Here is a 50,908-nt window from a genome sequence, read left to right as displayed (position 1 = left end):
GGTGCGGGCCGGGCGGGCCGGGGCGGGCGGGAGCTGGCCCTTCAGGGGGCCCCACTCGTTGGGGTCGGGCACGCCGGGCGGGAGCATCTGGCGCCGCTTGGGGCCGCCGTGCTCGGATTCGCCCGGCTCCTTGGCGCCGGGCCACGCCTTGGCGACACGTGCGGCCAGCACGAAGTCCTTGCGGAGCGGGTGGCCCTCGAAGTTCTCGGGGAGGAGGAGATGCACCGGGTTGGGGTGGCCCTCGAAGATCACGCCGAACATCTCGTGCGTCTCGCGCTCGTGCCAGCCGGCGCCCGCGTAGATCTCCACCGCGGTGGGGAGCACGGCGGCGCTGTGCGGGACCGTGGTGCGCACGAGGAGGCGGCGGACCTGCCGGCCCTCCAGGGCGACGACGTGGGCGCAGACGCGGAAGCCCGTGCCGGGCTCGTCGACCGCGCTCAGCCAGTCGAAGTAGGTGCAGCCCAGCTTGTCGCGGGCGATCTCCAGCGCGGCGATCCACGAGCCGGCCGGGACGTCGACGGTCAGCAGGTCGTAGGCGCGCTCCGCCGTGGCCTCGGCGCCGAAGATCTCGGTGACGGCGTCGGGGAGGGTGTCGTACGCGTTCATGACGCATCGCCTCCCGGCGCGGGCGGCGGGGTGACCAGGCCGCTGCGCAGGGCGGCGGTCGACGGCCGGGCGGCCGCCCCGTAGCCGTACCGCTCGTGCAGCGACTCACGGGCGATCTTCTCCTGGAGCTTCAGGATGCCCTGGAGGAGCGCCTCGGGCCGCGGCGGGCAGCCCGGCACGTACACGTCGACGGGGATGATCTGGTCGACGCCCTTGGTCACCGAGTACGAGTCCCAGTACGGGCCGCCGCAGTTGGAGCAGGCACCGAAGGAGATGACGTACTTGGGCTCGGGCATCTGCTCGTACAGGCGCTTCACTGCGGGCGCCATCTTGTCGGTGACCGTGCCGGAGACGACCATCAGGTCGGCCTGGCGCGGGCCGGGAGCGAACGGGATCACGCCGAGGCGGATGAAGTCGTGCCGGGCCATCGACGCGGCGATGAACTCGATGGCGCAGCAGGCGAGACCGAAGTTGAAGACCCAGAGGCTGTAGCGGCGGCCCCAGTTCAGGACCACCTTCATCGGTTCGGGCGCCAGCCTCGACAGCACACCGAGCCGCTGCGGCTCGGGCAGCGGTACCGGCACCGCGGCGGCCGCGGCCTGCTCGGAGGTCACCGGCTCGGGGGTGGCGCCGGGAGTCACGTCCATGTCAGGACGCCCTTCTTGTACGCGTAGAGCAGTCCCACGGCCAGGAAGCCGAGGAAGATGAACATCTCGACCAGCGTGGTGGCGCCGTATCCGGCGTCGGCGAAGACCGTCGCCCACGGGAAGAGGAAGATCGAGTCGACCGCGAAGATCACATAGAGGAAGGAGTACACGTAGTAGCGGACCTGGGTGTGGGCCCAGCCCTCCCCCACGGGGTCGACGCCGCACTCGTACGTCAGCATTTTCTCCGGCGTCGGCACGACAGGCCGCAGCAGCCGCCCGGCGGCGAACGCGACGGCCACGAAGAGCACGCCGATGACGGCGATGAGTCCGACGACCGAGTAGCTCTGGAAGTAGTCGGCCGCGAGCCCGGTCTGTTCCGGCACGTCCGTCCCTCTCTCCTCCTGCCCCCACGGGCGCCGATCCGGCGATCTGTACGCACGGGAGTCTAGGCCCTGGCAAAGCGCGGGTAATCAGCCGTGCCACACATGAGGTGGGGTTATCCCCACCCGCCCCCACCCATGTGCCCCATGGCGCACCCGACTTCGCCCCGGCAGGCTGGTCGCCATGACCACGCCCAGCAACCGCCCGGCTCCCGTTCCTCCCTCCCGTACCGGGTTCGGGGCGGCCATGTGGAAGGAGGTCTCCCACCTCCTGTCGAACCTGCCAGTATCGCTCATCGCCTTCGTGTACGTCACGGTCACGGTGGTCGCCGGGGCGGCGCTGTCCGTGACCGTCGTCGGGCTGCCGCTGCTGGCCGCGGGGCTGGCCGGGGCGCGGTTGCTGGGCCGGGCGGAGCGTGCGCGGGCCCGGGCGCTGCTGGGCGTACGGGTCGACGAGCCGAGCCGGCTGCCGTACCGGCCGGGGAGCGGGCCAGTCGCACGGATCTGGACGACGCTGCGGGACCCGGTGGCGTGGCGGACGGTCCTGTTCGGGTTCATCCGGCTGCCGTGGGGGGTGCTGACCTTCGCCCTGACGCTGGTGGGGCTGACCGTACTGCTGCCCGCGCTGCCGTATGTCGCCCGTGCCCTGACGAACGCGGACAGGGCGATGGTGCGGGGGCTGCTCGGGCCCTCGGACGGGCTGGAGCGGCGGGTCGCGGAGCTGGAGTCGGACCGGGGCGTGGTCGTGGACGCGGCCGCCGCGGATCTGCGCCGTATCGAACGCGACCTGCACGACGGCGCCCAGGCCCGTCTCGTCGCCCTCGCCATGGACCTCGGCCTGGCCAGGGAGAAGGCCACCGAGGACCCGGAGGCCGCGGCGCGCATGGTCGAGGAGGCCCACGGCGAGGTGAAGCTCGCCCTCCAGGAGCTGCGCGACCTCGCCCGGGGCATCCACCCCGCCGTCCTCACCGACCGCGGCCTCGACGCCGCGCTCTCGGCCGTCGCCTCCCGGTGCACCGTCCCGGTCACCGTCGACGTGGACCTGCCGAACCGGCCCGCCCCCGCCATCGAGGGCATCGCGTACTTCACCGTCTCGGAACTGCTCCAGAACGTCTCCAAGCACGCCCGTGCCCGCCACGCCACCGTCGACGTCTGGCGCACCGGCGACCGGCTCCTCCTCCAGGTCGCCGACGACGGCCACGGCGGCGCCGACCCCGCGGGCGGCACCGGCCTGGCCGGCCTCGCCGAACGCCTCGACGCCGTCGACGGCATCCTCGCCGTGCACTCCCCCGCCGGCGGGCCCACGACGGTCAGCGCCGAACTGCCCTGGCGCGGTTGAACGCAGTTGAACACTGTTCGCCCGTAGGGGCGGAGATCCTGCGATGCTGGTGACGACGGTGGACATCACCGGACCTGAGCGGATCGAAGTGGGGGGCGGGGGACCGTGGACGACAGGGTGCGGGTGGTCATCGCCGAGGATTCCGTACTGCTCCGGGAGGGCCTGACCCGACTGCTGACCGACCGCGGGCATGCCGTGGTGGCGGGGGTCGGGGACGCGGACGCGCTGGTCAAGACGGTGGACCGGCTCGCCGCCGACGGAGCGCCGCCGGACGTGGTCGTCGCCGACGTACGGATGCCGCCGACCCACACGGGCGAGGGGGTCCGGGCGGCGGTACGGCTGCGCAGGGACCACCCGGGTGTCGGGGTGCTGGTGCTGTCGCAGTACGTCGAGGAGCGGTACGCGACCGAGCTGCTGGCCGGCAACAGCCGTGGCGTCGGCTATCTGCTGAAGGACCGGGTCGCCGACGTACGCGAGTTCGTGGACGCGGTGGTGCGCGTCGCGAACGGCGGCACCGCCCTCGACCCGGAGGTGGTGGCGCAGCTGCTGGGCCGCAGCCGCCGGCAGGACGTACTGGCCGGGCTGACGCCACGCGAGCGGGAGGTCCTCGGTCTGATGGCCGAGGGCAGGACGAACTCGGCGATCGCCCGCGAGCTGGTGGTGAGCGACGGGGCGGTGGAGAAGCACGTCAGCAACATCTTCCTGAAGCTGGGCCTCTCGCCGAGTGACGGGGATCATCGACGGGTACTCGCGGTGCTGACCTACCTGAACACCTGAGACCCGGGCACGCGGCCTCCTGAACGGCCTAGGACCAAAGTCCGGGCCGTGAGTGCCGCTCCAGTGGAACACAGGGGGAGACGAAGCATGATGTTCCAGGACATACGGGCGTCTCAGAGCGGCGTCCATCATATGAGCGGTCCAGGGAAGGGAACCCTTACCGACGTAGGGTGGGCCTTGGGACGGCCGGTCGTCCGGCCGTCTTCCGAGCGTTCTCCCGCCGACGGCGGGGAGATCCCTTGTCTCGAGGGAGGTCCAGTTCAGTGACCAGCCAGGTCAGTAGCCCGGCCGAGCAGACAGGCGGCGCGGCCAAGGCGGCCCGGGAGGCCGGCGAGGCCGCCGCCGGGGAGCAGCGCGGCACTCTCGCGCAGCGGCGTGACTCGGAGAAGGAGGTCCGCCGTCTGGACCGGGTGATCATCCGCTTCGCGGGTGACTCCGGCGACGGTATGCAGCTGACGGGTGACCGGTTCACGTCGGAGACGGCGTCCTTCGGCAACGACCTGTCGACGCTGCCGAACTTCCCCGCCGAGATCCGCGCCCCCGCCGGGACCCTTCCGGGTGTGTCGTCGTTCCAGCTGCACTTCGCCGACCACGACATCCTCACCCCCGGTGACGCGCCGAACGTGCTGGTCGCGATGAATCCGGCGGCGCTGAAGGCGAACATCGGCGACGTGCCGCGCGGCAGCGAGATCATCGTCAACACCGACGAGTTCGCGAAGCGCGCCATGGCGAAGGTCGGCTACGAGACGTCGCCGCTGGAGGACGGCTCCCTGGACGGCTACCGCGTCCACCCGGTGCCGCTGACCACCCTCACGGTAGAGGCGCTGAAGGACTTCGGGCTGTCCCGCAAGGAGGCCGAGCGGTCCAAGAACATGTTCGCCCTGGGTCTGCTGTCGTGGATGTACCACCGGCCGACCGAGGGGACCGAGCAGTTCCTGCGGCAGAAGTTCGCGAAGAAGCCGCAGATCGCCGAGGCGAACGTGGCGGCCTTCCGGGCGGGCTGGAACTTCGGCGAGACGACCGAGGACTTCGCCGTCTCGTACGAGGTCGCCCCCGCGGCGTCCGCGTTCCCGACGGGCACGTACCGCAATATCTCCGGCAACCTCGCCCTGTCGTACGGACTGATCGCGGCGTCCCGGCAGGCGGATCTGCCGCTGTACCTGGGCTCGTACCCGATCACGCCCGCGTCCGACATCCTGCACGAGCTGAGCAAGCACAAGAACTTCGGTGTGCGGACGTTCCAGGCGGAGGACGAGATCGCCGGTATCGGCGCGGCGCTCGGCGCGGCCTTCGGCGGGTCGCTGGCCGTGACGACCACGTCGGGCCCGGGTGTGGCGCTGAAGTCGGAGACGATCGGCCTGGCGGTCTCCCTGGAGCTGCCGCTGCTGATCATCGACATCCAGCGCGGCGGGCCGTCGACCGGCCTGCCGACCAAGACGGAGCAGGCCGACCTGCTCCAGGCGATGTACGGCCGGAACGGCGAGGCGCCGGTGCCGGTGGTCGCACCCCGGACCCCTGCGGACTGCTTCGACGCGGCCCTGGAGGCGGCGCGGATCGCGATCACGTACCGCACGCCGGTCTTCCTGCTCTCCGACGGCTATCTGGCCAACGGCTCCGAGCCGTGGCGCATCCCGGACCTGGACGACCTGCCGGATCTGAGCGTCACGTTCGCGGCGGGCCCGAACCACACCCTGGACGACGGCACGGACGTCTTCTGGCCGTACAAGCGCGACCCGGAGACACTCGCACGCCCCTGGGCGCTGCCGGGCACGCCGGGCCTGGAGCACCGTATCGGCGGCATCGAGAAGCAGGACGGCACGGGCAACATCTCCTACGACCCGGCCAACCACGACTTCATGGTCCGCACCCGCCAGGCCAAGGTCGACGGCGTCGCCGTGCCCGACCTGGAGGTCGAGGACCCGGACGGCGCCGACACGCTGGTGCTGGGCTGGGGGTCCACATACGGGCCGATCACCGCCGCCGTGCGCCGGCTGCGCGGCGCGGGCGAATCGATCGCGCAGGCGCATCTACGCCATCTCAACCCGTTCCCCGCGAACCTGGGGGAAGTCCTGAAGCGGTACGAGAGGGTCGTCGTCCCGGAGATGAACATGGGCCAGCTCGCGATGCTCATCCGCGCGAGATTCCTGGTCGACGCGCGCAGCCACACCCAGATCAACGGCATGCCGTTCAAGGCCGAGCAGCTCGCCAAGGCCCTCAAGGAGGCCATCGATGCCAAGTGAAGCCCTGACCCTGGTGCCCAAGGCCGAGACCAAGCAGTCCATGAAGGACTTCAAGTCCGACCAGGAAGTGCGCTGGTGTCCCGGCTGCGGCGACTACGCGATCCTCGCCGCCGTGCAGGGTTTCATGCCCGAGCTCGGTCTGGCGAAGGAGAACATCGTCTTCGTCTCCGGCATCGGCTGCTCGTCCCGTTTCCCGTACTACATGAACACCTACGGGATGCACTCCATCCACGGCCGCGCCCCGGCCATCGCGACCGGTCTGGCCAGCTCGCGCCGGGACCTGTCGGTCTGGGTGGTCACCGGTGACGGCGACGCGCTCTCCATCGGCGGCAACCATCTGATCCACGCGCTGCGCCGGAACGTCAACCTCAAGATCCTGCTGTTCAACAACCGGATCTACGGTCTGACCAAGGGCCAGTACTCGCCGACCTCCGAGGTCGGCAAGGTCACCAAGTCGACGCCGATGGGCTCGCTGGACGCGCCCTTCAACCCGGTGTCGCTGGCGCTGGGCGCGGAGGCGTCGTTCGTGGCGCGGACCGTCGACTCGGACCGCAAGCATCTGACGGAGGTGCTGCGACAGGCCGCCGACCACTCGGGCACGGCGCTGGTGGAGATCTACCAGAACTGCAACATCTTCAACGACGGCGCTTTCGAGATCCTCAAGGACAAGGAGCAGGCCGAGAACGCGGTGATCCGCCTGGAGCACGGGCAGCCGATCCGCTTCGGCCCCGAGGGCTCGAAGGGTGTCGTACGGGACCCGGCGACCGGCGACCTGAAGGTCGTGGACATCACGCCGGAGAACGAGACCCGGGTCCTGGTCCACGACGCGCACGCGACCTCCCCGACGGGAGCGTTCGCGCTGTCGCGGCTCGCCGACCCGGACACGCTGCACCACACGCCGATCGGGGTGTTCCGGAGCGTCGAGCGTCCGGTGTACGACACGCAGATGGCGGACCAGCTGGACGCGGCGGTCGAGCAGCACGGCAAGGGCGACCTGGCGGCGCTGCTGTCCGGCAACGACACATGGACGGTCGTCGGCTGACCCGGCTCCCCACGCGCTCCGCACAGTCCACGGGACGTGATTCCTCCACGGGACGCACTGCGCGAGGCCCGGTCCTGAACGGCTGGTGACGGCCGGCTCAGGACCGGGCCTCGTCGTATGCCCGGCGGGCCTGCTCGACGGCACCCAGGGACCGCTCGGACCAGCGCGCCGGGGCCCACACCTGCTCGGCCGCCTCGCGGCCCAGCGCGGTCGGCGAGTAGTTGCACATCGGCCGGGCGTACGAGCTGAGCGGCGACACCGCGTGGTCGTTCGCGGAGTACGCGGCGGAGATCGCCCGCCAGTCCGGCAAGGACATCGTGTACAGCGACGTCCCCGCCGGGACGCACCTCGAGATCCTGACGGGCGCGGGCCTTCCCGAGGCGTTCGCCGCGATCCTGGTCGACGTCGACCAGGCCATCGCGCGCGGGCTGCGGGCCGGGACCGGCGGGGACCTCGCGCGGCTCATCGGCCGGCCGACGAAGCCACTCGCGGAGAGCGTCGCCGAGGCGCTCAAGTCCCTGTGACGGACGCGTCATGACCGTATCGCGATACGGGCATGACAGGCCGTCCCACGCGGCGTTACCGTCATCCGGACAGCGGGCGCGGGACGGCGGACGCCGGGGATTCGAAGGGCGGGCGGCGAGTGGCGGCGAGGAGTGGCGGGGGCGGCGGGGCCGGCGGCGACCAGAAGGCCGGCCTCCTTTACGGCATCGGGGCCTACGGCATGTGGGGCCTCGTCCCCCTGTACTGGCCCCTGCTTCAGCCGGCGGGAGCCGTCGAGATCCTGGCCCACCGGATGGCCTGGTCGCTCGTGGCCGTCGCGGTCGCGCTCCTTGTCGTACGCCGCTGGGCCTGGATACCGGATCTGGTGCGCCAGCCGCGCAAGCTGGGCCTGATCGCGGTCGCCGCCGCGGTGATCACCGTCAACTGGGGCGTCTACATCTGGTCCGTGAACGCGGGCCATGTCGTCGAGGCGTCCCTCGGCTACTTCATCAACCCGCTGGTCACCATCGCCATGGGCGTCGTCCTGCTGAAGGAGCGGCTGCGGCGGGCGCAGTGGGCGGCGGTGGGCATCGCCTTCGCGGCGGTGCTGGTGCTGGCCGTCGGGTACGGCAGGCCGCCGTGGATCTCGCTGGTGCTGGCGTTCTCGTTCGCGACGTACGGCCTGGTGAAGAAGAAGGTCAATCTGGGCGGTCTCGAGTCGCTCGGCGCGGAGACCGCCATCCAGTTCCTGCCGGCCGTCGCGTACCTGCTGTGGCTGGGCTCCCGGGGCGAGGCCGCCTTCGGCACGGCGGGCGTCGGGCACATGGCGCTGCTCGCGTCGACCGGGCTGGTCACGGCGGTGCCGCTGGTCTGCTTCGGGGCGGCGGCGATTCGGGTGCCGCTGTCGACGCTGGGGCTGCTGCAGTACCTGGCGCCGGTGTTCCAGTTCCTGCTGGGCGTCCTGTACTTCCGGGAGGCCATGCCGCCGGAGCGGTGGGCGGGGTTCGCGCTGGTGTGGCTCGCGCTGACGATCCTGACGTGGGACGCCTTGCGTACGGCGCACCGCACCCGCGCGCGGGCGGCCCGGCTCGCGGCGGAGGCGGCGGCCAGGACCCAGTCACCCTCGGGGACCTCCGTGCCGACCGCCGCCGAGCGCCCGTCGGCCACTCCGGAGCCCGAGGCGCCGCGCGTCTGAGTGCGGGGCGCCCTCGTGCGCGGCCCTCGCCCCCCGCGACGCGCAGCATCAGCCGGGGTCCTTCGGAGCCGTGCGGGCGCGGTGGGTGCGGACCTTCTGACGGTTGCCGCAGCGTTCCATGGCGCACCAGCGGCGGCGCCCCGGACGGGACGTGTCGACGAAGAGCAGGAAGCAGTCGTGGGCGCCGCACTCGCGCACACGGTGGGCGTGCGGGCCCGTGAACAGGGCGATGGCGTCGCGGGCGATCGTGGACCGGAGGGCGGCCACCGTGGCGCCCGGTGCCCATTCGCGGTGGCCCTCCGGGGTCATGCGGACGGCCAGGGGGGCGTCGGCGGCGGCCGCGTTGACCACCGCCACCTCCGCGGGCTCCAGCGGCCTGAGGTGGGCGCGGGCGGCGGCGAGGCCGTGGAGGGCGTCACGGAGTTCCCGTACGGCGGGGAGGTCGGCGGGCTCGACGGTGAGCGGCGGGCCCGGGGCGAGCCTGCCGGCCGTCAGCCAGGCGTGCAGGCCGGCCGGGGTGTCCAGGACCTCGTAGCGGGCCAGTGGGCCCGGACCGCCCGTCGTGAGCAGTTCCAGGCAGAGAGCCCCCGGATCGAAGCGATAGGGGCGACCCTCCGGCGTGTACAGGGTCAGTCCTGTTGCTGCCTCGGTCATGTAACCAATATAAACGGTTACATGACCACACTCCACTGGAAGCTTGTGATCGACGCGGCCGACCCGCACGCCCAGGCCGACTTCTGGGCGCAGGCGCTGGGCTATCTGGTCGAGGACAACAGCCCCCTCATCGAGCGGCTGCTGGGCCTCGGACACGTACCGGCCGACCTGACCGTCGAGGCGCACGGCCGCCGCGCATGGCGGGATCTGGCCGCCGTCCGCCATCCGGACGACGCATACGAACCGGAGAGCGGCGCCGGCCTGGGCAGGCGGCTGCTCTTCCAGCGCGTGCCCGAGCCGAAGACGACGAAGAACCGGCTGCACGTCGACCTGCACGCCGGAGCCGACCTCGACCGGGAAGGCGAGGTCGTCCGTCTCGAGGCGCTCGGCGCGTCGGTGCTGCGGCACGTCGACGAACCCGGAGGCCGGTGGACCGTCATGACCGACCCCGAGGGAAACGAGTTCTGCGTTCAGTAGCCGGAAGGCCCGTCCGGTGCCCCGGCAGTACGGTATGCGAACCCGCTTGACCTGTTCATGCCCTTGACGGGCAGTCAAATCGTCGCTGAACATTCAGCACGCACGACGCACAAGTCACGCACCAGAAGCTCCAACGCCCCGCGACCCGACCGTCGCGGGGCGTCTCGCACGTTCCGTCCCATCCCCGTACGGAATTCGGAGCCCCCACATGACACACTCCGCGTCCCGCATACCCAGACGCACCGCGGTGGCCGCCGTACTCGCCCTCGCCGGGCTGCTCGGCACCGGCGCACCCGCCGCCACCGCGGCGCCCGCCACCGCGGCCGCCGCGCCCGACATCCCCGTCGCCAACGTCAAGGCGCACCTCAACCAGTTCCAGTCGATCGCCTCCGCCAACGGCGGCAACCGCGCCCACGGCCGCACCGGCTACAAGGCGTCCGTCGACTACGTGAAGGCCAAGCTGGACGCCGCCGGATTCACCACCACCGTCCAGCAGTTCACCACCAGCGGCTCGGTCGGCTACAACCTCGTCGCCGACTGGCCCGGTGGGGACCCGAATCAGGTCCTCATGGCCGGCGCCCACCTCGACTCCGTCTCCTCCGGGGCCGGCATCAACGACAACGGCTCCGGTTCGGCCGCCGTCCTGGAGACCGCGCTCGCCGTGTCCCGGGCCGACTTCAAGCCCGCCAAGCATCTGCGGTTCGCCTGGTGGGGCGCCGAGGAGCTGGGGCTCGTCGGCTCCCGGTACTACGTCGCCAACCTGCCGACCGCCGAGCGGTCGAAGGTCAGCGGATATCTGAACTTCGACATGATCGGGTCGCCGAACCCCGGCTACTTCGTCTACGACGACGACCCCGTCATCGAGAAGACCCTCAAGGACTACTTCGCCGGCATCGGCGTCCCGACCGAGATCGAGACGGAGGGCGACGGGCGCTCCGACCACGCGTCGTTCAAGAACGTCGGCATCCCGGTCGGTGGGCTGTTCACGGGCGCGAGCCGGACCAAGACGAGCGCGCAGGCGCAGAAGTGGGGCGGTACGGCCGGGCGGGCCTTCGACCGCTGCTACCACTCGTCCTGCGACACCACGTCCAACATCGACGACACCGCGCTCGACCGGAACAGCGACGCCCTCGCGCACGCGGTGTGGACACTGTCCGCCGGGACGACCGAGCCGCCGACGGGCGACACGTACCAGAACACCGCCGACGTCCCCATCCCGGACAACGGTGCCGCCGTGACGTCCTCCGTCACCGTCTCCGGCCGCGGCGGCAACGCCCCTGCCGGGCTGCGGGTCGGCGTCGACATCGTCCACACCTGGCGCGGAGACCTGGTCGTCGACCTCGTCGCCCCGGACGGCACGGCGTACCGGCTGAAGAACTCCAGCGGCGGCGACTCGGCCGACAACGTCCGCGAGACGTACACGGTCGACGCGTCGAGCGAGGCGGCGAACGGCACCTGGCGGCTCAGGGTCCAGGACGTGGCCCGGTACGACACCGGCTACATCAACAGCTTCTCGCTGACCTTCTGAGGCGGGACACGAACCGGGGGCCCACCGGACCTGTGCGGTGGGCCCCCTCGTAGCCGATGTGCCTACTTGGCGGCGTCGTTCGCCGCCGCCACCAGCGCCTGCTCGGTCACGGCGCCGACGTAGACCTTGCCGTCGTCCGTCATCAGGGCGTTCACCAGGCGTGTCTTGAAGACCGTGCCCGAGCCGAACTTCCCGGTGACCTTGCTGCCGAGGCCGTCCAGGAACTGCTGGGCCTCGGGCGGCAGTTCGCTCTGCTTCGGCCCGCCCTGCCTCGGCGCGCCCTGCCCGCCGCCGGCGACGCCGCCGGGTCCGGCCAGCTCGACCACCGTGGTCCAGCCCTCGCCGATCACGTTCAGGCCGTGGAAGTCGTCCAGACCCTCCAGGCCCTCCAGGCCCTCCTCCAGTGCCTTGCGGTCCTTGTCCTTCAGCCCGCCGACCGGCTCGTGCTCGTGCGCGTCGTGAGCGTCGTCCGCCTCCGTCACCTTCGCGCCCTTCGGCGGGGTGAACGTGAACGTGGACGCGTCCGGCTTCGAGAAGTCGACCTTGGTGAAGCCCGCGTCGACCGCGGCCTTGCCGCCCCCGCCGGGGGTGAGTGTGAACTTCAGCGGAACGCCGTTCCGCGCGTCGACCGCGACCTTGATCGAGCCGATCGTCGAGCCGCTCTGCTTCGGCTTGATGACCAGCTGGTACGCGTCGCGCCCGGCGACCCGCGCCGTGCCGTCGACGGTGACCGACGTCGTACCGTCGACCGCCTTGAGCGCCTCGGTGGCGAGCTCCTTGGGCGTGACCTGGGGCGACCGCTCGTCGGCGGCGCCGTCCGCGTCACCGGCCCGGTCGCCGGGCCGGTGGCCGTCCCGACCGCCGTCCTGGTCGTCGTCCTGGTCGTCGTTCTTCTCGTGGACGACCTCGTTCGCCTTGCTGTCGTACGCCCAGACCTCTCCCCTGTTGTGGATCAGGGTGTACTCGTCGTCATCGTCCTGGATCGTCAGCCGCTGCCTGTCCGGGCCGTCGGCCGCGACCCGCAGCGTGTGCGTACCGGACGCCAGCTCCATGAGCTTCGCGTCGGCGGACGCGGCCGCGTCGGTGTCGCCGCCGATCAGGTCGCCGAGCCCGGCCATCGCCGGAAGTCCGAGGTCGGTGCTGACCTTCAGCGTGCCGGACATCTGCTGGACGTCCGACGCGGCGATCTTCTCGATGAGCTCCTGTGCGGTGATCTTCGGCAGGTCGGGGTCACCGGAGGCCGCGAGCGCCGGGACGAGCCCGATGGTCGCCGCCGCCACCCCCGCCACCGCGACCGGAACCCCGTACCGCGCCAGCTTCGCGCGAGCGGGCCGCGTGGTCTGTGCGTCGCTGTCGTTCGGTGCCATGTCTGCGCTACCTCCGTGGTGTGGTGGTAACAATCTGACCAAACCAGCACTCCTGAGGCGTCAGACCGCGGCATCAACTTGCCGTACCTCTCAGGGATGACCCGGCATCAGGGTCCTCCCCCATCCGGGACGTCGGCGCCCCGGACTCAGCCCGCCCGGTGCACCACCAGGTCGCACAGCTCGGCCAGCGCTGCCTTCGCGTACCCGTCCGCCAGCGGGGCCAGCATCGCCCGCGCCTCCTGCGCGTACCGCACCGTGTCACGGCGGGCCAGCTCCAGCGACGGGTGGACGCGCAGCCGGCGCAGCACCTCGGCGTGCCGGGCGTCGTCCGTCAGGTCGCCGTCCAGCAGCTCGACCAGCTCAAGGTCCTCGGCCCGCCCGTGCTGCTCCGCCAGGGCGCGCAGATGGAGGACCGGCAGCGTGGCGATGCCCTCGCGCAGGTCGGTGCCGGGAGTCTTGCCGGACTCGTGCGAGTCGGACGCGATGTCCAGTACGTCGTCGGCGAGCTGGAACGCCACGCCCAGCCGCTCGCCGTACTGCGTCAGCACCTCCACGACCCGCTCGTCGGCGCCCGCCATCATCGCGCCGAACCGGCCCGACACGGCGACCAGCGAGCCGGTCTTGCCGGCGATGACGTCCAGGTAGTGCTCGACCGGGTCGTGGCCGTCGCGCGGGCCCGCGGTCTCCAGGATCTGGCCGGTGACCAGGCGCTCGAACGCCTCCGCCTGGATGCGCACCGCCTCGGGGCCGAGATCCGCCAGGATGTGTGAGGCGCGCGCGAAGAGAAAGTCACCCGTCAGGACGGCGACCGAGTTGCCCCAGCGGGTGTTCGCGCTCTCCACACCGCGCCGGACGAGCGCCTCGTCCATCACGTCGTCGTGGTACAGCGTGGCCAGGTGGGTGAGCTCGACCACCACGGCGGCGGGCACGACGCCCGGCGCGTGCGGGTCGCCGAACTGCGCGGAGAGCATCACGAGCAGCGGGCGGAACCGCTTGCCGCCCGCGCGCACCAGGTGCTGGGCCGCCTCCGTGATGAACGGCACCTCGCTCTTGGTGGCATCGAGGAGTCCAGCCTCGACAGCCGCCAATCCGGTCTGGACATCGGCTTCGAGAGCCTGGTCCCGCACGCTCAGCCCGAACGGCCCGACTGCGGTCACGAGGGGTTCTCCTGTCTGCTGACGATCACACGGATTGTCGATGTGTCGCTGGATTCACTCACGTCAGCGTATCCGGTCCCGTTTGGATCGCCGTGGGCACCTTCCCGCCACCCCCGGTATGTTCGTGATCAGTGCGTACGACCGAAATGAAACGGTGGAGGAGGTCCGCTTCCATGCCCGTCCGCACCTCTTTCCCCTACGAGACGGACCACGCGGACGTCCGCATTCCGCTCCCCGACGGAACCGGGCTGTACGCGCGGGTCTGGCGGCCCCTGACCGAGGCCCGGGTACCCGCGCTCCTGGAGTACGACCCGGGCCGTCTCACCGACGGAACGGCACCCCGCGACGCCCAGCGCCACCCCTGGTACGCGGGCCACGGCTACGCCTCGGTACGGGTGGACCCGCGCGGCCACGGCAACAGCGAGGGCGTTCCGCACACCGGCCAGGACGCGGACGCGCGCGACGCCCTGGCGGTGGTGGAGTGGCTGGCCGGCCGGCCCTGGTGCACGGGCCTGACCGGCCTCTTCGGCCTGGGCCCGGGTGCGACCACGGCCCTCCGGGCGGCGGCGCTCGCACCGGAGCGGGCGGTCGCGGCCGTCGTCGCCGTCTGCGCCTCCGACGGGCACGGCTCGGGCGGGCACGTCTCCGGCGGGCACGTCTCCGGCGGGCACGTCTCCGGCAGGCGCCGCCCCGGCGGGCACGGTGGCTTCGTGGCGCCCGGCGCCGAAGCCGTGGCGCGGCTCGCGCACATGGCCCGGCCGCCCGATCCGCTGTACGCGGGCGACGCGTGGCGCGAGCTGTGGGTACGGCGGCTGGAGGCCCTGGAGCCGTTCGGCGACGAGGTGCCCGCGCCGCTCGACCACGGGGCTGTGCGCGCCCCGGTCCTCGCCGTCGGCGGGTGGTACGAACCGGACCGGGACACCGTCCTGCGGCTGGTCGAGCGCCTGCCGGGCGGCCTCGTACGCGGAATCCTGGGGCCGTGGCCGCAGCGCTACCCCGACCGGGGCGAGCCGCCCGGGCCCGCGATCGGGTTCCTCCAGGAGACCCTGCGATGGTGGGACCACCATCTGAGGGGAAGCGAGAACGGCGTCATGGCCGAGCCGCTCCTGCGCTCCTGGCTCGGTGACGGCTGGGGGGCCGACGAGGCGTGGCCGTCCCCGCACGTCACGCCCGTCACATACGCGCTCCAGGGCTCCCCCGTCATCGTCCGCTCGCCGCTCCACACGGGCATGGACGCCGGGCGCTTCACCCCGCGCGGCGGCGACGCCGACCTGCCGCCCGACCAGCGCGCCGACGACGCTCACGCGGCGTGCTTCGACTTCCCCGTTCCGGCGGACGGAGCCCCCGTCGAGATCCTGGGCCGACCGCTGGTCCGCCTCGACCTCCAGCCCGCGGCACCCGCCGTTCGGCTGACCGCCCGCCTCTGCGACGTGGCCCCGGACGGCGCCTCCACGCTGGTCACCCGCGGCGCCCTCCGGGCGGGCGGCGCACCGGGCACGTACACCTGCGAGCTGGGCGCCGCCGGGTACACCTTTCGGCCGGGCCATCGTGTCCGGATCGCGGTCTCCTCGGCGTACTGGCCCTGGGTCTGGCCCGAACCGGAGGCGCGGGCCGGCTTCACGCTCGACCCGGCCGGCAGCTCCCTCCGCCTCCCCGTCCGCGCCCCGGCCCCCGGTGACGCCGCCGTCGTCTTCGGACCGCCCGAGCAGGCCCCGCCGCTGGGCGTGGCCGTCCCGGCCATGCTGGACGGCCGGCGGCCGCCGCTCGTGCTCGCACGGGACGTGGCCCGCGGCGCGTGGCGGCTGGAGGCCGATCCGTGCGGCGACGAGCACGGCACCGTGCGCGAGTACCCGGACGGCCTGGAGCTCACCGAGGAGGCCCTGGAGACATACGAGGTCGACGCCTCCGGCCCGCTCTCCGCGCGTGTGCGCGCCGACTGGCGGGTGCGGCTGCACCGGCCCGAGCTGCCCTGGGACGTGACCGTGGAGGTGCGCTCCGAAACCGGCCGGGTCGACGACACGCTGCTGACCTCCATGGAACTGGTGTGCCGCGAGGGTGACGAGGTCCTCTTCCACCACACCTGGGAGAAGCGCCCGGCTCGGTCGTAACGTGTCCCCCACACACGTGGAAAGCGAGGCAAGCACCGATGCCCGAGCAGCCCGAACAGAGCCCGCTCGACCTGGCCGAAGGCGATCCCTTCGGCCCGCACAACCTCCCGTACGGCGTGTTCTCCACCGCCGGCGAACCCGGGCGCCGCAGGGTCGGCGTACGGATCGGCGGCCATGTGCTGGACACCGGGGCCGCGGCCCACGCGCTGGGTTCGCCGTACGCGAGCCTCCTCGCGCAGCCGTCGCTCAACCCGCTGATGGCGGCGGGCCGCACGGTGTGGCGCGATGTGCGCCGGGCGCTCACCGCGTGGCTGACGTCCCCGGCCCACCGCTCCGACGTCGAGCCGCTGCTGCATCCGCTGGACGCGGTCACGCTCCACCTGCCGTACGAGGTGGCCGACTACGTCGACTTCTACGCGAGCGAGCATCACGCGTCCAACGTGGGCCGGATGTTCCGCCCGGACGGTGAGCCGCTCACGCCCAACTGGAAGCACCTGCCGATCGGCTACCACGGCAGGTCCGGCACCGTCGTGGTCTCGGGTACGGACGTGGTGCGGCCGTCGGGACAGCGCAAGGCCCCGGCCGACGCGGCGCCCGTCTTCGGCCCGTCCACGAAGCTGGACATCGAGGCGGAGGTCGGCTTCGTCGTCGGCACGCCGTCCGAGCTGGGCCGCCCGGTGGCGCTCGGCGACTTCCGGGAGCACGTCTTCGGGCTGACGCTCCTCAACGACTGGTCGGCGCGCGACATCCAGGCGTGGGAGTACGTGCCGCTGGGCCCGTTCCTCGGCAAGTCGTTCGCCACGTCGGTGTCGGCGTGGGTGACGCCGCTGGAGGCCCTGGACGCGGCCCGCGTGGCCCCGCCGGCCCGGGACCTCCCGGTGCTGCCTTACCTGGACGACTCGGGCGAGGAGGAGCCGGGCGGCTTCGAACTGCACATCACGGTGCGGATCAACGGCGAGGTGGTGGCCGAGCCGCCGTTCTCCACCATGTACTGGACGGCTGCGCAGCAGCTGGCGCACATGACCGTCAACGGCGCCTCGCTGCGTACGGGCGACCTGTACGGCTCCGGGACGGTCAGCGGCCCGGAGGTGCACCAGCGCGGCTCGCTGCTGGAGTTGACGTGGAACGGGCGGGACACGCTCGATCTGACCACCGGCAAGCGGACGTTCCTGGAGGACGGCGACGCGGTCACGCTCACGGCGTGGGCGCCGGGCCCGGACGGGACGAGGGTCGGGCTCGGCGAGGTCACGGGCCGTATCGCCCCGCCCGCGCTGTGACAGCCACCATGTGACAGCCACCGTGTGACACCCGTCGCGTGACCACAGCCGTGGGAACGGCCCGGCACCCTGCTCCGGGTGCCGGGCCGCGCGACTTCCCGACGGCTGCGTACGTGAGGCCCCGCTACCGGACGAACACGCCCGCCTGGCCCGCCAGGTCGAGGAAGTACTGCGGGGCCAGGCCCAGCACCAGCGTCACCACGACGCCGAGGCCGATCGCCGTCGACGTCAGCGGCGACGGCACAGCGACGGTCGGGCCCTCCGGCTTCGGCTCGCTGAAGAACATCAGCACGATGACCCGGATGTAGAAGAACGCGGCGATCGCCGACGCGATCACACCGACCACGACCAGGGCGCCCGCGCCCCCCTCGGCCGCCGCCTTGAACACGGCGAACTTCCCGGAGAAGCCGGACGTCAGCGGGATACCGGCGAGGGCCAGCAGGAACACCGCGAACACCGCCGCCACCAGCGGTGAACGCCGCCCCAGCCCGGCCCACTTCGACAGATGGGTCGCTTCGCCGCCCGCGTCCCGCACCAGCGTGACGACCGCGAACGCGCCGACCGTCACGAAGGAGTAGGCCGCCAGGTAGAACAGCACCGACGAGATGCCGGACGGCGTGGCCGCGATGACCCCCGCCAGCAGGAACCCGGCGTGGGCGATCGACGAGTAGGCGAGCAGCCGCTTGACGTCGGTCTGTGTGATGGCGACGATCGCGCCGCCCAGCATGGTGATGATGGCGACGCCCCACAGGACGGGCCGCCAGTCCCAGCTGAGCCCCGGCACCACCACATACAGCAGTCGCAGCAGCGCGCCGAACGCCGCGACCTTCGTGGCCGCCGCCATGAAGCCGGTGACCGGGGTCGGGGCGCCCTGGTAGACGTCGGGTGTCCACATGTGGAACGGCACGGCACCCGCCTTGAAGAGCAGCCCCATCAGCACCATCGCGAAGCCGATGAGCAGCAGTACGTCATTGCTCATGGTGGCGGCGAGTGCCGGGTCGACCGTGCCGACGGCGCCGTCCACGACGTCCGCGATCCGGGCGTACGAGACGGAGCCCGCGTAGCCGTACAGCAGGGCGATGCCGAACAGCAGGAACGCGGAGGCGAACGCGCCGAGCAGGAAGTACTTGACCGCGGCCTCCTGCGACATCAGCCGCTTGCGGCGGGCGACGGCGCACAGGATGTACAGCGGCAGCGAGAAGACCTCCAGCGCGATGAAGAGCGTCAGCAGGTCGTTGGCCGCCGGGAACACGAGCATGCCCGTGATCGCGAACAGGATGAGCGGGAACACCTCGGTCGTGGTGAACCCGGCCTTGACCGCCGCCTTCTCCTGGTCGCTGCCCGGCACGGCGGCGGCCTCGGCGGCGAACGAGTCGACCCGGTGCCCGTGCCGGGCCGGGTCGAGGCGCCGCTCGGCGAAGGTGAACACCGCGACGAGCGACGTCAGCAGGATCGTGCCCTGCAGGAACAGCGCGGGCCCGTCGACGGCGATGGCGCCCATCGCGGAGATCTGCGCCTTGGTGGTGCCGTGGCCCGTGACGGCGAGGCCGATGACGGCGGCGAACGCGGAGGCGAGCGCCACGGTGCTCAGGAAGAGCTGGCTGTGGTAGCGCGCCCGGCGCGGCACCACGGCCTCCACGACGATGCCGAGGACCGCCGCGCCGACCACGATGAGGACCGGGGCGAGCATGGCGTACTCGATCTTCGGCGCGGGGATCTCGCCGAGCGGCTGGGCCGCCGTCGTCCACAGGCTGTGGAAGTCCGTTGTGCTCACTTGGCCGCCTCCACATCGGGCCGGGGGTCCGTCTGCTGTACGTCGGACATGGTGTGCCGCACCGCCGGGTTGACGATGTCGGTCAGCGGCTTCGGGAAGACGCCGAGGAAGAGGAGCAGGGCGATCAGCGGGGCCACCACGGCCAGTTCACGCGGCCGCAGGTCGGGCATCGACCGGACGTCCTCCTTCACCGGACCCGTCATCGTCCGCTGGTACAGAACCAGCGTGTAGAGCGCGGCGAGCACGATGCCGACCGTGGCGACGATGCCGGCGACCGGGTACCGGGCGAACGTGCCGACCAGCACCAGGAACTCGCTGACGAACGGCGCGAGACCCGGCAGCGACAGCGTCGCCAGGCCGCCGATGAGGAAGGTGCCTGCGAGAACCGGCGCGACCTTCTGCACACCGCCGTAGTCGGCGATGAGCCGCGACCCGCGCCGCGAGATCAGGAAGCCGGCGACCAGCATCAGCGCCGCAGTCGAGATGCCGTGGTTGACCATGTAGAGCGTGGCGCCGCTCTGGCCCTGGCTGGTCATCGCGAAGATGCCCAGGATGATGAAGCCGAAGTGGGAGATCGACGCGTACGCGATCAGACGCTTGATGTCCCGCTGGCCGACCGCGAGCAGCGCCCCGTAGACGATGCTGATCAGCGCGAGGACGATGATCGCGGGCGTGGCCCACTTCGACGCCTCCGGGAACAGGCCGAGGCAGAAGCGGAGCATCGCGAACGTGCCGACCTTGTCGACGACGGCCGTGATGAGCACCGCGACCGGCGCCGTGGACTCGCCCATGGCGTTGGGCAGCCAGGTGTGCAGCGGCCACAGCGGCGCCTTCACCGCGAACGCGAAGAAGAAGCCGAGGAACAGCAGCCGTTCCGTGTTCGTCGCCATGTTCAGCTCGCCGCTCGCCCGGGCGGCGGCGATCTCGGTGAGCGAGAAGTTGCCCGCGACGACATACAGCCCGATCACCGCGGCCAGCATGATGAGGCCGCCGACCAGGTTGTAGAGGAGGAACTTGACCGCCGCGTACGACCGCTGGGCGGCCGCCTTCTCGTCCGTGCCCGCGTGGGCGCGGTCGCCGAAGCCGCCGATGAGGAAGTACATCGGGATCAGCATGGCTTCGAAGAGGATGTAGAAGAGGAAGACGTCGGTGGCCTCGAAGGAGAGGATCACCATCGCCTCGACCATCAGGATCAGCGCGAAGAAGCCCTGAGTGGGCCGCCACCGCTTCGACCGACCCTCGGCGGAGCCGCTGTCGGACACCGCCAGGGGGTCCGCGTCGTGCCACCCGGCGAGGATGACGAACGGGATGAGCAGGGCGGTGAGGGCGATCAGCGCGACGCCGATGCCGTCCACGCCCAGCTCGTACCGGACCCCGAAGTCCTTGATCCAGGCATGCGACTCGGTGAGCTGGTAGCGGGCACCGCCCGGGTCGAAGCGCACCAGGACGGTCGCCGCGAGGGCGAGTGTGGCGAGTGAGAACAGCAGCGCCAGCCACTTGGCGGCGGTGCGCCGCGCGGCCGGGACGGCGGCGGTGACGATCGCACCGACAGCCGGCAGCGCCGCCGTCACCGTCAGAAGAGGAAAGGACATCGCGGTCACACCGCCCTCATCAGCAGGGTCGCGGCGATCAGCACCGCAGCACCTCCGAACATCGAGACCGCATAGGAGCGGGCAAAGCCGTTCTGCAGCTTGCGCATCCGGCCGGAGAGACCGCCCATCGTCGCGGCCGTGCCGTTGACGACCCCGTCGACGAGAGTGTGGTCGACATACACCAGGGAGCGGGTGAGGTGCTCACCGCCGCGGACCAGGACCACATGGTTGAAGTCGTCCTGGAGCAGGTCCCGGCGGGCCGCGCGGGTGAGCAGCGAGCCGCGTGGGGGGGCCACCGGCACGGGCCCGCGCCCGTACTGCGCGTACGCGATCGCGACACCGATCAGCAGGACGACGATCGTCGACGTGGTGATCACGGCGGCGCTGACCGGCGGGTGCCCGTGGGCGAACGAGGTGACCGGCTCCAGCCAGTTCACGAAGGCGCTGTTCAGCGAGAACAGGCCGCCCGCGAAGACCGACCCGAAGGCCAGCACGATCATCGGGATGGTCATGGACCGGGGTGACTCGTGCGGGTGCGGCATCTCGCCGGGCTTCGCCTCGACGCCGGGCTCGACGCTGGGCGCCTTGTCCGGGTCGGGCGCCGGCTGCCAGCGCTTCTCCCCGAAGAACGTCAGGATCATCACGCGGGTCATGTAGTACGCGGTGATGCCGGCGCCGAGCAGGGTGACCGCGCCGAGGATCCAGCCCTCGGTGCCGCCCTTCGCGAACGCCGCCTCGATGATCTTGTCCTTGGACCAGAAGCCCGACAGGCCGGGGAAGCCGATGATGGCCAGGTAGCCGAGGCCGAATGTCACGAACGTGATCGGCATGTACTTCCGCAGGCCCCCGTACTTACGCATGTCGACCTCGTCGTTCATGCCGTGCATCACCGATCCGGCACCGAGGAACAGCCCGGCCTTGAAGAAGCCGTGCGTCACCAGGTGCATGATCGCGAAGGCGTAGCCGATCGGGCCGAGCCCGGCCGCGAGGATCATGTAGCCGATCTGCGACATCGTCGAACCGGCCAGGGCCTTCTTGATGTCGTCCTTCGCGCAACCGACGATCGCACCGAAGAGGAGCGTGACCGCGCCGACCACCACGACCGCGAGCTGCGCGTCCGGCGCCGCGTTGAAGATCGCCCCGGAGCGGGTGATCAGGTAGACGCCGGCGGTCACCATCGTCGCCGCGTGGATGAGCGCCGACACCGGGGTCGGACCCTCCATGGCGTCACCGAGCCAGGACTGGAGCGGCACCTGCGCCGACTTGCCGCACGCGGCAAGCAGCAGCAGCAGCCCGATCGCGGTCAGCGTGCCCTCCGACGTCTCACCGGTCGAGCTCAGCACCGGCCCGAAGGCGAACGTCCCGAACGTGGTGAACATCAGCATGATGGCGATGGACAGACCGATGTCACCGACCCGGTTGACCAGGAACGCCTTCTTCGCGGCCGTGGCCGCGGTGGGCTTGTACTGCCAGAACCCGATGAGGAGGTAGGAGGCGAGGCCGACGCCCTCCCAGCCGAAGTACAGCAGCAGATAGTTGTCGGCGACGACCAGCAGCAGCATCGCCGCGAGGAACAGGTTCAGATAGCCGAAGAAGCGGCGTCGGCGCTCGTCGTGCTCCATGTACCCGATCGAGTACACATGGATGAGCGTGCCGACACCGGTGATGAGCAGGACGAACGTCATCGACAGCTGGTCCAGCTGGAAGGCGATGTCCGCCTGGAAGCCCTCGACGGGGACCCAGCTGAACAGCCGCTGGTGCAGGGCCCGGTCGTCCGCGCTCTTCCCCAGCATGTCGGCGAAGAGCACCGCGCCGATGACGAAGGAGGCGGCCGCCAGCAGCGTGCCGAGCCAGTGCCCGGTCCTGTCGAGCCGTCGGCCGCCGCACAGCAGGACGGCCGCTCCGAGCAGAGGCGCCGCGACGAGCAGCGCGATCAGATTCTCCACGATTCAGCGACCCCTTACAGCTTCATCAGGCTGGCGTCGTCGACCGAGGCCGAATGGCGGGTACGGAACAGCGACACGATGATCGCCAGCCCGACCACGACCTCCGCGGCGGCGACGACCATCGTGAAGAAGGCGATGATCTGGCCGTCGAGATTGCCGTGCAGCCGGGAGAAGGCCACCAGCGTCAGATTGCAGGCGTTGAGCATCAGCTCCACGCACATGAACACGACGATCGCGTTACGCCTGATCAGCACCCCGGCCGCGCCGATGGTGAACAACACGGCGGCGAGATACAGGTAGTTGACGGGATTCACTTGGCCGCCTCCTCTCCGTTCCGCTTCCGCCCCAGCCGCTCGTCGGAGCGCTGCTCCAGCGCCTTCAGCTCGTCCAGCGCCTGCGTCGACACGTCGCGGATCTGGCCCCGCGCGCGCAGCGTCCGGTTGACGGTCAGCTCGGACGGGGTGCCGTCCGGCAGCAGACCGGCGATGTCCACGGCGTTGTGCCGCGCGTACACACCGGGCGCGGGCAGCGGCGGGAGCTGCTTGCCCTCGCGTACGCGCTGCTCGGCCAGCTCACGCTGGGTGCGGGCCCGCTCGGTGCGCTCGCGGTGGGTGAGCACCATCGCGCCGACCGCGGCCGTGATGAGCAGCGCGCCGGTGATCTCGAAGGCGAAGACGTACCTGGTGAAGATCAGCGCCGCGAGGCCCTCGACATTGCCGCCCGCGTTCGCCACTCCGAGACCGTTGAAGGTCTCCAGCGAGGCCCGGCCGATCCCGGCGCTCAGCAGCACACCGAAGCCGAGTCCGCACAGCGCGGCCAGCCAGCGCTGGCCCTTGATGGTCTCCTTCAGCGAGTCCGCGGCGGTGACACCGACGAGCATCACGACGAAGAGGAACAGCATCATGATCGCGCCGGTGTAGACGACGATCTGCACGATGCCCAGGAAGTACGCGCCGTTGGCGAGGTAGAAGACCGCCAGGACGATCATGGTGCCGGCCAGGGACAGCGCACTGTGCACGGCCTTCTTCATCAGTACGGTGCCCAGCGCGCCCAGCACCGCGACCGTGCCGAGCAGCCAGAACTGCACGGCCTCACCGGTCGAGGTGGTGTAGGCGGCGGCCAGCGTGAGCGCGGTCATGCCCCGACCACCTTCTCGGACGCGGGTTCGTTCTCACCGAAGTCCGACGCGGCTTCCTGCGGCGGCTGCTCGCCCTTGCCGGCGGCGGCCTGCCGCTCCGTGCCCGGTGCCGCCTCGGAGACGAGGCCCCGGTAGTAGTCCTGCTCGTCCATCCCCGGGAAGATGGCGTGCGGCGTGTCGACCATGCCCTCCTCCAGACCCGCGAGGAGCTGCTCCTTGGTGTAGATCAGGTTCTCGCGGGAGGTGTCGGCCAGTTCGAACTCGTTGGTCATCGTCAGCGCCCGCGTGGGGCACGCCTCGATGCACAGCCCGCAGAAGATGCAGCGGGCGTAGTTGATCTGGTAGACGCGGCCGTACCGCTCGCCCGGCGAGTAGCGCTCCTCGTCGGTGTTGTCCGCGCCCTCCACGTAGATGGCGTCGGCGGGGCAGGCCCAGGCGCACAGCTCGCAGCCGACGCACTTCTCGAGCCCGTCGGGGTGACGGTTGAGCTGGTGCCTGCCGTGGAAGCGGGGCGCTGTCGTCTTCTGCTGCTCCGGGTACTGCTCCGTCAGCCGCTTCTTGAACATGGCCTTGAAGGTCACGCCGAAGCCGGCCACCGGATTCTGGAAATCAGACACGGTCCGTCTCCTTTCCGTCACTCCCAGCGTCGGGGCCGCCACTGACAATCAACTCGCGATCACCCCGCGGCCTTCGGCGCGGCACCGGCGGCAGGGTCTGTCCGGGCAGCGGCGGGACCGGGAACCCTCCGGCCATGGGATCGAACTCGCCTGCCTGGGCGGCCTCCTCGGCCTCGCCCTCTGCCTTCTCCCGCCGGTCGCGGAACATGTCGGCGACGAAGGAGAGCAGCAGCACCGCGAGGACGGCCCCCGCGACGTACAGCACGATCGACTGGAACGCGACGTTCTCGTTGCGCAGGGCGCGCACGGTCGCGACGAGCATCAGCCAGGTGACCGCGACGGGGATGAGGACCTTCCAGCCGAGCCGCATCAGCTGGTCGTAGCGGACACGGGGCAGCGTGCCGCGCAGCCACACGAAGCAGAAGATGAACACGACGACCTTGCCGACGAACCACAGCATCGGCCACCAGCCGTGGTTCGCGCCCTCCCAGAAGGCGGAGATCGGGTACGGGGCCCGCCAGCCGCCCAGGAACAGCGTCACCGCGATCATCGACACGGTCACCATGTGGACGTACTCGGCGAGCATGAACATCGCGAACTTGATGGAGCTGTACTCGGTGTTGAACCCGCCGACCAGGTCTCCCTCGGACTCCGGCATGTCGAACGGCGCCCGGCTGGACTCGCCGACCATCGTCACCATGTAGATCAGGAACGACACCGGCAGGAGGACGGCGAACCAGCGGTCCCCCTGGGCGTCCACGATGGCCGAGGTCGACATCGAGCCGGCGTAGAGGAACACCGACGCGAAGGCGACACCCATGGCGATCTCGTACGAGATGACCTGGGCGGCCGAGCGGATACCGCCGAGCAGCGGGTACGTGGACCCGGACGACCAGCCGCCGAGGACGAAGCCGTACACACCGAGCGAGCCGATCGCCAGGATGTAGAGCATGGCCACCGGCAGGTCGGTGAGCTGCATGGTGGTCCGCGTACCGAAGATGGAGATCTCGTTGCCGGCGGGGCCGAAGGGGATCACGGCGACGGCCATGAAGGCGGGGATCGCGGCCAGGATCGGCGCCAGGACGTAGATGACCTTGTCCGCGCGCTTGACGACCACATCCTCCTTCAGCATCAGCTTCACACCGTCGGCGAGCGACTGGAGCATGCCCCAGGGGCCGTGGCGGTTGGGGCCGATGCGCCGCTGCATCCAGCCGACGACCTTGCGCTCCATCACGATGGAGATCAGCACGGTCAGCATGAGGAAGGCGAAGCAGAAGACCGCCTTGAGAGCCACGAGCCACCAGGGGTCGCGGCCGAACATGGAGAGGTCCTCGGCCGCGAGGAGGGCCGGGTTCATGCTCGCACCTCCGACGATTCCGACGTGTCCGGTGAGTAGGGGGAGCCCGGGGTGCCCGGCGAGGCCGGGACCGGGGCCGGGGCCGGGGCGATGCGGACCAGGCGCCCGGGCACCGTGCCCAGGTCGGACAGCGCACCGCCGCCGGTGGAGTTGAGCGGCAGCCACACCACCCGGTCGGCCATCTCCGTCACCTGGAGCGGCAGCCGTACGGAGCCGGCCGGGCCGGTCACCTCCAGGAGGTCGCCGTCCTTGACGCCGGTCGCCGCCGCCGTGTCGGCCGAGAGGCGGGCGACGGCGGCGTGCCGGGTGCCGGCCAGCGCCTCGTCGCCCTCCTGGAGGCGGCCACGGTCGAGGAGCATCCGGTGACCGGCCAGGACGGCCTCGCCCTCACCGGCGCGGGGCAGCGGCCTGCCGGACTCGGCCGGGTCGCCTGCCCGTTCCCCGGCCCAGGCGCCGAGCCGGTCCATCTCGGCCCGTACGGCCCGCAGGTCCGGCAGCCCGAGGTGCGTGTCCATCGCGTCCGCGAGCATCTGCAGCACGCGCGCGTCGGTCGGGGGCAGCGCGCTGGTCATCTGCTCGGGCTTCAGCGCGGCCTCGAACATCCGCACCCGGCCCTCCCAGTTGAGGAAGGTGCCGGCCTTCTCGGCGACCGCCGCGACCGGAAGCACCACGTCCGCCCGCTCGGTGACCTCGCCGGGCCGCAGCTCCAGCGACACCACGAACGCCGCGTCGAGGGCCTCACGCGCGCGGGCCGGGTCCGGCAGGTCGGCCGGCTCGACGCCCCCGACGAGCAGTGCGCCCAGCTCACCGGTGGCGGCGGCCTCCACGATCCGGCCGGTGTCGCGGCCGTACCGGTCGGGCAGTTCGCGTACGCCCCAGACCGTGGCCGTCTCCTCGCGGGCGCGCGGGTCGGTGGCCGGGCGCCCGCCGGGCAGCAGCGACGGGATGGCGCCCGCCCAGACCGCGCCGCGCTCACCGGCCCGGCGCGGGATCCACACCAGTTCGGCGCCGGTCGCGTTCGCGGCCCGTACGGCGGCGGTCAGCGCGCCGGGTACGCCCGCGAGCCGCTCGCCGACGACGATGACGGCGCCCTCCGCGCGCAGGGCCTCCGCCGCGGCGGCGCCCGCCCCGTCGAGTCCGGTCCCGGCGGCCAGCGTGTCGAGCCACTCGGTCTCGGTGCCGGGGGCGGCCGGCAGCAGCGTGCCGCCCGCCTTCTCCAGGCCCCGGGTCGCGTAAGGCGCCAGCCCGTACGTCGCCTGGCCGTGCTTCCGCCACGCCTTGCGCAGCCGCAGGAAGACGCCGGGCGCCTCCTCCTCGGCCTCGATCCCGGCGAGCAGCACCGCCGGGGCCTTCTCGAGCGCGGCGTACGTGACCCCCGCTCCTCCTCCGAGGTCCCGGCCTCGTCCGGCGACCCTGGCGGCCAGGAAGTCGGCCTCCTCGCTGCTGTGCACGCGCGCGCGGAAGTCGATGTCGTTGGTGTCGAGGGCCACGCGCGCGAACTTGGCGTACGCGTACGCGTCCTCGACGGTCAGCCGGCCGCCGGTGAGAACACCGGTGCGGCCCCGGACCAGTCCGCGTGCCGCGGCGTCCAGGGCCTCGGGCCAGGAGGCCGGCTCCAGGGTGCCGTCGGCGCCGCGTACCAGGGGCGTGGCGAGGCGGTCGCGCCGCTGGGCGTACCGGAACGCGAAGCGTCCCTTGTCGCACAGCCACTCCTCGTTGACCTCCGGGTCGTCGGCGGCGAGCCGCCGCATGACCTTGCCGCGCCGGTGGTCGGTGCGGGTCGCGCAGCCGCCCGCGCAGTGCTCGCACACCGAGGGGCTGGAGACCAGGTCGAAGGGGCGCGAGCGGAATCGGTACGCCGCCGAGGTGAGGGCGCCGACCGGGCAGATCTGGATGGTGTTGCCGGAGAAGTACGACTCGAACGGGTCGCCGTCGCCGATGCCGACCTGCTGGAGCGCGCCCCGCTCGACGAGTTCGATCATCGGGTCGCCGGCGATCTGCTGGGAGAAGCGGGTGCAGCGGGCGCAGAGCACGCACCGCTCGCGGTCGAGGAGCACCTGTGTGGAGAGTGGTACCGGCTTCTCGTAGGTCCGCTTCCTGCCCTCGAACCGGGAGTCGGCCTGGCCGTGCGAGACGGCCTGGTTCTGCAGGGGGCACTCGCCGCCCTTGTCGCAGACGGGGCAGTCCAGGGGGTGGTTGATGAGCAGCAGCTCCATCACGCCGACCTGGGCCTTCTCGGCGACTTCGGAGGTGAGTTGAGTCTTCACCACCATGCCGTCCGTACACGTGATCGTGCAGGAGGCCATGGGCTTGCGCTGGCCCTCGACCTCGACGATGCACTGGCGGCAGGCACCGGCCGGGTCGAGGAGGGGGTGGTCGCAGAACCGTGGGATCTCGATGCCGAGCTGTTCGGCGGCGCGGATGACGAGCGTCCCCTTGGGCACGGAGATCTCGACGCCGTCGATGGTCAGCGTGACCAGGTCTTCCGGCGGCACCGCCGGTCCCGCGCCTCCACCGGTGGAGGACGTGGTGACGGTCATGCGTTCACCTCCACGTGGTTGTCCGCCCAGGCGGTCGACTTGGCCGGGTCGAAGGGGCAGCCCTTGCCGGTGATGTGCTCCTCGTACTCCCCGCGGAAGTACTTCAGGGAGGAGAAGATCGGCGAGGCGGCGCCGTCGCCGAGGGCGCAGAACGACTTGCCGTTGATGTTGTCGGCGATGTCGGCGAGCTTGTCGAGGTCGGTGAGCCGTCCCTTGCCGGCCTCGATGTCCCGCAGCAACTGCACCAGCCAGTACGTTCCTTCACGGCAGGGGGTGCACTTGCCGCAGGACTCGTGGGCGTAGAACTCGGTCCAGCGGGTCACGGCGCGGACGACGCAGGTGGTCTCGTCGAAGCACTGGAGGGCCTTGGTGCCGAGCATCGACCCGGCGGCGCCCACGCCCTCGTAGTCGAGGGGCACGTCGAGGTGCTCGTCGGTGAACATCGGCGTCGACGAGCCGCCCGGGGTCCAGAACTTCAGCCGGTGGCCGGGCCGCATGCCGCCGCTCATGTCGAGCAGCTGGCGCAGGGTGATGCCGAGGGGGGCCTCGTACTGGCCGGGGGCGGCGACATGGCCGCTGAGCGAGTAGAGCGTGAAGCCGGGGGACTTCTCGCTGCCCATCGACCTGAACCAGTCCTTGCCGCGGCTCAGGATCGCGGGAACCGAGGCGATGGACTCGACGTTGTTCACCACGGTGGGGCAGGCGTAGAGGCCGGCGACCGCAGGGAAGGGGGGACGCAGCCGGGGCTGGCCGCGGCGCCCTTCGAGCGAGTCGAGCAGCGCGGTCTCCTCACCGCAGATGTACGCGCCGGCGCCGGCGTGCACGGTCACGTCGAGGTCGAGCCCGCTGCCCATGATGTTCTCGCCGAGGTAGCCCGCCGCGTACGCCTCGCGTACGGCCTCGTGGAGACGGCGCAGGACGGGGACCACCTCGCCGCGGAGATAGATGAAGGCGTGCGACGACCTGATCGCGTAGCAGGCGATCACGATGCCCTCGATGAGGGAGTGCGGGTTGGCGAAGAGCAGCGGGATGTCCTTGCAGGTCCCGGGCTCCGACTCGTCGGCGTTGACGACGAGGTAGTGCGGTTTGCCGTCGCCCTGCGGAATGAACTGCCACTTCATTCCGGTGGGGAAGCCCGCACCGCCGCGGCCGCGCAGGCCGGAGTCCTTGACGTACGCGATGACCTCGTCGGGCGTCATGGCGAGGGCCTTGCGCAGTCCCTCGTACCCGTCGTGCCGCCGGTAGGTGTCCAGGGTCCAGGAGTCCGGCTGGTCCCAGAAGGCGGACAGGACCGGTACGAGCAGCTTCTCGGGGCTGGTCTCCCCGATCTCGGGTGCCAAGGTCATCACTCCCCCTCCTCGCTGACCGGGCCCGCCGGGTGCTCCGGGTCCGACGCCGAGGTCTGTTGTGGTGCGTCGTGCGAGCTGAGGTGGTCGGAGCCGGGCATGGTCTCGTCGTGCGATGCCTTCCCGCGCGGGCCGGCCCCGGTGGTCTCGCCGCGCGGGTGGACGACACGGGGCGGGAGTGCCTCGCCCTTGGCGAGTTTCAGGCCGATCAGCGAGGCGGGGCCCGCGCCGCCGGTCGCCTCGACGACGCCCGGCCGGGTGTCGGGGAACCCGGCGAGGATGCGGGCGGTCTCCTTGAAGGTGCACAGCCGCGCGCCGCGCGTGGGCTCCACGGGGCGGCCGGCGCGCAGGTCGTCGACGAGCCGCCGGGCGCTGTCCGGGGTCTGGTTGTCGAAGAACTCCCAGTTGACCATCACGACGGGCGCGAAGTCGCAGGCGGCGTTGCACTCGATGTGTTCGAGGGTGACCTTGCCGTCCTCGGTGGTCTCCTGGTTGCCGACGCCGAGGTGCTCCTTGAGCTCCTCGAAGATGGCGTCGCCGCCCATGACCGCGCAGAGCGTGTTGGTGCAGACGCCGACCTGGTAGTCGCCGCTCGGCTTGCGCCGGTACATGGAGTAGAAGGTGGCGACCGCGGTGACCTCGGCGGAGGTCAGCCCGAGCATCTCGGCGCAGAAGCGCATGCCGGTACGGGTGACGTGTCCTTCCTCGGACTGCACGAGGTGCAGCAGCGGCAGCAGCGCGGACCGGGAGTCGGGGTAGCGGGCGATCACCTCCTCGGCGTCCGCCTCCAGCCGGGCGCGTACGTCGGCGGGGTAGTCGGGGGCGGGGAGTTCGGGCATCCCCAGCTGGACGTCGGTCACCGGTCGACGCCTCCCATCACAGGGTCGATGGACGCGACGGCGACGATGACGTCGGCGATCATGCCGCCTTCGCACATCGCCGCCATGGACTGCAGGTTGGTGAAGGAGGGGTCGCGGAAGTGGACCCGGTAGGGGCGGGTGCCGCCGTCGGAGACGACATGCGCGCCCAGTTCGCCCTTGGGGGACTCGACCGCGGCGTACACCTGCCCGGGCGGGACCCGGAAGCCCTCGGTCACCAGCTTGAAGTGGTGGATCAGGGCCTCCATGGAGGTGCCCATGATCTTCTTGATGTGGTCGAGCGAGTTGCCGAGGCCGTCCGGGCCGAGCGCGAGCTGCGCGGGCCAGGCGATCTTCTTGTCGGCGACCATGACCGGGCCCGGGGCGAGCCGGTCGAGGCACTGCTCGACGATCCGCAGCGACTGGTGCATCTCCTCCAGGCGGATGAGGAAGCGGCCGTAGGAGTCGCAGGTGTCGGCGGTCGGGACCTCGAACTCGTATGTCTCGTAGCCGCAGTACGGCTCGGCCCGGCGCAGGTCGTGCGGGAGCCCGGTGGCGCGCAGGATGGGCCCGGTGGCGCCGAGGGCCAGGCAGCCGGCCAGGTCGAGGTGGCCGATGTCCTGCAAACGGGCCTTGAAGATGGGGTTGCCGGTGGCGAGCTTGTCGTACTCCGGCAGGTTCTTCCGCATCGTCTTGACGAATTCGCGGATCTGGTCGACGGCGCCGGGCGGCAGGTCCTGGGCGAGGCCGCCGGGGCGGATGAACGCGTGGTTCATCCGGAGGCCGGTGATCAGCTCGTACAGGTCCATGATCATCTCGCGGTCCCGGAAGCCGTAGATCATGATCGTGGTGGCGCCGAGCTCCATGCCGCCGGTGGCGATGGCCACCAGGTGCGAGGAGATCCGGTTGAGCTCCATGAGCAGGACGCGGATGACCGTGGCGCGGTCGGGGATCTGGTCCTCGATGCCGAGCAGCTTCTCCACGGCCAGGCAGTACGCCGTCTCGTTGAAGAACGACGTCAGGTAATCCATGCGCGTGACGAAGGTGGTGCCCTGTGTCCAGGTCCGGTACTCGAGGTTCTTCTCGATGCCGGTGTGGAGGTAGCCGATGCCGCAGCGGGCCTCGGTGACGGTCTCGCCGTCGATCTCCAGGATGAGCCGGAGCACCCCGTGCGTGGACGGGTGCTGGGGGCCCATGTTGACGACGATGCGCTCGTCGTCGGCCTGGGCCGCCGTCTGGACGACCTCGTCCCAGTCGCCGCCGGTGACGGTGTAGACGGTGCCTTCGGTGGTCTCGCGGGTTTCCGCCTGCGGGGCTTCCGCCTGAGGGGTTGCGTGGGGGGTGGTCACGAGTACGACCTCCGCTGGTCCGGAGCCGGGATCTGGGCGCCCTTGTACTCGACGGCGATGCCGCCGAGGGGGTAGTCCTTGCGCTGCGGGAAGCCCTGCCAGTCGTCCGGCATCATGATCCGGGTGAGGGCGGGGTGTCCGTCGAAGACCAGGCCGAAGAAGTCGTACGTCTCGCGCTCGTGCCAGTCGTTGGTCGGGTAGACGGCGACGAGCGACGGGACGTGCGGGTCGCTGTCCGGGGCGCTGACCTCCAGGCGGAGGCGCCGGCTGTGGGTGAGCGAGCGCAGGTGGTAGACGGCGTGCAGTTCGCGGCCCTTGTCGCCCGGGTAGTGCACGCCGCCGACTCCCATGCACAGCTCGAAGCGGAGAGCCGGGTCGTCGCGCAGGGTGCGTGCGACGCGGACGAGGTGCTCGCGGGCGATGTGGAAGGTCAGTTCGTCCCGGTCGACGACCGTCTTCTCGATCGCGTTCTCCGGGACGAGTCCCTGCTCCTCCAGGGCGCCTTCCAGCTCGTCCGCGACCTCGTCGAAGTAGCTCCCGTACGGCCGGGAGGAGGGGCCCGGCAGGCGGATGGAGCGGACGAGGCCGCCGTATCCGGAGGTGTCGCCGCCCGTGTCGGCGCCGAACATGCCGCGCTGGACGCGGATCTCCTCGCCGTGCTCGCCTCGTCGGCCGGGCAGGTTCTGCGTACTGAGGTCCTTCTCGGGGTTCGGCTGTTCGGTCACCGCAGCAGCCCCTTCATCTCGATCGTCGGGAGCGCCTTGAGCGCCGCTTCCTCCGCCTCGCGGGCCGCCTCGCGCGCGTTGACACCGAGCTTGGACGTCTGGATCTTCTGGTGGAGCTTGATGATCGCGTCCAGCAGCATCTCGGGGCGCGGCGGGCAGCCGGGCAGATAGATGTCGACCGGTACGACGTGGTCGACGCCCTGCACGATGGCGTAGTTGTTGAACATGCCGCCCGACGAGGCACAGACGCCCATGGAGATCACCCACTTCGGGTTGGGCATCTGGTCGTAGACCTGGCGCAGCACCGGGGCCATCTTCTGGCTCACCCGGCCCGCCACGATCATCAGGTCGGCCTGGCGCGGCGAGCCGCGGAAGACCTCCATGCCGAACCGCGCCATGTCGTAGCGCCCGGCGCCCGTCGTCATCATCTCGATGGCGCAGCAGGCGAGGCCGAAGGTCGCGGGGAAGACGGAGGACTTGCGCACCCATCCCGCGGCCTGTTCGACCGTCGTCAGCAGAAATCCGCTCGGCAGCTTCTCTTCGAGTCCCATGAGTGTGCCCTTCAGCCCCTCAGTCCCATTCCAGGCCGCCGCGCCGCCATACGTACGCGTAGGCGACGAAGACGGTGAGCACGAAGAGCAGCATCTCCACGAGCCCGAAAAGCCCCAGCGCGTCGAAGCTGACGGCCCAGGGATAGAGGAAGACGATCTCGATGTCGAAGACGATGAAGAGCATCGCCGTCAGGTAGTACTTGATCGGGAAGCGGCCGCCTCCGACCGGCGTGGGGGTCGGCTCGATCCCGCACTCGTACGCCTCGAGCTTGGCCCGGTTGTACCGCTTTGGGCCGATGAGCGTGGCCATGACCACGGAGAAGATCGCAAACGCTGCCCCGAGGGCGCCGAGCACGAGGATGGGCGTGTAGGCATTCACGCTCCTCGCTCCTTCCAGTCGTCCTTGACCGTTGGACCGCACCGGGCATCCGTCTCGCCGCCTCTACGTCTCCCGGTGGATCTCGGGGACCCCCGGAAGATCGCTTTCATGTGAGGCAGTTCACAAGCCCGACTGCAACGCATCCTATGCCCGTGGATCTGTGATCTGCGACACGGGGTGCGTCAACGACTTTGTGATCTCCACCACCTGGCGAACGATCATGAATTCGGATGAACAGTCATCTTCATACCAGGGGTGGCCGAGTGGCCACGATCCGTGACATCAACGCCGGTCACCCCTGGTCGGAGGGGTTGTGCTCTACCAAACGATTCTACCTACATGCAAATTCGATATGGACGCTCCCGAGTGATAGAGGACCTCACCCCACCCGTGCGGGGGGCGCGACGGGACGGAGGTGGACGCGTGCACGCGTTCACGAGCCGCAGCTGCCGCCGGCAGTTGCCGTTCTGTGACCTGCGCCACGCGTCACCGTCGACCACGAAAGCGGGGTTGGCCATCCGTGCGAACGAGTGGTAGGCGGGCGGCAATTCGGACGTTTCTCGGAAAACCCGTGATCATGGGCGTGATCACGTGAGCCTGAAATGTCCGTTAAGGCGTCAATAAAGGTCCGGGGGAAGCGGATTCAGCCGTTCCGTACGTAGCTGTGGCGCAACACACGTTTCTTGAAGGGAACCGGGACACCCTGATAGCGGTTGACCCATGTCCCACACCGCTCACATACCCAGCCACCGGAAGCCCCGCCGCAGCTCTTCCAAGCTCGCGCTGCGCGCCGGAGTTGCCGGTGGCGTCCTCAGCACCATCGCGGTGGCCGCCTCACCGGCTCATGCGGAGCCGGTGACCGAGACCATCGAGATGCCCACGCTCACGAACGTGGACCTGTCCGGCGCCCTCTCCTCCGCCGTCGCCGCCTCCGCCGAGGCGACCGAGCACGAGGCCCTCGCCCAGAACCTCCGGGTGCAGGAGGACGCGGCGGCCGCCAAGGCCGCGCAGGACGCCAAGAAGGCCAAGGCCGAGGCCGAGCGCAAGGCCGAGGCCGAGCGGAAGGCCAAGGAGGCCGAGGAGAAGGCCCGGGCCGAGGCCGATGAGCGCGCCTCCCGCAGCACGGAGCGCACCACCCTGTCCGCGTCCTCCGACAGCGGCAGCGGCTCCTCCAGCTCGTCCAGCTCGACGGCGTCCGGCTCCGCCGCGGCGATCGTGAACTTCGCCCGCGCCCAGGTCGGCGACGCGTACGTCATGGGCGGCACCGGCCCCAACTCCTGGGACTGCTCCGGTCTCCTCCAGGCCGCCTACCGCCAGGCCGGCATCGACCTGCCGCGCGTCTCCGGCGCCCAGTCGAGCATGGGCACCTCCGTCTCGCTCAGCAACCTCCAGCCGGGCGACATCCTCTACTGGGGCAGCCGCAGCGGCTCGTACCACGTGGCCGTCTACGTCGGCGGCGGCAAGTACGTCGGCGCGCAGAACCCCAGCACCGGGGTCGTCGAGCGCTCCCTGGACTGGGACCGGCCGTCGGGCGCCGTCCGCATCCTCTGACGCCGCACAGCCGCGCAGGCGCACATCCGCGCAGCAGCACGGCCGCGCATGGCGTGAAGGGCCGTCGCTCCCCCGCTCGGGGAGGGAGCGACGGCCCTTCTCCGTACCTACACGCCGTTCACGCCTTCGGCGCGACCTTCGACAGGCCGTTGATGATCCGGTCCATCGCGTCGCCACCCGTCGGGTCGGTGAGGTTGGCGAGCATCTTCAGCGTGAACTTCATCAGCACCGGGTGCGTGAGCCCGCGCTGCGTAGCGACCTTCAGGACCTTGGGGTTGCCGATGAGCTTCACAAAGGCGCGACCCAGCGTGTAGTACCCGCCGTAGGTGTCCTTGAGGACCTTCGGGTAGTTGTGCAGGGCCAGTTCGCGCTGGGCCGGGGTCGCACGGGCGTGCGCCTGGACGATGACGTCGGCGGCGAGCTGCCCGGACTCCATGGCGTACGCGATGCCCTCGCCGTTGAACGGGTTGACGAGGCCGCCAGCGTCGCCGACCAGCAGCAGGCCGCGCGTGTAGTGCGGCTGCCGGTTGAAGGCCATCGGCAGGGCCGCGCCGCGGATCGGGGTGGTCATGTTCTCCGGGGTGTAGCCCCAGTCCTCCGGCATCGAGGCGCACCAGGCCTTCAGCACCTCGCGCCAGTCCAGCTCGCGGAAGGCGGAGGAGGAGTTCAGGATGCCCAGGCCGACGTTGGACGTGCCGTCGCCCATGCCGAAGATCCAGCCGTAGCCGGGCAGCATCCGGTCCTGGGTGCCCCGGCGGTCCCACAGCTCCAGCCACGACTCCAGGTAGTCGTCGTCGTGCCGGGGCGAGGTGAAGTACGTACGGACGGCGACGCCCATCGGGCGGTCGTCGCGCCGGTGCAGGCCCATCGCGAGGGACAGCCTGCTGGAGTTGCCGTCGGCGGCGACCACGAGGGGCGCGTGGAAGGTGACCGGCGTCTTCTCCTCGCCCACCTTGGCGTGGACGCCGGTGATCCGCCCGGTCCGGTCGTCGATGACGGGCGCGCCGACGTTGCACCGCTCGTAGAGCCGGGCGCCGGCCTTCTGCGCCTGCCGGGCGAGCTGCTCGTCGAAGTCGTCCCGCTTGCGGACGAGTCCGTAGTCCGGGTACGTGGCGAGCTCCGGCCAGTCGAGCTGCAGCCGGACGCCGCCGCCGATGATCCGCAGCCCCTTGTTGCGCAGCCAGCCGGCTTCCTCGGAGATGTCGATGCCCATCGCCACGAGCTGCTTGGCGGCGCGCGGGGTCAGCCCGTCGCCGCACACCTTCTCGCGTGGGAACGCGGTCTTCTCCAGCAGCAGCACGTCGAGCCCCGCCTTCGCGAGGTAGTACGCGGTGGTGGAGCCTGCCGGGCCCGCCCCGACGACGATCACATCTGCGGTGTGTTCGGAGAGGGACTCGGTCACAGCGGGTTCTCCCGAGACTCGAAATTGCGTGCCGAAAGCACTGGACACGGGCAGTCTATGGGGACCGGCTGTTCTCCCGATCCGAAGGGCCCACCCTCGATGACCGAGTTGCTCCACGCCGCCGCCGGCCGACCCGCCACCGGGCCCGCCTTCCGACTGCGGGTACCGACGGAGGAGGACGCGTACGCCTGGCACCGGGCGTTCGACGACGTCGAGGTCATGGAGTTCCACGGCGGTCGCCCCGCGGAGCTGTCGGTCTACCACGAGTTCACCGCCCGGCAGCGCCGCCACGACGCGGAGCGGGGCTTCTGCCTGTGGACCCTGCTGGACGAGACCGGCGAGGTCATCGGCTTCACGGGCGCCCAGCCCTGGCCCCACGCGTGGGGCCCCGCCGGCCGGATCGAGATCGGCTGGCGTCTGGCCCGTCCGGCCTGGGGCAAGGGCTACGCGACAGCCGCCGCACGCGAGACCCTGAATCGGGTACGGGCGGCGGGCGTCGACCACGTGGTGGCGATGGTCCACACGGCCAACACCCGCTCGACAGCGGTGGCCCGCCGCCTGGGCATGCGACTACGGGACACCCTCCCGGTCCCGGGCCACGAGGACGCGGAGGCCCACTGCTACGGACTGGAGCTGTAGGGGCCCGTGGTGGCGCCGGCCGCACGCGGGCGACCGGCTTCGCGGACACCGCTGCGGGGCAATACGCCTACTTGGTGCCGCGGTGCAGCGCCACGATCCCGCCGGTCAGGTTCCGCCACGCCACCTTCGACCAGCCCGCCTTCTGCAGCATGGCCGCCAGGTCGCTCTGCTCCGGCCAGGTCTGGATGGACTCGGCGAGGTACACGTACGCGTCCGGGTTGGAGGAGACCGCGCGGGCGACCGGCGGCAGGGCCCGCATCAGGTACTCCTCGTACACCTTGCGGAACGGCGCCCAGGTCGCGTGCGAGAACTCGCAGATCACGACGCGTCCGCCGGGCTTCGTCACCCGGTACAGCTCGCGCAGCGCCTCGTCGGTGTCCTGGACGTTCCGCAGCCCGAAGGAGATCGTCACCGCGTCGAAGACCCCGTCGCGGAAGGGCAGCTTCATCGCGTCGCCGGCGGTCAGCGGCAGCCAGGGGTGCCGCTTCTTGCCCTCCCTGAGCATCCCGAGGGAGAAGTCGCACGGCACGACGTACGCGCCGCCCTCCACGAACGGCAGCGAGGACGTGCCGGTGCCCGCCGCCAGGTCGAGGACCCGCTGGCCGGGCCGGGCGTCGACGGCCCTGGCCACCTCCTTGCGCCAGCGCCGGTCCTGGAAGAGGGAGAGGACGTCGTTGGTGAGGTCGTAGTTCGCCGCGACATGGTCGAACATCGAGGCGACTTCGTGCGGCTGCTTGTCCAGCGTTGCTCGGGTCACACAGCCATTGAACCAGCCACCCCCGCCCGAACCGGCGCCGCCCGGCCGCCCGCGCGCCGCCGGGGAGTCCGGCGGATCATGCCGGCATCACGACCTAAGCGCCCCGGTAGACCAACCGCCCGTCCAGGACCGTGGCCACGCACGTGGCGGCGCCGCGCCGGGGCAGCTCGGCGGTGTCCGGTACGTCGAAGACGGCGAACCTCGCGGGCATACCGGCCCGGAGGGCGGGCGCCCAGACGACCGGGCCGCCCGAGGCGAACGGGTCCAGAGACGGCGTCCCCTCCGGCCGCTCGGCACTCCCCGCGACGGCCGGTCCGGTGACAGCGGGTTCCGCGACGGCCGAGCCTGCGGCAGTCGGTCCCGCAACAGTCGGGCCCGCGACGCCCGGGCCCGCGGCGGTGGGCCCCGTGACGGGTCCCGTGACGGGTCCCGTGACGGCCAGTCCCGCGCGCCGTACCGCGTCCAGGACCGTGCGCACGCGCAGCTCACCGGCCACAGCGACCGTGCCATGGGCCAGCATCCGCTGCACGCCGCGCCGCGCGCTCGCGCCCCACCGCGCGTCGGTCATACCGAGCGCGGCGAGCCCGGCACCGGTGATGGGCCCGGTGCCCAGCTCGTCGGCCTCGCGCGGATCGGGGTGGTAGGTCCGCTCCAGCAGCTCGGGCCCGTACGGATTGACCAGCCCGGGCGTGAGGACGCCGGGCCAACGCCGCACCCTCGCCCCGGGATGGGCGGCGACCAGCTCCTCGTACGGCCCGAGGGCGGCGATCCGCGCGCCTTCCACGGCGACCGCCTCGTCCGGTGTGGCCGCCGCCGTGTGAATCGTCAGCACGGCGCGGTCAGTTCGTGGCCAGCAGCTTCAGTTCGGGGTGCGCCGTACCGCCCGCGATCGCCGTGGAGGAGATGTGCGAGGCGACACGGGCGTCGACCGGGTCGTCCGCCGGGTCGTCGTGGACGACGATGTGCTCGTACGTCGTGGTCCGCTGCGCCGGGACGCGGCCCGACTTGCGGATCAGGTCGATGATCTCCAGGCGGTTGGAGCGGTGCTTGGCGCCGGCCGAGGAGACGACGTTCTCCTCCAGCATGATCGAGCCGAGGTCGTCCGCGCCGTAGTGCAGCGACAGCTGGCCGACCTCCTTGCCGGTGGTCAGCCAGGAGCCCTGGATGTGGGCGACGTTGTCGAGGAAGAGCCGCGCGACGGCGATGATGCGCAGGTACTCGAAGAGCGTGGTCTGCGTCCGGCCCTTCAGGTGGTTGTTCTCGGGCTGGTACGTGTACGGGATGAACGCCCGGAAGCCGCCGGTCCGGTCCTGGACGTCCCGGATCATCCGCAGGTGCTCGATGCGCTCGGCGTTCGTCTCGCCGGTGCCCATGAGCATGGTCGACGTCGACTCGACGCCCAGGCCGTGCGCGATCTCCATGATCTCCAGCCAGCGCTCACCGGACTCCTTGAGCGGGGCGATGGCCTTGCGCGGCCGCTCGGGCAGCAGCTCGGCGCCGGCACCCGCGAAGGAGTCGAGCCCGGCGGCGTGGATGCGCCGGACGGCCTCCTCCACGCTCACCTTGGAGATCCGGGCCATGTGCTCGACCTCGGAGGCCCCGAGGGAGTGGATGACCAACTGCGGGAAGGCTTCCTTGATGGCGGAGAAGTGCTTCTCGTAGTACTCGACGCCGTAGTCGGGGTGGTGGCCGCCCTGGAACATGATCTGCGTGCCGCCCAGCTCGACGGTCTCGGCGCAGCGCCGCAGGATGTCGTCGAGGTCGCGGGTCCAGCCCTTGGCGGTGTCCTTGGGCGGGGCGTAGAACGCGCAGAACCTGCACGCGGTGACGCACACGTTGGTGTAGTTGATGTTGCGCTCGATGATGTACGTCGCGATGTGCTCCGTACCGGCGTAACGACGGCGCCGCACCGCGTCGGCCGCGGCACCGAGCGCGTGCAGGGGCGCGGAGCGGTAGAGGTCGAGCGCCTCTTCCGGGGTGATCCGCCCACCGGCGGCGGCGCGGTCGAGAACGGACTGGAGGTCGGCCTTCTCGGTCACCGGGTGCGTACCTTTCGGCAGGAGACAGGAGGTGCAGCGCGGAGCGCTTCGTACAAAGGTGGTGGTGGGCGACCGGACCAGCGTACGCCAGCGCGCCGCGCCCGCCTTCGGGGCCTCAGTCGAAGCGGTCGAGGGTGGCGGACGGATTGCCCGCGCGGGGCTCGTCCGAGGTGTACTCCAGCCGCTCCCCGTTCAGTCGCAGCTTCACCGTGTGGGGACCGCTGGTGCACCGGCTGCCGGGCTTGCCGCTGGACTCGCCCTGGACCACCAGGGTGTCCTCCGTGGCGCTGGTCAGGGTGATGTCGTCCTGGCAGATGAAGCCCCCGAACGCGTCGAACTGGTCCACCGTGCCGACGCGCTCACCGGTCTTGCCGCCCTTGATGACCACGGTTAACGTGCCCGCGGCGATCTCGCTGCCCGCGAAGGTCAGCTTGTAGGGGCCCTTCCATGTGCCGACGAACCCCTTGGGCACGGTGGACCGGGGAGCCGTGCCGCCGTCCGCCGGGCCGGACTCACCAGCACCGACGGAGGCCCCGACGGAGGACCCGGCTGAGGCGCTGACGGAGGCGCTGACAGGCGGCTTGGCCACGCTGTCGCCGTCCCCGCCGCCCCCTCCCGGGAGAAGGTCGAACAGAACGGCACCGCCCACGGTCACCGCGGCGAGGGCGCCCGCGACGGCGAGGGCCACCGTGCAGCTCACCTTGCGGCCGCCCCGGGGGCCGACGGGCTCGGCGACGGAGCTGACGGAGAGGGAGACGGGCCCCGGGATACGGGGCGGGGGCACGGCCCCCACGGTGGGCGGGTGCACGGGGGCCGGCCGGGCGCCGCTCTGCGTGGGCGCGTACACGGGGGCTTGGCCGGCGCCGCTCTGCGTGGGCGGGTACGGCGGCGGCTGGGCGGGCGGTTGGGCGTGCGGACGGGCGGGCGGGCCGTAGCCCCCCGAGGCCGGACCGGGGGCTTCCCCGGCCCCGGGCGCGACCGCCGGGTTGCTGAACGGCACCGGCCCGGAGACCCCCGCGTCCTCCGCCGCCGGCTCCAGGTCGAGCAGCCGCACCGCCGCCCGGCTGACCTCCTCCACGACGGCGCCCGGCAGCCACCCGCCCGCCGCGAGCGCCGCCGCGCCGTCCGGGGCGAGCGCGGCCGCCACCTCGGTCGGCGCGGGCCGGGCCGCCGGGTCCTTGGCCAGGCACGCGGCGACGAGGTCCCGCAGCTCACCGCCCAACGCCGGGTCGAGTTCGGGCTCTTCGTGCACGACCTTGTACAGCAGGGCAGCCGACGAGTCACCGGAGAATGGCGCGTTCCGGGTCGCCGCGAAGGCCAGCACCGCGCCGAGCGAGAACACGTCGGACGCACCGCCCACGCCCTGGCCGCCCGCCTTGCCGACGATCTGCTCGGGCGACATGTAGCCGGGGGAGCCGACGGACACGCCGGTTGAGGTGAGCGACGCGGTGCCGTCCGTGGCGCGGGCGATGCCGAAGTCGATGAGCCGGGGCCCGTCGAGGGCGAGGAGCACGTTCGAGGGCTTGACGTCCCGGTGGACGAGCCCGAGCGCGTGCACGGCCGCGAGCGCCTCGCCCAGTCCGGCGCCCAGTACCCGTACGGACCGCTCCGGCAGGGGCCCGTGCGCGATCACGGCCTGGGTGAGCGAGGGCCCGGCCACGTACCCGGTCGCGACCCACGGAACGGCCGCCTCCGGGTCGGCGTCCAGGACCGGCGCCGTCCACCGGGCGCCGACGCGGCGGGCCGAGTCGACCTCGCGGCGGAACCGCTCCCGGAACTCCGCGTCCAGCGCGAAGTGCGGGTGCACGACCTTGACCGCCACGGTCCGGCCACCCTCGTTGCGGGCCAGGTAGACGCGGCCCATGCCGCCCGCCCCGAGCCTGCCGAGCAGCCTGTACGGGCCGATGCCCCGCGGTTCGCCCGCCTCCAGCGGCTCCATGCGCTCCGCTCCCCCCGATCCCGTACTCGTACGACGTACCGAACTGCAGCGTAGACGGCGAGGTGGGCGACACCACCGGGATTCCCCGTCCTGCCGGGCCAACCCGCCGCCGCATTACGCCATCTACAGGGCCGTACCCCGCAAACGCCCCCGCCCTGCCAGAGATCCGCAGAGAACCACCTCTCCTTCCTCATCCGGAGTGCTCCCATGAAACGTCCGCTCAAGGCACTCGTGACCGCCGCCGCCCTCGGCTCCCTCGCTCTGGCCACGGGCTGCACGGGCGAACCGGTCTCCTTCGACACACCGAGCGCCCCGCCCGCCTCCGCCGCGCAGGACGGCCGGAACGGCGCTCAGGGCACCGGCGGGACCGGCGGGTCCGACGACGCCGCCGACGACGCCACCGCCGCGAAGACCCTCATGCCGACCGGCCCCAAGGCCGAGTTCACGACCCAGAACACCGTCGACGACGGCACGAAGATCGGCAAGACGACGCTGGAAGGCAAGAAGTCCGGTTTCACGGGCGACGTATGGGTCTGGGCGCCCCCGCAGTATTTCGACCCCAAGTACGCGAACAGCGGCTTCCCGGTGCTGATCGCGCTCCCCGGCGGCAACGGCTATCCGAAGAATTACTGGATGGGCACCGACCTGAAGCTGCAGAGCAGCATCAGCAAGTGGTCGAAGGAGGGCAAGAGCCTGCCGTTCGTGGTCGTGATGCCGGTCCTGAACCCGGACGACAAGTACTACTACGACGGCAGCGACATTCCGGGCCGGGAGAAGATGGGCACCTGGATGACGGAGGACGTTCCCGATTTCGTCAGGGCGAATTTCCGTACGTTCAAGTCCCGTGACGGCTGGGCGTTCATGGGCTCGTCGTCGGGCGCGTTCGTCGGGCTGAAGTCCGTACTGAAGCACCCGGACAAGTTCAAGGCGGTCATCGCGTCGGGCCCGGACACGGTGCCGGACTCGCCGCTGTGGGCGGGCCACGAGGCCGAAAAGGCCGCGAACAACCCGGAGAAGCTGGCGCGGGCGCTGTCGGCACAGCCCAGCGGCCCGGACAAGGACGTGTATCTGGCGTTCCAGATCGGAACGAAGGAGTCCGGACTGGGCAACCTCCGCTCTTTCATCAAGAACTACGGCAAGGGCCCGGTCAAGACCCGCCTGGAGGTCATCCAGGACGGCGAGCACAACGCCAGGACGTATGTGAAGGGCATGGGGGACGGCTCGATCCAGTGGATCAGCGAGCACATGCAGGCGCCCATCCCCTCCTCGTAGGTCAGTGCTCCTGGTGGCCGAGCAGCTCGACTCGTACGTCGGCCGGGAACCCGGTCGTCGGACCGGTCCGGCGGGCGAACTCCCGCACGCCGGCGAGCTGCTCGGCGCCGAACCGGAAGTCGAGGGTGGTGAAGTAGCGCTCCAGCAGGTCTGCGTCGAAGGTCTCCCAGCGCGCGGCCTGCTCGGCGACCTTGGCGACCTCCTCCAGCGAGAGGTCACGGGAGGCGAGGAACGCCTCGTGGGCCTTGCGTACGACGTCGGGGGCCTCGGCCAGGTAGTCCCGGCGCACAGCCCACACGGCGAAGACGAAGGGCAGCCCCGTCCACTCCTTCCACATCAGCCCCAGGTCATGGACCTGGAGCCCGAGCCGGGGCGCGTCGTGGAGGGAGGCGCGCAGCGCGGCGTCCCCGATGAGAACCGCGGCGTCGGCCTCCTGCATCATCACGCCGAGGTCGGGCGGACACGTGTAGTAGTCGGGTGCGACGCCGTACCGCTCCGCGAGCAGCAGCTGGGCGAGCCGTACGGACGTACGAGAGGTGGAGCCGAGCGCGACCCGCGCCCCGTCCAGCCGCTCCAGGGGCAGCTGGGACACGATCACGCAGGACATGACGGGCCCGTCGCAGCCGACGGCCAGGTCGGGGAAGGCGACGAGCCGGTCGGCGTGGCGGAGGTACTCGACGAGGGTGATCGGCCCGATGTCGAGATCACCGGCGACGAGCTGCTCGCTGAGCCGCTCGGGCGTGTCCTTGGTCAGCTCCAGGTCGAGCAGCGTGCCGGTGCGGGCGAGGCCCCAGTAGAGGGGCAGGCAGTTCAGGAACTGGATGTGCCCGACGCGGGGCCGGGTCCGCCGAGATTTGTCCACATCGTGAGGCTAGACCCCACCCTGTCGGTGCCGTCCCGCCGGGTGGACGTACCGGGCGGGTCCTTCGCCCGCGTTCCCCCTGTTCAAACATCCGGGGGATCTCCCGATGGAGTGATCTTTCCCTCTACCCATGCCCGCACGCTGCGTGCTAGGCTCATCGCAAGTTGCAGTTTGGTTTCCCTTGCAGTACAGAGCCTGCGGAGCATGTGACCCGCAGGCTTTTGTAGTTTTCAGACTTGTTTGCAGGTTCTGGAGCAGGGCAACCCTTTGGCCCAAGGAGGGCTTATGGCTACCGGAACCGTCAAGTGGTTCAACGCTGAAAAGGGCTTTGGCTTCATCGCTCAGGACGGCGGCGGCCCGGATGTCTTCGTCCACTACTCCGCGATCAACGCGTCCGGGTTCCGCTCCCTCGAGGAGAACCAGGTCGTGAACTTCGACGTCACGCAGGGCCCGAAGGGCCCGCAGGCGGAGAACGTCACCCCGGCCTGATTGGGCAGGGTCGGCGGATCGCGCACGACTTAGCAGTATCCAAGGGGTCCCCATTCCGCATTTCGGTGCGGAACGGGGACCCCTGCCTTTGTTTCGACGGCCGGGGCCGCCGGACCCGTGACCATACGGAGTCGTCGCGTACGGCGTGCCGGCGGCGTACCGGCCGGGGTCGCGCTTCGCGGACAGACCGCGCCGGGCCACCTGCCGAGCCGGGCCCGCCCCGTACCCTGGCTCCATGACCGAGCGGAAACCCCCTGGGATCGACTTCGAGTCATGGGTCGACAGGCAGATCCGGGAGGCGACGGAACGCGGCGACTTCGCCCACCTCTCCGGCCTGGGAAAACCTCTGCCCGACGACGCCGCCCCCTACGACGAGCTGTGGTGGGTCAAGGGCAAGATGAACCGCGAGGGCCTGTCCGCCCTGCCCCCGACCCTCGCCCTCCGCAAGGATGCGGAGGACGCGCTGGAGGCGGTGGGCAGGGCGGTCTCGGAGGGCCAGGTACGCCGCATCATCACCGAGATCAACGAAAAGATCGCAACAGCTGTCCGCCGCCCACCGCCGGGCCCACCCCTGAACCTGAAGCCGTTCGACGTGGACGAGCTGCTGAGGGACTGGCGCGCGTCGCACCACTCGTGACGGGCCGCGCACACCAGGGACACGAGCCGCGACGACGACATCGTGCCCGCCCTACCCGCCTGACCGCGTTCGCGCAGCCGTCGCCGGTGGCGCCCCGTAGGTGCCACCGGTGCGCCGGGGATCAGTTGTGGCCGAACTTCGGTTGCTTCCGCTGAGCCGGCTCCGGTATCGGTCGTTCCCTCTCGGGCCGGGCCGATGCCTTGGCCTGTTCCTTCGTCTCGGCAGTCGTGGCGGTCCGGTGCTCATGGCCACCGGTACGGGCGCCGCGGTTCACCCGGGTCTGTTTCTTGCCCACGATCGATCGCCTCCTGGAGCGGATCCCGGACGCTGGGCTGATTTCAGACTCGCACGGCTGCCCTGAGAGTGCATTCGCGCCGTCTCAGCGGACATGCCGTGGCGGCCTCGGTACACGTCCAGCACGCAGGCCCGAACCGGCCCAGGTCGAAGGCTCATGTCGGTTCTTCAACCTCGGAGCCGCGGCGACACCGTGCATGTCCATGTACGTGGCCGTGTTGCGGAGGGCGCCGATCAGCGGGTCGGCGACGGAACGGTCGTCTCCGGCGAGGGCGGTGACGCCCCACAGCGTCTTGCCGGCCGTCCGGGCCCGGAAGTCGAGACCCGGGACGCGCATCCATCCGGTCCAGTGGTCGAGGTACAGCTTCGCGGGCGTGCACACGCTGTACCAGTACAGGGGCGAGGCGATCACCACATCGGTCGCCTCCAGGGTCGCGTCCAGCAGACGCCGCGCGTTGCCTTCGGGCTGCGGGTGAGTGCCGTCGCCCAGCCCCCCGGCGGCCCGCCGGGCCAGTTGCTCGGTGTTCCCGCCCGTACGCGTACTCGCCAACAGGAACAGGAACTTCCGCTCTCCCCCAGCCATACCGCACGCTCCCCACGAGTCGCTCGGTGATCAGTCCCTACAACCCGGACCGGTCCCGCTCCAGCCAGGCGGCGACAGGGGGCCGCCCCGGAGTGGTGCGTACTCCGGGGCGGCCGGCCGGGGCGGGCGTACGAGACACCGTCCTCCACCATGGAAGGGATGCGCCATCACCACCCTCGGCGGGGCCCTGCTGTGCGCCTCGGGGGCGACCTGCCGGTTCCGCGGCACGCGCCGGGCCGGCGTCACTCGGTCCGGTCGCGCCCTCCGCCCGCCTAGGTCATCAGGTGGGCCATCGCCCCCTCCCCCCGAAGGGAGGGGTGACGGGGCCGGAACGGACGCGGCGTGAAGCGCCCCGGTGCGACCCCTGCGGATCACGCCGGGGCGCGGTCCCGGTCAGCCCTTGGCGGCGGTGCTGAGGGCGAAGACGTCCTCGGCGCTGTTGAGCTGAACCGGCAGGGTCTTCGCCGGCTGTCCGCTCTGACCGCCCCGCTCGGGCTCCGCGGAAGCGGCCCCGTCCGACGCGGATGCGGACCTACGGGGAGCGGACGTACCGACCGCGGCCCTGGTGCCGTCCGTCAGCTCCTGTGCGACCTCCGGGTCGCGGGGCGTCCGAAGCGTCCCGCCCTCGGCGCTGACCACGCACCGAGCGGCGGAGGTGCAGCTGTAGACCGGGCCTTCGGGCCCCTGGTACCAGGACGTGAGGTAGAAGACGTACTGGCCCTTGGGCAGGTCGGCCACGATGTCGTTCAGCTCGACCCCGGGGGCACGCGTGAACTCGACGACAGCATCGGTCACCCCGGGTTTGCTGGACTTCTCGACACGGATGTCGATGTTCGACGTCCGGTTCGACGGCTTGCCGGGATCGGTGTAGTCCTTGCCCTCCTTGGCGCCCGCGATCGTGCCGAGGACGACCAGGTCAGAACGGTCGGCGAGCTCAGGAAGGCTCGCAGGCGGGTCCGCCTCGGAGGATCCGCTTCCCGCGTGGGCGCCCCAGAACCCGGCGGGAGCGGCAGCGCCGTCCCCGCGGTCGCCGACGCGGGTGTCGTCGGCGCGGGTACCGCCGCCGTCCGCCGAGCAGGCCGTCGCGGCCAGCAGGACGGCGAGGGTGGCGGCGGCCGTGGTCGCCCGTGCGGTACGCGTGCGCATGCGGTGGCTCATCGGTTGCCCACTCTCCTCTTCTTGTGTCGGTCCTGCTCAGTAACGGCCATTGATGTGCTTCTTGTCATGCTTGGAGTAGTAGTTGTGGTCAGGGTTTCCCCGCATGCAGGAACGATTCGCCGATGTGTAGCTGCTGTTCTTGCCGCTCGCGTGACCCAGGCCGACGCTGTGGCCGATCTCATGGCAGCTGAGCGACTTGTAGTTCGAGTGCGGCACCTTGTTGTTGAAGACGATCGTGAACTGGTCGCACTTCTTCGAGCTGCCGCTCACCCGCTTGACGCAGGTGGTCCAGGCGTACCACTTCTTCTGGTCACCGGTCGGGTTCCAGGTGGCATAGGACCACACGTCCACCTGCTTGTTGTATGACCGGTTGACGCTTGTCGTCATGTCCGTCGGACCGGCCAGCGACTTCTTGCGCGCCCAGTCCATGCCCGAGCGCTGCTTCGACGACAGGTCGTCGTCGTAGAAGAAGCTGTGTGCCTTGTTGTCCGCGAAGAGCGGCCCGAAGGAGTTGGCCGAGGCGGGCTGAGCGGTCAGGGTCAGTGCGGCGGCCGTGGCGCCGAGAGCGGCGAGCACGCGTATGCCATGTCTCATGGGTCTTCCCCGTTTCCCCGTTTTGTCGTTACGGCGCAGGGGGTCCATGGCATGAGACGTGACGGATCCATCAGCAGACCGCACCGTCGCATACGTCCGGTCGGCTCCCCCTGGCTGCATCTGCACTCTATACAAGGCAACTGACATGCGTCCCAGGAGATTTGACACCCGTGCGTGGCATCGGTCACCGCCGCCACGCGGTGGACCGAGCGGCCCGCGAGGACAGCCCCGCGGTGGTCGTCCTCGGCCCTGCCGCCGATGCGAGCCGTTCCCGCCGTGGCGCCAGGCACCCGGCGGGCGCCTCCGGCTTCCGCCGCCCACCGGGGCGCGGTACGCCGCGACCCGGTGGTGGATGCATACAGTCACGGTGCCGCTGTACGACGACTCCCGGCGTGTCGCAGGAGGGTGGAGGAGCCGTTCGGCACGGCCACTGGTGCTTCCGCCTCTTGCTGTGCTCTCTGCTGCCGACGCCTGACCGAGAGCGCGACGGAGGTCAGCCGTTGCCGAACTCGCCCGCCCTGACGCCCGCCACGAAGGAGGCGAACACGTCGGCGGGCACGTCGAGCACCGGGCCGCTCGGGTTCTTGGAGTCACGGACGGGGACCACGCCGCGCGAGGCGACGAGGTTGGCGGCGACCTCGACGCACTGGCCGCCGTTGTCGCTGTACGAGGACGTGAACCAACACGGGGTTTCGGTCGTCACGGGATGCCCTTTCGCAGCTGATCGATCACGGCCACAGATTCCGCCTGCGAGGCGGCTTCGGCCTGTAGCTGATGGTAGGCCGTCAACATGGGCAGCACAGAGGTGCTTTCCCGCTCCAGATGGCCGCGTTGAGCGGACTCGGCATACGACATGAGCGAGCGATCCGCCATGGTCAGCACCGTGATCGGCAGATTGAAGGGACGGCGAGCGCCCATGGCGAACGGGGCGATCTGGAACACACTGTGCGGCAGTTCGGCGAACTCCGCCAGCCGGTCCAACTGCGCCTCCATGACAGCGGGCTCACCGATGGGCCGGCGGATGCAGCTTTCGTCCAGCACCACGAAGATCAGCGGCGGTGACGCGCGGACGAGCGTGGCCTGCCGCTCCGCGACGAGCCGGATGCGCTCGTCCGCCTGGTCGGCCGTGATCGCACCCCGCTTCACGGCGCTCCGCGCGAGCACCGCCGCGTACTCCGGTGTCTGCAGGAGGCCAGGGACGACACCGACTTCGTAGAGCCGGATCTCTGCCGCGCGCCCTTCGTAGCCGACGTACTCCGGAAAGCCCTCCAGCATGGCGCCGTGGCGGATCTCCCGCCACTGGCGTTCGAACGTGTCGGCCGTGTCACCCGTGCCGAAGACGCGATCCGCACTGCGCGCGAATCGAAGGGTTGGCACCTTGCGACCGGTTTCGACGGCCGAGACATGCGTGCCGGAGTACCCCATGCGCGTACCTAAGTCTTCCTGTGTCCACCCGTGAACCTCTCGTGAACTGCGTACCCGTGCCCCGAAGGCGGCCTCCGGGCTGCTGTCGGGGTTCAGCTCCTTGCGGTTGACCAAGGCGTCACCAACTCTCCGTCCGTTTCCAACACGTTGAAGGCTTCCCGACGCTGCGCCACGCTTAACCGCCCTGAGTAGTGGAAGCGCTACGGAGAGGAACGAGCGTGCCTGAGGAGAGCAGTCGTACGAAACAGCGGGAGGTCTACCACGTCCCGGACCCCGGTGTGCTCGAGAGAGGCGCGCAGGGGAAGTCCGGCCAACGAAGGCGGGGTACTTCCCCCGGCAGCCGCGTGCCGCGTGACGACGCCCCGTCGGTCCTTCTGCTGGAGAGTGAGCCCCGATCCGCCAAAGCCGCCCGGGAGTTCGTGCGCGAGTACGTCGGCTGCCACGTCCCGGACGCATCGCCCGACCACGTCGAGTCGGTGGTCCTCGTGACCAGCGAGTTGGTCACCAACGCCCTGAGGTACGGGACCGAACCCGGAGACTCCGTACGGGTCCGGATCGACGCCGACGGTGCACGGACCCGCATCGAGGTACAGGATCCCGTACGCCGACGACCGCGGCCCCGGCCCGAGTCCCGAGAACGTGACCGTGGGCGGGGGCTGATCATCCTTGACCACCTGTGTCCGGACGCCTGGGGCGTGGACGACATCCCCTTCGGCAAGTCCGTCTGGGCGGAAGTGAAGGGCACATGATTGATCTCCGGCGTCAGTATCCGCTAGGCCCTACGCTCGTATTGATCAGAAACGGTTCGGGTTCTGGGTCGTTGTAGGGGTGTGAGCGATCTGGTGGGGGACGCGCGGCATCTGTCGCCGTCGGCGCAGGAGGCCCTGCGGCTGCGGGCGGTGGCCGCGTTGGTGGCGGGCCGGGACCGTGAGGACGTGGCGGCGGTCTTCGGGGTGTCGCTGAAGGCGGTCGACGGGTGGTGGGCGAAGTGGCAGGCCGGCGGACGGGAGGCGCTGGTCATGCAGCCGCGGGGCAAGCCGGTCGGGGTGCACCAGGTCCTCGGGGAGGCCGAGCAGGCCGCAGTACGGCAGGCGGTCCTCGACCACCGGCCCTGCGACGTGGGGGTGAGTGGGCAGTTGTGGACGCGGCGGCTGGTGGGTGAGCTGATCGCGAAGCTGTACCGGGTGCGGCTGACCGAACCGGGGGTGGGCAAGTACCTGAAGCGGTGGGGGCTGTCCTTCCAGCGTCCGGACAAGCGGGCCGTCGAGCAGGACCCGGAGGCGGTGGCGCGCTGGCATCAGGAGACCTGGCCGAAGATCCGTGCGAAGGCGAAGGCCGAAGGCGGTGAGATCCTCTTCGCCGACCAGGTCGGCATCCGCTCGGATCAGGTCACCGGCCGCACCTGGGGCGAGAAGGGGAAGACGCCCGTGGTGCGGCGGAGCGGGAACCGGTTCTCGGTGAACGCGATGTCGGCGATCAGCACCAAGGGCCGGATGCACTTCATGGTCTTCACCGAGAGCTTCACCGCCGAGGTGATGTGCCGCTTCCTGGACCGGCTCGCCGGCCACTTCGACCACAAGGTCCACCTCGTGGTCGACGGGCACTCCGCCCACCGCTCCAAGAGGGTCCGCGACTGGCTCGCCGCCCACCCCGACGACGTCGAACTGCACTTCCTGCCGCCGTACTCGCCAGAGCTGAACCCCGACGAGCTGGTCAACGCCGACCTCAAGCACAGCCTGCCCCGGCAGCACCGAGCCCGTGACCAGGCCGAACTCGCCGCCGAGACCCGCCGCTTCTTCCGCCGACGCCAGCGTCAGCC

General features: G+C 70.8%; 48 protein-coding genes and 1 pseudogene. 17 read left to right on the top strand and 32 right to left on the bottom strand.

Translation table 11 applies throughout. From position 1 onward, the window contains the following. From FVS66_RS22970 to FVS66_RS22960, 3 genes are all read right to left on the bottom strand, one after another. On the bottom strand, positions 1 to 606 hold a 606-nt coding region (locus tag FVS66_RS22970; protein ID WP_149183093.1), incomplete at its 3' end, for an NADH-quinone oxidoreductase subunit C. Next, complete coding sequence (locus FVS66_RS22965) at positions 603 to 1,253, bottom strand: NADH-quinone oxidoreductase subunit B family protein (protein WP_149183092.1); 651 nt, start codon at positions 1,251 to 1,253, stop codon at positions 603 to 605. The genes FVS66_RS22970 and FVS66_RS22965, both read right to left, overlap by 4 nt. After that, the gene (locus FVS66_RS22960) at positions 1,244 to 1,636 is read right to left on the bottom strand and encodes an NADH-quinone oxidoreductase subunit A (protein ID WP_149183091.1); all 393 of its coding nucleotides are present in this window, start codon (positions 1,634 to 1,636) and stop codon (positions 1,244 to 1,246) included. Before FVS66_RS22960 ends, FVS66_RS22965 begins: the two co-directional genes overlap by 10 nt. Before the next feature lie 181 nt (positions 1,637 to 1,817). Between FVS66_RS22960 and FVS66_RS22955 the strand changes: the two genes are divergently transcribed. The 4 genes from FVS66_RS22955 to FVS66_RS22940 all read left to right on the top strand — a co-directional run bounded on the left by FVS66_RS22955 (position 1,818) and on the right by FVS66_RS22940 (position 7,031). After that, on the top strand, positions 1,818 to 2,972 hold the full coding sequence (locus FVS66_RS22955) for a sensor histidine kinase (RefSeq protein ID WP_149183090.1): 1,155 nt from the start codon (positions 1,818 to 1,820) through the stop codon (positions 2,970 to 2,972). A gap of 117 nt (positions 2,973 to 3,089) precedes the next feature. Continuing rightward, complete coding sequence (locus FVS66_RS22950) at positions 3,090 to 3,749, top strand: response regulator transcription factor (RefSeq protein WP_316248208.1); 660 nt, start codon at positions 3,090 to 3,092, stop codon at positions 3,747 to 3,749. Positions 3,750 to 4,012: 263 nt separating this feature from the next. After that, complete coding sequence (locus tag FVS66_RS22945; RefSeq protein WP_149183088.1) at positions 4,013 to 5,989, top strand: 2-oxoacid:acceptor oxidoreductase subunit alpha; 1,977 nt, start codon at positions 4,013 to 4,015, stop codon at positions 5,987 to 5,989. After that, positions 5,979 to 7,031, top strand: coding sequence for a 2-oxoacid:ferredoxin oxidoreductase subunit beta (locus FVS66_RS22940; RefSeq protein WP_149183087.1), 1,053 nt, complete (start codon positions 5,979 to 5,981; stop codon positions 7,029 to 7,031). Before FVS66_RS22945 ends, FVS66_RS22940 begins: the two co-directional genes overlap by 11 nt. 97 nt (positions 7,032 to 7,128) lie before the next feature. Here FVS66_RS22940 and FVS66_RS36205 read toward each other — a convergent pair whose 3' ends face one another. Further along, positions 7,129 to 7,260 carry a hypothetical protein gene (locus FVS66_RS36205; protein WP_262387157.1) on the bottom strand — a complete coding sequence of 44 codons (132 nt, stop codon included), beginning with the start codon at positions 7,258 to 7,260 and terminating at the stop codon, positions 7,129 to 7,131. Here FVS66_RS36205 and FVS66_RS22930 point away from each other — a divergent pair. Continuing rightward, positions 7,256 to 7,555: pseudogene (locus FVS66_RS22930) on the top strand (KR domain-containing protein); the annotation flags it as partial. The gene FVS66_RS36205 and the pseudogene FVS66_RS22930 sit on opposite strands and share 5 nt — an antisense overlap. Positions 7,556 to 7,674: 119 nt before the next feature. Then, a complete protein-coding gene (rarD, locus tag FVS66_RS22925; RefSeq protein WP_262387155.1) occupies positions 7,675 to 8,709 on the top strand; it encodes an EamA family transporter RarD in 1,035 nt (344 codons plus the stop codon). A gap of 48 nt (positions 8,710 to 8,757) precedes the next feature. Here the strand turns inward: rarD and FVS66_RS22920 are convergent, their stop codons facing one another. Then, positions 8,758 to 9,363, bottom strand: a complete 606-nt coding sequence (locus FVS66_RS22920) for a CGNR zinc finger domain-containing protein (RefSeq protein ID WP_149183085.1) — start codon at positions 9,361 to 9,363, stop codon at positions 8,758 to 8,760. A 21-nt stretch (positions 9,364 to 9,384) separates the two neighbouring features. Between FVS66_RS22920 and FVS66_RS22915 the strand changes: the two genes are divergently transcribed. Next, positions 9,385 to 9,840, top strand: coding sequence for a VOC family protein (locus FVS66_RS22915; protein WP_149183084.1), 456 nt, complete (start codon positions 9,385 to 9,387; stop codon positions 9,838 to 9,840). A 208-nt stretch (positions 9,841 to 10,048) separates the two neighbouring features. Further along, positions 10,049 to 11,368, top strand: coding sequence for a M28 family metallopeptidase (locus FVS66_RS22910; RefSeq protein WP_149183083.1), 1,320 nt, complete (start codon positions 10,049 to 10,051; stop codon positions 11,366 to 11,368). Positions 11,369 to 11,430: 62 nt separating this feature from the next. Here FVS66_RS22910 and FVS66_RS22905 read toward each other — a convergent pair whose 3' ends face one another. Further along, positions 11,431 to 12,735: an outer membrane lipoprotein carrier protein LolA gene (locus FVS66_RS22905; protein WP_149183082.1), complete on the bottom strand. Its 1,305-nt coding sequence runs from the start codon at positions 12,733 to 12,735 to the stop codon at positions 11,431 to 11,433. A gap of 146 nt (positions 12,736 to 12,881) precedes the next feature. Continuing rightward, positions 12,882 to 13,892, bottom strand: a complete 1,011-nt coding sequence (locus FVS66_RS22900) for a polyprenyl synthetase family protein (RefSeq protein ID WP_149183081.1) — start codon at positions 13,890 to 13,892, stop codon at positions 12,882 to 12,884. A gap of 173 nt (positions 13,893 to 14,065) precedes the next feature. Between FVS66_RS22900 and FVS66_RS22895 the strand changes: the two genes are divergently transcribed. Together FVS66_RS22895 and fahA are read left to right on the top strand one after the other, a co-directional pair. Further along, the gene (locus FVS66_RS22895) at positions 14,066 to 16,000 is read left to right on the top strand and encodes a CocE/NonD family hydrolase (RefSeq protein WP_149183080.1); all 1,935 of its coding nucleotides are present in this window, start codon (positions 14,066 to 14,068) and stop codon (positions 15,998 to 16,000) included. A 38-nt stretch (positions 16,001 to 16,038) separates the two neighbouring features. Next, entirely contained in the window at positions 16,039 to 17,277 is a 1,239-nt protein-coding gene (gene fahA, locus FVS66_RS22890; protein ID WP_149183079.1) for a fumarylacetoacetase, read from the top strand. Positions 17,278 to 17,401: 124 nt separating this feature from the next. Here the strand turns inward: fahA and nuoN are convergent, their stop codons facing one another. From nuoN to FVS66_RS22820, 14 genes are read right to left on the bottom strand one after another with little or no spacing between them, the layout of a single operon-like run. Then, positions 17,402 to 19,051 carry an NADH-quinone oxidoreductase subunit NuoN gene (gene nuoN, locus FVS66_RS22885; RefSeq protein ID WP_149183078.1) on the bottom strand — a complete coding sequence of 550 codons (1,650 nt, stop codon included), beginning with the start codon at positions 19,049 to 19,051 and terminating at the stop codon, positions 17,402 to 17,404. Next, a complete protein-coding gene (locus FVS66_RS22880; RefSeq protein ID WP_149183097.1) occupies positions 19,048 to 20,643 on the bottom strand; it encodes an NADH-quinone oxidoreductase subunit M in 1,596 nt (531 codons plus the stop codon). Before FVS66_RS22880 ends, nuoN begins: the two co-directional genes overlap by 4 nt. Before the next feature lie 5 nt (positions 20,644 to 20,648). Beyond that, the gene (gene nuoL, locus FVS66_RS22875; protein WP_149183077.1) at positions 20,649 to 22,589 is read right to left on the bottom strand and encodes an NADH-quinone oxidoreductase subunit L; all 1,941 of its coding nucleotides are present in this window, start codon (positions 22,587 to 22,589) and stop codon (positions 20,649 to 20,651) included. A 14-nt stretch (positions 22,590 to 22,603) separates the two neighbouring features. After that, the gene (gene nuoK, locus FVS66_RS22870; RefSeq protein WP_149183076.1) at positions 22,604 to 22,903 is read right to left on the bottom strand and encodes an NADH-quinone oxidoreductase subunit NuoK; all 300 of its coding nucleotides are present in this window, start codon (positions 22,901 to 22,903) and stop codon (positions 22,604 to 22,606) included. After that, positions 22,900 to 23,727: an NADH-quinone oxidoreductase subunit J gene (locus FVS66_RS22865; RefSeq protein WP_149183075.1), complete on the bottom strand. Its 828-nt coding sequence runs from the start codon at positions 23,725 to 23,727 to the stop codon at positions 22,900 to 22,902. The genes nuoK and FVS66_RS22865 overlap by 4 nt, the downstream gene beginning before the upstream one ends. Further along, entirely contained in the window at positions 23,724 to 24,344 is a 621-nt protein-coding gene (gene nuoI / locus FVS66_RS22860; protein WP_399226091.1) for an NADH-quinone oxidoreductase subunit NuoI, read from the bottom strand. Before nuoI ends, FVS66_RS22865 begins: the two co-directional genes overlap by 4 nt. Next, positions 24,337 to 25,701 carry an NADH-quinone oxidoreductase subunit NuoH gene (gene nuoH / locus FVS66_RS22855; protein WP_149183073.1) on the bottom strand — a complete coding sequence of 455 codons (1,365 nt, stop codon included), beginning with the start codon at positions 25,699 to 25,701 and terminating at the stop codon, positions 24,337 to 24,339. Before nuoH ends, nuoI begins: the two co-directional genes overlap by 8 nt. After that, on the bottom strand, positions 25,698 to 28,241 hold the full coding sequence (locus FVS66_RS22850; protein ID WP_149183072.1) for an NADH-quinone oxidoreductase subunit G: 2,544 nt from the start codon (positions 28,239 to 28,241) through the stop codon (positions 25,698 to 25,700). Before FVS66_RS22850 ends, nuoH begins: the two co-directional genes overlap by 4 nt. Next, complete coding sequence (gene nuoF, locus FVS66_RS22845) at positions 28,238 to 29,587, bottom strand: NADH-quinone oxidoreductase subunit NuoF (protein WP_149183071.1); 1,350 nt, start codon at positions 29,585 to 29,587, stop codon at positions 28,238 to 28,240. The genes FVS66_RS22850 and nuoF overlap by 4 nt, the downstream gene beginning before the upstream one ends. Further along, a complete protein-coding gene (gene nuoE / locus FVS66_RS22840; RefSeq protein WP_149183096.1) occupies positions 29,587 to 30,426 on the bottom strand; it encodes an NADH-quinone oxidoreductase subunit NuoE in 840 nt (279 codons plus the stop codon). The genes nuoF and nuoE overlap by 1 nt, the downstream gene beginning before the upstream one ends. Before the next feature lie 17 nt (positions 30,427 to 30,443). Further along, a complete protein-coding gene (locus FVS66_RS22835; RefSeq protein ID WP_149183070.1) occupies positions 30,444 to 31,793 on the bottom strand; it encodes an NADH-quinone oxidoreductase subunit D in 1,350 nt (449 codons plus the stop codon). Further along, positions 31,790 to 32,518 (bottom strand): NADH-quinone oxidoreductase subunit C, encoded by a 729-nt coding sequence (locus FVS66_RS22830; protein ID WP_149183069.1) that lies wholly within the window; start codon positions 32,516 to 32,518, stop codon positions 31,790 to 31,792. Before FVS66_RS22830 ends, FVS66_RS22835 begins: the two co-directional genes overlap by 4 nt. Then, on the bottom strand, positions 32,515 to 33,069 hold the full coding sequence (locus tag FVS66_RS22825) for an NADH-quinone oxidoreductase subunit B family protein (protein ID WP_149183068.1): 555 nt from the start codon (positions 33,067 to 33,069) through the stop codon (positions 32,515 to 32,517). The genes FVS66_RS22830 and FVS66_RS22825 overlap by 4 nt, the downstream gene beginning before the upstream one ends. A gap of 19 nt (positions 33,070 to 33,088) precedes the next feature. Continuing rightward, positions 33,089 to 33,448: an NADH-quinone oxidoreductase subunit A gene (locus FVS66_RS22820; RefSeq protein ID WP_149183067.1), complete on the bottom strand. Its 360-nt coding sequence runs from the start codon at positions 33,446 to 33,448 to the stop codon at positions 33,089 to 33,091. A gap of 720 nt (positions 33,449 to 34,168) precedes the next feature. Here FVS66_RS22820 and FVS66_RS22815 point away from each other — a divergent pair. Continuing rightward, positions 34,169 to 34,999 carry a C40 family peptidase gene (locus tag FVS66_RS22815; protein ID WP_149183066.1) on the top strand — a complete coding sequence of 277 codons (831 nt, stop codon included), beginning with the start codon at positions 34,169 to 34,171 and terminating at the stop codon, positions 34,997 to 34,999. 118 nt (positions 35,000 to 35,117) lie between these two features. On the opposite strand, the gene FVS66_RS22810 is transcribed toward FVS66_RS22815, so the two are convergent. Next, a complete protein-coding gene (locus FVS66_RS22810; RefSeq protein ID WP_149183065.1) occupies positions 35,118 to 36,401 on the bottom strand; it encodes a geranylgeranyl reductase family protein in 1,284 nt (427 codons plus the stop codon). A 99-nt stretch (positions 36,402 to 36,500) separates the two neighbouring features. Here FVS66_RS22810 and FVS66_RS22805 point away from each other — a divergent pair, with 99 nt between their 5' ends. Further along, positions 36,501 to 37,040, top strand: coding sequence for a GNAT family N-acetyltransferase (locus FVS66_RS22805; protein WP_149183064.1), 540 nt, complete (start codon positions 36,501 to 36,503; stop codon positions 37,038 to 37,040). Positions 37,041 to 37,107: 67 nt separating this feature from the next. Here FVS66_RS22805 and FVS66_RS22800 read toward each other — a convergent pair whose 3' ends face one another. The 4 genes from FVS66_RS22800 to FVS66_RS22785 all read right to left on the bottom strand — a co-directional run bounded on the left by FVS66_RS22800 (position 37,108) and on the right by FVS66_RS22785 (position 41,775). Further along, a complete protein-coding gene (locus FVS66_RS22800) occupies positions 37,108 to 37,797 on the bottom strand; it encodes a demethylmenaquinone methyltransferase (RefSeq protein WP_149183063.1) in 690 nt (229 codons plus the stop codon). A gap of 94 nt (positions 37,798 to 37,891) precedes the next feature. Next, a complete protein-coding gene (locus FVS66_RS22795) occupies positions 37,892 to 38,629 on the bottom strand; it encodes an imidazolonepropionase-like domain-containing protein (protein WP_149183062.1) in 738 nt (245 codons plus the stop codon). Positions 38,630 to 38,636: 7 nt separating this feature from the next. Next, positions 38,637 to 39,836 (bottom strand): cyclic dehypoxanthinyl futalosine synthase, encoded by a 1,200-nt coding sequence (gene mqnC, locus FVS66_RS22790; protein ID WP_149183061.1) that lies wholly within the window; start codon positions 39,834 to 39,836, stop codon positions 38,637 to 38,639. A 115-nt stretch (positions 39,837 to 39,951) separates the two neighbouring features. Continuing rightward, the gene (locus tag FVS66_RS22785; RefSeq protein WP_149183060.1) at positions 39,952 to 41,775 is read right to left on the bottom strand and encodes a serine/threonine-protein kinase; all 1,824 of its coding nucleotides are present in this window, start codon (positions 41,773 to 41,775) and stop codon (positions 39,952 to 39,954) included. A 207-nt stretch (positions 41,776 to 41,982) separates the two neighbouring features. Between FVS66_RS22785 and FVS66_RS22780 the strand changes: the two genes are divergently transcribed. Then, positions 41,983 to 43,047, top strand: a complete 1,065-nt coding sequence (locus FVS66_RS22780) for an esterase family protein (RefSeq protein ID WP_149183059.1) — start codon at positions 41,983 to 41,985, stop codon at positions 43,045 to 43,047. 1 nt (position 43,048) lies between these two features. On the opposite strand, the gene FVS66_RS22775 is transcribed toward FVS66_RS22780, so the two are convergent. Then, a complete protein-coding gene (locus FVS66_RS22775; protein WP_149183058.1) occupies positions 43,049 to 43,909 on the bottom strand; it encodes a menaquinone biosynthesis protein in 861 nt (286 codons plus the stop codon). 285 nt (positions 43,910 to 44,194) lie between these two features. Here FVS66_RS22775 and FVS66_RS22770 point away from each other — a divergent pair, with 285 nt between their 5' ends. Continuing rightward, positions 44,195 to 44,398 carry a cold-shock protein gene (locus tag FVS66_RS22770; protein ID WP_003967102.1) on the top strand — a complete coding sequence of 68 codons (204 nt, stop codon included), beginning with the start codon at positions 44,195 to 44,197 and terminating at the stop codon, positions 44,396 to 44,398. Between the two features lie 235 nt (positions 44,399 to 44,633). Next, entirely contained in the window at positions 44,634 to 45,035 is a 402-nt protein-coding gene (locus FVS66_RS22765; RefSeq protein WP_149183057.1) for a DUF1992 domain-containing protein, read from the top strand. A gap of 379 nt (positions 45,036 to 45,414) precedes the next feature. On the opposite strand, the gene FVS66_RS22760 is transcribed toward FVS66_RS22765, so the two are convergent. The 5 genes from FVS66_RS22760 to FVS66_RS22740 all read right to left on the bottom strand — a co-directional run bounded on the left by FVS66_RS22760 (position 45,415) and on the right by FVS66_RS22740 (position 49,203). Beyond that, the gene (locus FVS66_RS22760; RefSeq protein WP_149183056.1) at positions 45,415 to 45,912 is read right to left on the bottom strand and encodes an NAD(P)H-dependent oxidoreductase; all 498 of its coding nucleotides are present in this window, start codon (positions 45,910 to 45,912) and stop codon (positions 45,415 to 45,417) included. Between the two features lie 393 nt (positions 45,913 to 46,305). Next, positions 46,306 to 47,058: a hypothetical protein gene (locus tag FVS66_RS22755; RefSeq protein ID WP_149183055.1), complete on the bottom strand. Its 753-nt coding sequence runs from the start codon at positions 47,056 to 47,058 to the stop codon at positions 46,306 to 46,308. A gap of 48 nt (positions 47,059 to 47,106) precedes the next feature. After that, entirely contained in the window at positions 47,107 to 47,664 is a 558-nt protein-coding gene (locus tag FVS66_RS22750) for a hypothetical protein (protein ID WP_262387153.1), read from the bottom strand. A 493-nt stretch (positions 47,665 to 48,157) separates the two neighbouring features. After that, complete coding sequence (locus tag FVS66_RS22745) at positions 48,158 to 48,367, bottom strand: DUF397 domain-containing protein (RefSeq protein WP_149183054.1); 210 nt, start codon at positions 48,365 to 48,367, stop codon at positions 48,158 to 48,160. Further along, positions 48,364 to 49,203 carry a helix-turn-helix transcriptional regulator gene (locus FVS66_RS22740; RefSeq protein WP_262387152.1) on the bottom strand — a complete coding sequence of 280 codons (840 nt, stop codon included), beginning with the start codon at positions 49,201 to 49,203 and terminating at the stop codon, positions 48,364 to 48,366. The genes FVS66_RS22745 and FVS66_RS22740 overlap by 4 nt, the downstream gene beginning before the upstream one ends. A gap of 230 nt (positions 49,204 to 49,433) precedes the next feature. On the opposite strand from FVS66_RS22740, the gene FVS66_RS22735 reads away from it, so the two are divergent. Next, positions 49,434 to 49,838, top strand: a complete 405-nt coding sequence (locus FVS66_RS22735) for an ATP-binding protein (protein ID WP_262387151.1) — start codon at positions 49,434 to 49,436, stop codon at positions 49,836 to 49,838. 141 nt (positions 49,839 to 49,979) lie between these two features. Further along, the coding region (locus tag FVS66_RS22730) for an IS630 family transposase (RefSeq protein ID WP_149181179.1) at positions 49,980 to 50,908 on the top strand (929 nt) is incomplete at its 3' end.

Origin of the sequence: Streptomyces sp. TRM49041, assembly GCF_008271805.1 — a bacterium.
Lineage (GTDB): Bacteria > Actinomycetota > Actinomycetes > Streptomycetales > Streptomycetaceae > Streptomyces.
This window is presented reverse-complemented; position numbering and strand designations above follow the sequence as displayed.

Bases quoted from the DNA above. Each gene is read 5' to 3' on its own strand.
- fahA (WP_149183079.1), top strand. From the start codon at position 16,039: ATGCCCGAGCAGCCCGAACAGAGCCCGCTCGACCTGGCCGAAGGCGAT.
- FVS66_RS22880 (WP_149183097.1), bottom strand. From the start codon at position 20,643: ATGTCCTTTCCTCTTCTGACGGTGACGGCGGCGCTGCCGGCTGTCGGT.
- FVS66_RS22785 (WP_149183060.1), bottom strand. From the start codon at position 41,775: ATGGAGCCGCTGGAGGCGGGCGAACCGCGGGGCATCGGCCCGTACAGG.
- FVS66_RS22915 (WP_149183084.1), top strand. From the start codon at position 9,385: ATGACCACACTCCACTGGAAGCTTGTGATCGACGCGGCCGACCCGCAC.
- FVS66_RS22895 (WP_149183080.1), top strand. From the start codon at position 14,066: ATGCCCGTCCGCACCTCTTTCCCCTACGAGACGGACCACGCGGACGTC.
- FVS66_RS22805 (WP_149183064.1), top strand. From the start codon at position 36,501: ATGACCGAGTTGCTCCACGCCGCCGCCGGCCGACCCGCCACCGGGCCC.
- FVS66_RS22770 (WP_003967102.1), top strand. From the start codon at position 44,195: ATGGCTACCGGAACCGTCAAGTGGTTCAACGCTGAAAAGGGCTTTGGC.
- FVS66_RS22780 (WP_149183059.1), top strand. From the start codon at position 41,983: ATGAAACGTCCGCTCAAGGCACTCGTGACCGCCGCCGCCCTCGGCTCC.
- FVS66_RS22755 (WP_149183055.1), bottom strand. From the start codon at position 47,058: ATGCGCACGCGTACCGCACGGGCGACCACGGCCGCCGCCACCCTCGCC.
- FVS66_RS22865 (WP_149183075.1), bottom strand. From the start codon at position 23,727: ATGACCGCGCTCACGCTGGCCGCCGCCTACACCACCTCGACCGGTGAG.
- nuoH (WP_149183073.1), bottom strand. From the start codon at position 25,701: ATGAACCCGGCCCTCCTCGCGGCCGAGGACCTCTCCATGTTCGGCCGC.
- FVS66_RS22920 (WP_149183085.1), bottom strand. From the start codon at position 9,363: ATGACCGAGGCAGCAACAGGACTGACCCTGTACACGCCGGAGGGTCGC.
- FVS66_RS22905 (WP_149183082.1), bottom strand. From the start codon at position 12,735: ATGGCACCGAACGACAGCGACGCACAGACCACGCGGCCCGCTCGCGCG.
- FVS66_RS22760 (WP_149183056.1), bottom strand. From the start codon at position 45,912: ATGGCTGGGGGAGAGCGGAAGTTCCTGTTCCTGTTGGCGAGTACGCGT.
- FVS66_RS22965 (WP_149183092.1), bottom strand. From the start codon at position 1,253: ATGGACGTGACTCCCGGCGCCACCCCCGAGCCGGTGACCTCCGAGCAG.
- FVS66_RS22955 (WP_149183090.1), top strand. From the start codon at position 1,818: ATGACCACGCCCAGCAACCGCCCGGCTCCCGTTCCTCCCTCCCGTACC.
- nuoE (WP_149183096.1), bottom strand. From the start codon at position 30,426: ATGCCCGAACTCCCCGCCCCCGACTACCCCGCCGACGTACGCGCCCGG.
- FVS66_RS22815 (WP_149183066.1), top strand. From the start codon at position 34,169: ATGTCCCACACCGCTCACATACCCAGCCACCGGAAGCCCCGCCGCAGC.
- FVS66_RS36205 (WP_262387157.1), bottom strand. From the start codon at position 7,260: ATGTGCAACTACTCGCCGACCGCGCTGGGCCGCGAGGCGGCCGAGCAG.
- nuoF (WP_149183071.1), bottom strand. From the start codon at position 29,587: ATGACCTTGGCACCCGAGATCGGGGAGACCAGCCCCGAGAAGCTGCTC.
- FVS66_RS22850 (WP_149183072.1), bottom strand. From the start codon at position 28,241: ATGACCGTCACCACGTCCTCCACCGGTGGAGGCGCGGGACCGGCGGTG.
- FVS66_RS22825 (WP_149183068.1), bottom strand. From the start codon at position 33,069: ATGGGACTCGAAGAGAAGCTGCCGAGCGGATTTCTGCTGACGACGGTC.
- FVS66_RS22765 (WP_149183057.1), top strand. From the start codon at position 44,634: ATGACCGAGCGGAAACCCCCTGGGATCGACTTCGAGTCATGGGTCGAC.
- FVS66_RS22910 (WP_149183083.1), top strand. From the start codon at position 10,049: ATGACACACTCCGCGTCCCGCATACCCAGACGCACCGCGGTGGCCGCC.
- FVS66_RS22750 (WP_262387153.1), bottom strand. From the start codon at position 47,664: ATGAGACATGGCATACGCGTGCTCGCCGCTCTCGGCGCCACGGCCGCC.
- FVS66_RS22940 (WP_149183087.1), top strand. From the start codon at position 5,979: ATGCCAAGTGAAGCCCTGACCCTGGTGCCCAAGGCCGAGACCAAGCAG.